Raw genomic sequence first — 57,671 nt, 5'->3', positions numbered from 1 at the left:
GGCAACTGTATCGGAATTCCGACGGTAGGCGGCGAAATTACCTTTGACGAAAGCTATGAAGGCAACCCGCTCGTTAACGCCATGTGCGTCGGTCTGATCGACCATGACAAAATCCAGCGCGGCGTGGCCAAAGGCGTCGGCAACCCGGTTTATTACGTCGGCCCGGCAACAGGCCGTGACGGTATTCACGGCGCGACCTTCGCGTCCGAAGAGCTGACAAGCGAATCCGAAGCGAAGCGTCCTGCCGTGCAGGTAGGCGATCCGTTCATGGAGAAGCTCGTGATGGAATCCTGCCTGGAGCTGATCGACACGGGCATCGTGCTCGGCATTCAAGACATGGGCGCGGCAGGCCTTACCTGCTCCAGCGCGGAAATGGCGAGCAAGGCGGGCAACGGTCTTGAGCTGTACCTGGATGAAGTGCCGCAGCGCGAGGAAGGCATGACGCCTTACGAGATGATGCTGTCGGAATCCCAGGAGCGTATGCTGTTCGTTATCGATCCGAAGGATGAAGCGCAGGCTCTCGAAATTTTCGAGCGCTGGGACGTCATCTGCGCCAAAGTCGGCAAGGTGACCGACGACGGCCGCTTGAAGCTTTTCCACCAAGGCCAAGTCGTAGGCGATATGCCGGTAACGGCACTTGTCGACGAGTGCCCGGTATACAACAAGCCGTCCGCCGTTCCCGCTTATTACACCGAGCAGGCGAACACGGATACGAGCCGTTATGAAGAAGTGACCGATCTGAACGGGGCGCTGAAAAGCATCCTGGGCTCTCCGACCGTGGCGAGCAAAGAGTGGGTCTATAACCAATATGATTACATGGTACGCACAAGCACGGCCGTACAGCCGGGCTCGGATGCGGCGGTCGTCACGATCCGCGGCACCCGCAAAGCGCTTGCCATGACAACGGACTGCAACAGCCGTTACGTGTATCTTGATCCGGAAGTGGGCGGACGCATCGCGGTCAGCGAAGCGGCGCGCAACATCGTTTGTTCGGGCGGAGAGCCGCTTGCCGTGACGGATAACCTTAACTTCGGAAGCCCGGAGAAGCCGGAAATTTTCTGGCAGCTTGAAAAAGCGGTCGACGGCATGGCCGAAGCCTGCCGCGAGCTGAGCACACCGGTTATCGGCGGAAACGTGTCGCTGTACAACGAGAACGCGAAGGGCGCCATTTACCCGACGCCGGTTGTCGGCATGGTCGGCCTGATCCAGGACACGGATCATATTACGACCCAAGGCTTCAAGAACGAAGGCGACGTTATCGTCCTGCTGGGCGAAACGAAAGCCGAGCTTGGCGGAAGCGAGTTCCAGAAAGTCGTGCACGGCGTGGTTGAAGGCCGTCCGCCGCAGCTGGACCTGGAGACCGAGAAGCGCCTGCACGCGGGCGTCCTGGCCGCGATCCGCGAAGGTCTTGTCGCATCGGCGCATGATCTCTCCGAAGGCGGCCTGGCGGCTGCCGTGGCGGAAAGCAGCATCTCCGGCGGACTTGGCGCGGACGTGGACTTCCGCACGGAGCTGCGCGCGGATCACGCGCTCTTCAGCGAGAGCCAGTCCCGCATCCTGCTCAGCTGCCGTCCGGAGAAGCGGGACGCGCTGATCGCCCTGCTTCAAGAGAAGAACGTACAGGCGGAAGTTATCGGAACGGTAACCGGAACGAACGTGAAGGTCGACATTAACGGAAAACCTGCCGTTCAAGCCTCTATTTCGGAGCTGAGGCAGGTTTGGAAGGACGCGATACCATGTCTGATGCAGTAACATCGGGTAAGGGGCTGTGGACTGGTTCTTACTATAACGAAGGCCACGGCGGACATGACGGTCTGTTCGATAAGTTAAAAGAGGAATGCGGCGTGTTCGGTGTCTTCGGGCATCCGGACGCGGCTTCCTTGTCCTACTACGGGCTGCACGCGCTGCAGCACAGGGGACAGGAGAGCGCCGGCATCTGTACGGCGGACGCGGATAATTTTAACTACTTCCGGGGCATGGGCCTTGTGAAGGAAGTGTTCGATCAGTCGAACCTGCCTACACTTGTCGGCACATCGGCCATCGCCCACGTGCGTTACTCGACGGCGGGCGAAAGCAAGCTGGCGAACGCTCAGCCCCTCGTGTTCAAATACCGCGAAGGCGATCTCGCCGTAGCGACGAACGGCAACCTGGTGAACGCCGGCGAAATCCGCCAGCAGCTCGAAAAGCAGGGCTCGATCTTTCAGACGACGAGCGACACCGAAGTGGTCGCGCATCTTATCGCGCGCTCCAAGCACGATGATATCGTCGACGCGGTCAAAGACGCCCTGCAGCAGGTAATCGGCGCCTACGCGTTCCTGATCCTGACGAAGGACAAGCTGATCGCGGCGCTCGACCCGAACGGGCTGCGGCCTTTCGCGATGGGCAAGCTGGGCGACGCGTATCTGTTCGCGTCGGAATCCTGCGCCTTCGACATCGTCGGCGGCACGTATATGCGCGATCTTCTGCCGGGCGAGCTGCTGGTCCTGGACCGGAACGGGCTCACGGAAGACCGTTTCACGGAAAGTCAGACACGCGCTACATGCGCGATGGAATATATTTATTTCGCCCGTCCCGACAGCGACATCGATGCGATCAACGTCCACTCCGCCCGCAAGCGGATGGGTAAACGTCTCGCGGCGGAAGCGTTCGTGGACGCGGATCTGGTGACCGGCGTGCCGGATTCAAGCACGTCGGCCGCCATCGGTTTTGCCGAGCAGACCGGCATTCCTTACGAGCTCGGGCTGATCAAAAACCGCTATACGGGCCGGACCTTCATCCAGCCGAGCCAGGAGCTGCGCGAACAGGGCGTAAAGATGAAGCTGAGCGCCGTGCGCAAGGTTGTGGAAGGCAAGCGCGTCGTCATGATCGACGATTCGATTGTCCGCGGAACGACTTCGCTGCGCATCGTAAACCTGCTCCGGGAGGCGGGAGCAACGGAAGTGCACGTGCGCATTTCATCGCCTCCGTTCCAGAACCCGTGCTTCTACGGAATCGATACGCCTAGCCGCAAAGATCTGATCGCGGCGCAGAAAACGATTGAGGAGATCCGGCTGGCGATCAATGCGGACTCGCTTTACTTCCTCAGCCAGGAAGGACTGATCGACTCGATCGGCCGCAAGGACGGCGTGGAGAACGGCGGCTTCTGTACGGGCTGCTTCGATAACCGCTACGTTACGTACGTGAACGACAGTGAGGATGCGGTGGGCTGCGGCTGTTAAGTCTGCCACAGAGCGACAAATGATGAATCAGAAGATAACCAAGCATGGAAGGCATGGCCGCTTATCGGCGGTCTGCTTTTCAAACCAATAGGGAGTGAGACTAGTGTCGGAGGCATACAAAAAAGCGGGTGTCGACATCGCGGCCGGTAACGAAGCCGTAGAACGGATGAAGAAACATGTGCAGAGAACATTCCGTCCGGAAGTGCTGACGGGACTCGGCGGATTCGGCTCGCTGTTCAGCCTGAACAAGGACAAGTACGAAGAGCCGGTACTCGTATCGGGCACCGACGGCGTCGGAACGAAGCTCAAAATCGCGTTTGCGATGGACAAGCATGATACGATCGGGATCGATGCCGTGGCGATGTGCGTCAACGATATCGTGGTGCAGGGTGCGGAGCCGCTCTTTTTCCTGGACTATCTGGCCTGCGACCGTGTCATTCCCGGGAAGATCGAAGCGATTGTAAAAGGGATTGCCGACGGCTGCGCGGAATCCGGCTGTTCGCTGATCGGCGGAGAAACGGCGGAAATGCCGGGCATGTATACGGAAGGGGAGTATGACATTGCCGGTTTTACCGTAGGAATCGTGGATAAGAAAAAAATCATCGACGGCTCCACCGTCCGCCCCGGCGACGCCGTGATCGGGCTTGCTTCGAGCGGCGTGCACAGCAACGGCTTCTCGCTCGTGCGCAAGCTGCTCTTGGAAGAAAAGGGACACAGCCTCCATGACAACATCGAAGAGCTTGGCGGAGTTCTCGGAGACGTGCTGCTGGAGCCGACGAAGCTTTATGTGAAGCCGGTTCTCGGCATTCTGGAGCAGGTGGAGATCAAAGGCGCCGCTCACATTACGGGCGGAGGCTTCCTAGAAAACATCCCGCGTACGCTGCCGGAAGGCGTGAACGTCAACATTCAGTACGGTTCCTGGCCGATTCTGCCGATTTTCTCCCTTATGCAGCGTGAAGGCGACATTACGAACAATGATATGTTCCGTACGTTCAACATGGGGATCGGCATGGTCATCATCGTGGCACAGGAAGATGCGGAGAAGGCGCTGGAAATTGCCGCATCGTACGGTCATGAAGCTTACCGGATCGGGGAAGTGACGGAAGGCGATAAAATCGTGACATTCGAAGGCGCGGAGGTTTAGAATGGGGAAACTGCGGATCGCCGTGTTTGCTTCGGGAAGCGGGTCGAATTTTCAAGCGGTCGCGGACGCCGTTCGCGGCGGCAGACTTGAAGCGGAGCTCACGCTGCTCGTCAGCGACCGGCCGCAGTCGAAAGTGGTGGAACGGGCAAAACAGGCGGACGTGCCTGTTTTCGCTTTTTCTCCCAAAACGTACGACAGCCGGGAAGCTTACGAAACCGAAATTCTTCAGCTTCTGCGTGAGAAAGAAATTGATCTGATCGTGCTCGCCGGTTATATGCGGATTTTGACGCCGGTGCTGGTGGAGCCGTTTTACGGCCGGATGATTAATGTGCATCCGTCTCTGCTCCCGTCTTTTCCGGGAATCAAAGGGATCGATCAGGCGCTCGAATACGGCGTTAAAGTGACCGGGGTTACGGTGCATTACGTCGACGGGGGGCTCGATTCGGGACCGATTATCGCCCAGCGCGCCATCGAAATCCGGGAGGACGATACGGCAGAAAGCCTGACCGGGCGCATGCATGCGGCGGAGCATGAGCTGCTTCCTCTTGCGATCGGCTGGATCGCGGAAGGACGCGTGACGCTGGAAGGCCAGCTTGTGCGTATTTCGGAACCGGAGACGGCCGAGGCTGCGGAACAATAGAAGGAGCTTTTTGTACGGAGAGATTTAATCGCATGAAGTATACAAAGGTTTAAACCAGACTTTCCAACCCATAGGAGGAGAAATCGTGGCAATCAAAAGAGCGTTAATCAGCGTATCGGACAAAACGGGCATTGTGGAATTCGCGTCGGAGCTGGCAAAGCTGGGCGTCGAACTTATTTCGACGGGGGGAACGAAGACCCTTCTGGAAAAAGAGGGAGTACCGGTCATCGGCATTTCCGATGTGACGGGATTTCCGGAAATTCTCGACGGGCGCGTAAAAACGCTGCATCCCGCCGTACACAGCGGCCTTCTGGCCATCCGTGACGATGCGGAGCACCGCAAAGTGATGGAAGAGCTGGGTCTTGGGTATATCGACCTCGTGATCGTCAACCTGTACCCGTTCGCGCAAACGATCGCAAAGCCGGATGTGGAGTATGCGGATGCGGTGGAAAACATCGATATCGGCGGACCTACGATGCTGCGCTCGGCAGCGAAAAACCACGCTTTCGTCTCGGTTGTGGTGGATGCGGCCGATTATGATACGGTACTTGCCGAAGTCCGTGAAAATGCCGATACGACACTTCAAACGCGCAAACGCCTGGCGGCAAAAGTTTTCCGTCACACGGCGGCTTACGATTCCCTGATCTCCGAATATTTGTCCGGTCAAGTGGGAGAAGAGTTCCCGGAACGCTATACGGTTACGTACGAGAAGGTTCAGGACCTGCGTTACGGGGAAAATCCTCATCAGAAAGCGGCGTTTTACCGCAAACCGCTTGCGGGTGAAGGCAGCATCGCGACAGCGGAGCAGATCCACGGCAAAGAGCTTTCTTACAACAACATCAACGATGCGAATGCGGCGCTGCAAATCGTGAAGGAATTTACGGAGCCCGCTGTCGTCGCCGTGAAGCATATGAACCCGTGCGGCGTCGGAATCGGCACGTCCGTGAAGGAAGCGTACGAGAAAGCATACGCGGCCGATCCTACGTCCATTTTCGGCGGAATTATCGCGGCTAACCGTCCGATCGACGGAGAAACGGCGCAGCTGCTGCACGAAATTTTCCTGGAGATCGTTATTGCGCCTGACTTTACGGCCGAAGCGCTGGAAATCCTCCAGAAAAAGAAAAACATCCGTTTGCTGAAGCTGGGCAACTTTAACGTAGGAGAGCGCAAAGCGCTGCACCTGGTTACTTCCGTAGAAGGCGGCATGCTTGTACAGGAAAGCGATGTTCACGCGATCTCGGAAGGCGACCTTAAGGTGGCGACCGACCGCGAGCCGACGGAAGCCGAGCTGAAACAACTGCTGCTCGCCTGGAAAGTCGTCAAGCACGTGAAGTCCAACGCGATCGTGCTGGTGACCGAGGATATGACGATCGGTATCGGCGCTGGCCAGATGAACCGCGTAGGCGCCGCCAAGATTGCGATTGAGCAGGCCGGCGAGAAGGCCAAGGGTGCGGTACTCGCTTCCGACGCGTTTTTCCCGATGGGCGATACGCTGGAAATTGCCGCGGCAGCCGGAATTACGGCCGTCATTCAGCCGGGCGGTTCGATTAAAGACGAAGAATCGATTAAAGTGGCAAACGATAAAGGCGTCGCCATGGTAATGACCGGCGTTCGTCATTTCAAACACTAGAAGCGGGAGGCGGGACACTATGCGCATATTGGTTATCGGCCGCGGAGGTCGGGAGCATGCGATCGTCTGGTCGCTTCGCAAAAGCCCGAAGGTGACGGCTCTGTTCTGCGCACCGGGCAACGGAGGCATTGCGGATTTGGCGGAATGCGTGCCGATTACGGAGTTCCAGTTTGCCGAGATCGCGGAGTTCGTCCGCCAGAACAGCATTGATCTGGTCGTGGTAGGACCGGACGATCCGCTTTACGAAGGCATCGTGGATTACCTGGAAGAGCACGGCATCCGCGCATACGGCCCGAACCGGGCGGCGGCGGAGATCGAAGGAAGCAAAGTGTTTATGAAGCATCTGCTGAAAAAATACGAGATTCCTACGGCCGCTTATGAAGCGTTCGAGGACTACGAGGCTGCGCTGGCTTACCTGCGCAAGCTCGGAGCGCCGATCGTCATTAAAGCGGACGGGCTGGCCGCCGGCAAAGGCGTAATCGTGGCCTCGACGCTGGAGGAAGCGGAAAAAGCGCTGAAGGAAATTATGGTCGAGAAGCAGTTCGGCGCTTCCGGCAACCGCGTCGTCATCGAAGAATTCCTGCAAGGACAGGAAATGTCCCTGCTGGCGTTCGTTGACGGCAATGTCGTGAAGCCGATGGTGCCTTCCCAGGACCATAAGCCGGTTTTCGACGGCGACAAGGGACCCAACACCGGCGGCATGGGCACGTATTCGCCGGTGCCGCACATCCCGCAGGAGATCGTGCAGCAGGCGCTGGACACCATCGTGAAGCCGGCGGCCGAGGCGATGGTGAAGGAAGGGCGCCCGTTCCGCGGGGTACTCTACGCGGGACTGATGATCACAGCGGACGGACCGAAGACGATCGAGTTCAACGCCCGCTTCGGCGATCCGGAGACGCAGGTCATTCTGCCCCGGCTGAAAACCGACCTGCTGGAGATCATTCTGGCGACACTCGAAGGCCGCCTGGCGGACCTTGATATCGAGTGGAGCGAGGAAGCGGCCGTATGCGTGATTCTCGCATCCGGCGGCTATCCCGGCTCGTACCCGAAGGGACTGCCCATCGAAGGCCTGGACGCCGCAGGCGGCGCCCTCGTGTTCCATGCGGGTACGGCGCTTGAAGACGGCCGGCTGGTGACCAGCGGCGGCCGTGTGCTTGGCGTCACGGCGCTGGGCCGTGACATTGCCGATGCGCGCGAGAAGGCGTATGCCGCCGCGGACCGCATCTCCTTCGAAGGGAAGCAGAACCGGACGGATATCGCGTTGAAGGCTTTGAATGCGATGAAGTAAGGGCCGGCGGAAACCACGCTTAAAGCATGAGCGGCCGTGAAGCGGCGGCAGAACCGGAACGATATCGTGCTGGAGCATTATACTCCATGAAGTAGAGGCCGGGCGGAATTCACGATAAAGCATGGACATCGATGAAGCGGCGGCAGAGGATGATGGTTCCTCGCAATCCGCCACCATCGCCGAGCTGGCCGGCATATAGACGGCGCCGCTCCAGGCCGATACCGATGTAGGCAATTGTTCCACTCCGGTTTTTGCTTGGGCTCGGACAGTTTTTGGTTTCAGCGGTTTAACCAAATAAAACGCACGGATCTTCTTCGGAAGAACCGTGCGTTTTTTACTTTTTCACAGGCCAGGGGAAGAATACATGTATGTGGTTGCTGTCTTTTACCGTATCTCCATTTACGTCTCTGTAGGTGTGCAAAGGGGGGCATATCGAAAGGTTGACCAACGTCATGCGACGCCGAGTACTGCGCGCTTGAAGCTTCGCACGGTGCGGAAAAATGGCCTGTTTGTATACATTCAGCCCGCATGCAGGGAGATCGTTTTCCTTCATTTAAAAAGATTGTAAAGGATATCGGAGAGGTCCGGCTTATGACCGGCGCTTTTTCGCTTCCCTTTTGTTCAGCCAATACAGTTGGAGCTCGTTTTTTTTGCTGTATACAAGATAGACGGCATATAAACAGCCGATTACCAGCACTATCGGAATCCAATGTGCCCGGATAAATGCCTCAATCATACTCATTCACGAAACCCTCCAATACGCCGAAATTTCTCTGAAAAATTATTTCTTTATAAACTTAATAAGAAAGCATAAGAAGCCGGAATTTTAAGAACGAAATTGCTAGGATGGCGGTTTTCAAAGAAGGAAAAACAGAGCAATTTGGCTTAGTATGACCTTAAACGAAAGGGCTATTCGCAGGGCGGCAGGTACCAGGAAATGAGTTCTACTCTATTTTTGAAACATTTTGTATCAATAATTCAAATAACCTATTTACAAGTTACATTATGTATCGTAAAGTAGAACAGAAAAGATTTGTATCTGGGAGGGCGAGAAATGAAAAAGTTAGTTTACGGATTGACTCTGATGCTGGCTTTGTTCCTGCTTCCGCTTGCGGCTTCCGCAGCCTCTGGAACGCAGTTAGAAGTCAACGACAAGGCAATCGGACTGTCGGCGGAACCTCAAATTTCAGGAGAAACAGCTTATGTGGACTTGGCGCCGGTTCTTGGCAGTCTCGGCTACACGGTGCAGGAAAACGTATACGGTAAAGGCTGGATCGCTTCCAAAGGCGGCTCCAAAATCGAGCTGGTATCCGGCTCCAGTTCTTTTGTAGTGAATGGCGAGACGGTCAATGCGGGTGCCGCCGTTCTTCAAAGCGGGAACAAGCTCAACCTGCAGGCATTCGCGGACCTGACGGGACGCAAGCTGAAAGTAGACGGGGAGAATGCACTCATTTCCTTGAATGATACCCTGCTTACGGATGTGCTGGAAACCCTCTACACAGGTACGCTGACACAATCCCCACAAGCTCAGAAATTGCTGAAGGCGGAGAATCAAGGTTACACCGGTTACATCAAGCTCTTCTACCCGAACGGTAAGGTATTCTACGACGGGTATATGGTAAACAGCAAGTTTGAAGGCAAAGGCAAGTACTACGACCCGAATGGCGTGCTCCGTTATGACGGTAACTGGAAAGCGAACAAATTCGACGGACAAGGCAAATCGTATTACGCCGATAAGCATCTGGAATACGACGGTCTGTGGAAAGCGGGTAAAAAGCAGGGCTACGGCACCTACTACTGGGCGTGGGAACCTTGCGGCGAACCGCCGGGCAGCATTACCGGTTATAACAAGTATGTCGGTTTCTTCGATAAAGACGAATTCCACGGCGTCGGCAAAATCAACTGGGCGGACGGAAGCAAGTTCGAAGGCTTCTTCTCCAAAGGAGGCATTGAGTGCGCGGGTGTCTTCCATTGGTCGGACGGCTGGAAATATGTCGGTATGTATAAAAACGGCAAGCGTGAAGGCTTCGGAACGGAATACAACGAGAAGGGAAAAGTCATCTATGAAGGCGGATTCCGTAAAAACCTTGCACAAGGCTACGGTCGTTTGTACGATGCCAGCGGAAAGCTTCTGTACGAAGGCGAGTTCGTAAACGGACAACCGAAGCAGCAGGCTGAAGCTGAAGCGCGTACTCTGACAGGCTTCCAATCCCAATCGAATCAAAAATCCGCGGCATCTCAACTGCTGAGTCATACGCATAACCAAATGGAAGTAACTTTCCAATAAAAGGGTAAAAATAAATAACCGGCGTCTCGCGATGAGATGCCGGTTATTTATTTTTATGGCATGGGGTCGGTCCCTAGTCGAGGAAACGCCGGCGCAGATCCGGCGTGGGGACCATGCACGCGTCCCGCTGCCCGAACCAGCGGTAGCGGTTGCGCGCGATCCAGCGGTACACCGCATCGCGGACCGGCTTCGGCACCGCCATGAAGCCGTACAGCAGCGGCCACGGGTACCGCAGCCGGCGCAGCACACGCAGTCCGGCGGACGACTGCGTGTAGGCGCGGCCTCCTTCGATGAGTACGAAGGAATCGAAGGAGGCCGCAGGCAGGCCGTGCCGGGCAAGCAGCCGCTGCCCGGCTTCCGACTGCAGCGCCGCGAACCGGATGTGTCCGGCCGGGTCGCGGCGCACGGTGAACCGGACGGCGGCATTGCACAGGTTGCAGACGCCGTCGAACAAGACCACCGGCCCGGAGACAGTTTCCGGGCCGGGAGTTGGAGCCTTCATAGGGATCACCCGCCCGTCCTAGTGAGTATACGTCAAGTATATCACAGGGGGAGCGGGGGAGGCGGAGATGAAGGCGGGCGGAGCTTAGCGTGTGCTTGGGCGGGACAGTGTCCCTCATGCACAGCGGTCTGCACAGCAATCTGCATAGCGCTCGTACAGCGGTCTGCACACTGATCTGCATAGCGCTCTGCATAGCGCTCATGCACAGCGGTCTGCCTAGCCCGTTCAGCTTTAGCTTGCGGGGTAGCCGGCTGTTGTTTCCGGATCGCAGCCCATACAGCACCGTAACCTTGCGAAAGCTGTGAGTGACGGTTGTAAAAGCGTAGGTGATGTGTTGAGATTGTGATCCTTATTTCAAGCGGGAGATGACGGACAGCTCGCTGAGACTATATCCAAAACATTTTCCTGTTTATTTTATGTAAATGGAGGAGGATTCTATATATTTTTTGTGCCGGAACCGATATAGTTCTTGATTGTGGAAGCGATCTTTTGACTAGGGCTCCTAGTTGGCTGTGGCGGAAATGAAAAACCCGGGCCCCTGCCGGGGACCCGGAATGATGCATTACCTGCGCGTGGACCGTTTGCGGCGCTTGTTTGTTTTAGTTGTTTGGCCTTTACGTTTGGCCGACCCGGATTTTCTTTTCTTTTTGCGCTTGGGAGTGTATGCGGAATCTGCGCGTTTGGTGGCCGCCTTGGCTCCGAAGCCGCTGAACAGCAGTTTGATCATGGGAGCGAACTGCTGGACGGAGCCGACGAATTTCTGCACTTTACCCATGGTGCCGATGACGCCTTCAATTCCGCCCATGCGGTCAATGAAGCCTTTGATCTGGTTGATGTTCATCCCGCCTAAGAGGCCGCCGGCTCCTCCTGCCGAACTTCCGGCTGCGGCGGCCGGTGCCGCGGAGTTAACGGGAACGGGCAAATTCTGGCCGAATTCGGAAAATCCGGGACCGCCCTGAGGAAAACCTCCGCCCCCGGGGCCTCCCGGGAACCCGCCGCCTGAAAAGCCGCCCCCCGGGAACCCGCCTTCAGCAAAGCCTCCTCCCGGTATTCCGCCGCCCTGGAAAGGAGCTCCGCCCTGCCCTCCTGCCGGACCCGGCGAGAACAAGCTTCTGGTTTGCACCTCCGGCTGTCGGCCGTGTGTCGGATAACGATAGCTCACTTGAATTCACGATCCTTTGCAAAGGATTTACTGCTGTATCCTATGTGATAGGCAAACGTTTGGACTGGACGGATATCACGGGTACGGGGAAAATGTCACGGGAACCGGAACGGCCAAATGTACACTACCAGGAGAAGGTCGCGATTTAGAGCGGTAACGCTTAAAAATTTTACTGTTTTGCAATTGTAAAGGAAGGAGATTATAATAAACCTGTCGAAATAGAAGTTATTGCTCTACCGATTGTCCAGAAATACCAGATGAAATGGAATGCTAGGGGTTGAAGATATGCAGTTGAAAAAACTAAATGATAAAGCGATTGACCAGCTTTTCGAGGCGATTCTTACATTGAACAGCCTGGAGGAATGCTATACATTTTTTGACGATCTTTGTACGGTGAACGAGATCCAGTCGCTGTCGCAGCGTCTGGAAGTGGCGCGCATGCTGCGCAAAGGTTGCACGTACAATCAGATCGAAGCCGAGACGGGCGCAAGCACAGCAACGATTTCGCGCGTTAAACGGTGCCTGAACTACGGAAACGACGGTTACGTACTGACGCTGGATCGTCTGAACCGCTAGAGCGGCCCGGAGGGGCGTCACCGGATTTTGCTCCCTAGTCAGGAGACGGAAACTGCAAAAGCGAAGCAGTGATGGTTGGCAAGAGCCAGATGCTTCAGGGAAGTTGGCCGAGGATCGTGACCGGTTCATAAAGACTCTTCTTTGGCTGCTTTGTTGTCTGTTCGGTACAAATTTCGAAGGGCGGAACCGGATGCCGAGAGAGGGCCGATGATGGGCAGCTTGACGGTAAGGCTGTGACGTTCGATGACCTCGTAATTTCATGGTGTCCACTGGTAGTGGACGAATGATCTTTCAAACGGAACACGATCATGATGCTGAAAGTACTGATTCATGTCGGTCATGGGGTGTCGGCCTTAAAGAAATGGATTCGTTCGTCACCTGACACATCAAGGCGTTTGTCGTTCTAGAAGATACCCGAAGGCATGAGAGTTACCGCCGGGTCTTGTACACACCGCCCGTCACACCACGAGAGTTTACAACACCTGCGGGGATGGGCGGAGCCTTATTTTTCCGGGGGCGGCTAGACTAGGAAAGAAGCGTCTGCGCGATGCTTTTATCTGTCTGAACGGTCCGGCTTTGAGTTTCTTTACGCTGCATCTTCGGGTAAGATAAGCCGGGGCTCATAAATACTGCGGAACCTCTTTTATAATGGTAGTAATAGTCGGATGCTTACAAACGAATCCATTCTCACAACAGCAGACCGCAAAAGGCTTAAAATCCCCCTCTTTACACCCGTAAATGGGGATTTTTCCTGTTTATTGACATAAGGGGCCAGTTTAGATAGCATGAAAGCAGGATGAACGGAAGCGGAGTGAAAGCCATGCGGAAGTATGGAGTTTTGGTAATCAGCCACGGCTCGCGGAGCCGGGAATGGGTGCAGCTGGTGGATGAAGCCGTAGGGGGAATGCGGGTTCCGGAGGGCGTTCCGTTGTTCGGTTCGTTCCTGGAGCTTGTGGACGGACGGCTGATTCAAGACGGGATTACCTGGTTAGAAAACCGTGGTGTGACCGATCTGATCGTAATCCCGCTTTTTGTATCCAAAGGAAGCACGCATCTCGACGAGATCGCGTACGCGCTGGGCCTGAAGCCCGAGCCGCTTCTGCCGACGGATCTGGATCCGTTCGAAATCAGGGCGCGCGTGCATATGACGCCGCCTATGGATGAGGACGCCGAGCTGCTGGCGGAGATGGTGTACGAGAAAATCCGCAGCCTGTCGGAGGACCCCGAGCGGGAGATCGTGCTGCTTGTGGGGCATGGCAGCGTCGAGCAGTTGTTTCATTTGGCATGGCGCGGAAGTCTGGAGCGGATTGCCCAGGCATTGAAAAAGACCGGCGGCTTCGGAACGACGGACGTGGCGATGCTGCTGCCGGACCAGACGAAGCGGAAGCTGGAATGGTGGCGGGAGCGGAAGCCCGGGCATGCGGTCATCATTGCGCCGCTTTTTTTAAGTGAGGGCTATTTTACGAGAGAAGTGATTCCTTCCAGGCTGGAAGGGTTTGACTACCGATATAACGGGCAATCTATACTGCCGAGTCCGAAGGTCAGCGAGTGGCTGGAGCGGCAGGTTGCCTCATTTTTTAACCGGGACCATTATGAGCAAAAAAGGTGATAAAGAGAAATGGCCAAACGTGCTAGATTAATCTATAACCCCACTTCGGGGCGGGAAGAAATGCGCAAGCGTTTGCCGGAAATTTTGCAGCGTCTGGAGAGGGGCGGTTACGAAACGTCCACCCATGCGACAATTGGCGAGGGAGACGCGATGCTGGCGGCCTCGCAGGCCGTGGACCGCGGGTTCGACCTGATCATTGCGGCGGGCGGAGACGGAACGCTGTATGAAGTGGTTAACGGGATGGGCGAGAAGCCTAACCGGCCTCCGGTGGGTATTTTGCCGCTCGGAACGACGAACGACTTTGCCAGGGCTTTGAACATTCCGCGCGACTGGGAAGACGCCGTGGATCTTATCGTCCGCGGGTATTCGAGACCGATCGATGTCGGTAAAGTGAACCAGAAATATTTTATCAATATTGCGGGCGGGGGCTCCATGACGGAGCTGACGTACGAAGTGCCCAGCAAGCTCAAAACCATGATCGGGCAGCTTGCCTACTATGTAAAAGGACTCGAAATGCTGCCGCGCCTGCGGCCGATTCACATGCATTTGAAGTCCGATGAAATGGAAATCAACGAGGACGTTATGCTGTTCCTCATTACCAATAGCAATTCCGTCGGGGGCTTTGAAAAGCTGGCTGTCGACGCGAGTTTGAACGACGGGCTTTTTGACGTCATCGTGCTCAAGAAATGCAACCTGCCGGAGTTTATCAAAATCGCCACCATGGCGCTCAAAGGTGAGCACACGAACGATCCGAATGTCGTCTATTTTCAGACGAGAAAGCTCGAAATTTCGTCCCCGGATTACGTGCAGATCAACCTGGACGGCGAGCTTGGCGGAACGCTGCCGGCGGTTTTCACCAACCTGCAGTCGCACATCGAGATCATTGTGGATGAGTCCGGCCAGTCCACGTATAAACATCAACGCAGATTAGGGAGTTAAACGATATGAGTAAAAATAAACGGCGGGGCGGCGCGTCTGCGGGGAAACCGCAGGGCGGGGTGACGTCGGGTAGGCGGCAGGGTGAGGCTTCGCGGGGGCAAAATCTCGGCGGAAGAGCCCGGGCAGAGCGGACATCCGCACCTCAAGCCGGGAGCAAACGCTCCGCTGCGCTGGCAGGTCTGCCGGTGGAGAAGAACGGCGAGTATACCGCCGAGATCATCGGTATCGGGCATGACGGAGAAGGCGTGGGCCGCGTCGAAGGCTTCACCCTTTTTGTTCCCGGTGCCCTGCCGGGTGAGCGGGTGCGTCTCAAGGTGCTCAAGCTCAAAAAGCAGTACGGCTACGCCAAACTGCTTGAAGTATTGGAATCGAGCCCGGACCGTGTCGGCGCGCCGTGCCCGATCTACGACAAGTGCGGCGGCTGCCAGCTACAGCACTTGGACTATGCGGCTCAACTGAAGGTAAAGCGCCAGCTCGTCGTGGACAACCTGGAGCGGATCGGGAAGCTTAAGGTGGCTAAAGAAGCGGATGCGGAGGCAGGAAATGTAGTTGGAGATGCCGCTGTATTAAGTGTTGGTATGGTTGACGGCAATACTACTCCAGAGCGTGCTTCCGAGGAGGACGGTATCGTCGTGTATCCGACCATTGGCATGAGCGATCCGTGGAGATACCGGAATAAAGCTCAGGTTCCTTTTGGCGAGGAGCAGGGCGGGCTTGTCGGCGGATTTTACGCGCAGGGCAGCCACCGGATTATTGACATGGAAGCTTGTCTGATCCAGCATGCGAACAACGATGAAGTCATCGCCAAGGTCAAAGAAATTGGCCGCGGACTCGGTATTCGCGCTTACCGGGAAGAAACACACGAAGGACTGCTTCGGCATGTCGTCGTAAAAGTCGGCTTCCGCACGGGCGAGATCATGGTCGTACTCGTTACAAACGGCAAAGAGATTCCGCATGCGGAGGAATGGATCGAGCAGATTCGCGCGGCGATACCGGGCGTGGCAAGCATTTGCCAGAACGTCAACACTGGACGGACCAATGTCATCTTCGGAGCGACGACGCGCGTTCTCTGGGGCCGGGAAGTCATCTACGATTATATCGGAGACGTCAAGTTTGCTATCTCAGCCCGCTCGTTCTTCCAGGTCAACCCGGTACAAACCGAGGCGCTTTATAGTAAAGCGCTCGAATATGCCGGGCTGACTGGCGGCGAAACCGTGGTCGATGCGTACTGCGGCATCGGCACCATTTCGCTCTTCTTGGCCAAGCATGCAAAGAAGGTATACGGCGTCGAGATCGTGCCGGAGGCGATCGAAGACGCGAAACGCAACGCGGAGCTGAACGGTATCCGCAACGCGGAGTTTGCTGTGGGAGGAGCGGAGGACGTCCTCCCCGAGTGGCAGCGCGCGGGCGTTCGTCCCGACGTCATCGTCGTCGATCCGCCCCGCAAAGGCTGCGACGAGCGACTGCTCGACACGATCCTCCAGCTCCGTCCGGAGCGGGTCGTCTATGTGTCGTGCAACGCCTCGACCCTCGCGCGCGATTTGCGCGTGCTCGAGGATGGTGCTTTCCGCACCGTCTGTGTTCAGCCGGTGGATATGTTTCCGCATACTGTGCATGTCGAGTCGGTGGCTTTGTTGGTGATGGATGGTACAGAGCATTAAAAACCGTATATTTACTGGGTTATTCGATATGGTAGAGATAAAAAATATCAGTAGTACATGGGGCGAAATATAGGTTTGATGTAAAATCAATGTGAAAATCGATTAGAAATCAGCCTAAATGAACCGAAGACGCCAGGGGAACCTAGGCGTCTTCTTATTGTCTTTGTGGAGGTTTAGATGTAAAGAATAATTCGAATTTATCAGCAGCAGCAGCTTGATCGACAGTCCCATGAGCGTGGCCATAAATGTTCATTGTTGTAGTAATGCTTCTGTGTCAAGGTTGTTCCGGAAATGGGAATGGCAAGGTGGCCGATGTATCCTTCATCCGTGGACAGGTGGTTTATCGGAATTGTTTGATGGGGATGAGTAGGGTAATGTATGGAAGGTTAATATAGCAATTAAATTAACTCGATTTGATAGGTTATCAAGAAGAACGAGATGTTTTTGTACCCCAAACTAGCCAACGATTGGATAAATTAATTAGTCTGGCGAGGGTAGCTCGGAACAAAAAGTGATGTTATAATTAGTGATGGATAGAAATGAAGAGGTGATGTAAAATTAAATACTTAACAATTATAGCTTATTTAATAGCTATTATTTCATCAAATGTCGTGACAGCAGGAGTACCCCCGTTTTTTATCGGTCCTTTCATTATTCCGGCAGGGACTTTTATAATAGGGGCAACATTTATATTCCGCGATTTTGTACAAAATTATGTTGGTCGGCAGAAGACTTATTTATTTATTTTAATAGCAATGGTTTTATCAGCATTAACATCATATTTACTTGGTGACACACTTTGGATTGTGTTTGCTTCAATTATTACATTCGCAGTATCTGAGACCACAGATACCGAAATCTATTCACGTCTTAAACTACCTTTTCATATGAGGGTAGCATACAGCGGGATTGTTGGAGGAATATTAGATAGTATTATTTTTGTTGTTGTTGGTCTATCCCCATTGGGAGCCAATATTCTTGCATGGAATGCTGTGTTTTTGGCTATTGTCGGTCAAATCATTGTTAAAACATTGGTTCAATTATTCGCTGCAATGATTGTAAAAAAATTTTTTTAAAACAAAGCAAAAGCTGTTTATAAATAGGGCGCTCTCGCCCTATTTTATATTGTGTTAATAAAGGATGGGATGTTTTTGTCGAAACGTATTCTTGTTGTCACTTCTTGTACTGGAGAGAAGTTGCATAAACCGATAAATCAGCTTGTATTTGATGATTTCAAGAATAAAGATGTATTAAAACAAAGAGAAGAAGAATTATTGGAATTCAAAGAACGTGCTGATGAAATGTACACAGGTAGTCAGCATCTTGCGCTAATGACTGGTATTAAAGAATATAGGCAAAAGGGTGGAAATATTGACCTTTGCATAATTTCAGCGGGTTATGGCCTTCTGAATGAAGATGCGCAAATTGTTCCCTATGAAGTGACTTTTAATACAATGGATTCGCAGACTATAAAAAAATGGGCGCGTGAACTCAAAATCACACAGGCACTACAAAAAAAGGTTGCTGAATACGATATTATTTTTTTCTTGCTCGGAGATAAGTATCTACAAGCTGTAGAGTGGCCACTAAAGCTTAAAAAAAATCAAAAAGCTATCTTTTTTGCTGGAGCATCCAGTCGTTCTAGAATTCTAAATTGGGACGATTATCATGTATTAACTATTGGAGAAAAAGAAGCTAAAACATTTAAATATGGATTGATAGGTATTAAAGGGTATCTTTTCGCACATTTATTGAGGAGTACTATTACAGCTAATATTGATCAGAAATGGGATACAATAGCCCATCATCCTGATCAAATTAGATCGTTTATTTTAGATTCAATTGCTTCAATTAAACAACCTGAGCTATTTAGTGACTCATCGGATAAAGAAGATCTATTAAAGTTTTACAATGAAATGTTCCCTGTACCAGATGAGTTGGTTGCTATAAATTGCATCGAGGAACCAAGGTTCTATCTTCCAGAAAATGATGATAGGGTAGATCCTAATTATGATTTTATGGCTGATTTCTCAGAAAAAAATAGAAATCCATTAGAAAATGATGTGTATGCTCATCAGATTTTTGATAGACCTCAGTTTGATGGGTTGCTCGTTTCTAAAGTGAATATTGATAGTGCCACCAAACAAAAAAATCAGATGATTAAAGATATGGGCTTGCACGATTTTTATAAACTACCTAGAGAGTATCCTATTATGGGTGATTGTGGCGCTTTTAGTTATATTGATAAAGATGTACCACCTTATACGACCGAAGAAATTATGGATTACTATCATACTTTAGGTTTTGATTATGGTGTATCTATTGACCATCTAATAGTGGGACCCTTCCAGAAAGATGAAAATACTCGAAATCAGCGCTATGAACTAACCCTTACGATGGCGGAAGAATTTTTACGTATGTATAGGGAAAATAGAGAAACAAAGAACTATCAGTTCCATCCGATAGGAATAGTCCAAGGCTGGGACCCACCCTCTTTCCGAAGAGCGGTCGAGTATCTTATTGGATTAGGTTATGACTATATTGCCTTAGGAGGTTTAGCCAGAGAACAGTCTGAAAAAATATATGAAATTCTAAAAGAGATAGCTCCTATTATTCCAAGTCCTACGTTTCGAATGCACTTGTTCGGGGTTGCGCGAGATGTGAGAACAATGGAGTCTTTTCATAAATTGGGTGTAACATCATTTGACTCTTCTTCACCGTTGAGAAGGGCATGGTTAGGAACAGGACATAATTACCACTCTTTGAGTGGTAAACACTATACAGCAATTAGAATTCCAGAAGCGAAAGAAACATCTGGAAGAGTGAAAAAAATGTTGCAAAATAGTGATGAAATAGAGTTTGTGGAATATAGAAGGCTTGAACAAGAGGCATTAGGTGCTCTTAGGGAATTCAGCACGGGGACAAGGGAGTTAGATTCTACACTTGAAGCTATACTGGAATATGACAAAATACTTGGCGAAAAGCGCGATGTTCATGAGGATTTGTATAGAGAGGTTTTATCTGAACGACCATGGGAACAATGCAGTTGTAATATATGTAGGGAAATTGGAATTGATGTGATAGTATTCAGAGGTAACAATAGGAACAGACGAAGAGGCTTTCATAATACTCATGTATACTACAGTCAGATTCAGGAATTGAAGAAACGGTGGAATAAATAGTGCGCAAATATGCCTTAGTGTGGTACACTAAGGCATATTTGCGTTGGGGGAAATTCCATGGTTTTTACTTTTGAAAACGTAAGCAATTTAACCAGAAAGAATGATGATGTTTATTTTACAGTACTGCCATTAGGTGCTATTAAAGACTGGGGTTTTCCTGTAATTCAGTCTGATGTAATTGGCGAAGACGTCATTTTAATCAATTATGATACTGTTGTAAATTTAATGAACAATAAATTACAAGTGACAAACCCACAGTTTACATACAAATTGCCCAACGGTAGTAAAGGTGATGAATATGTTGTTCTAATTGTATCTGAAGTCCAACAATTCCCTAGTTACTGCGTACATCAATTAATGTCCTATCAGCGTTTTGAACGGTTAATTGAGATGGGAGAAAAAATAAGTAGCAACTCCACTAAGCTAATGACCATTAGATCGCTACATGATATTTTTGAAGATTTTCTAAACTATCGAATTGAGCGTAGTTTATACCCTCAATTAGCCAAAGATTTAATTAAATACGTTGACTCTTTAATGAATGATTACCCTGAATTAGGATACCTTTCTGTAATAGAAAGAAAACAGTTCCGAAAAAAATCTATTGCTGACTCCTCTATAGCGTGGTACTGCTATATTAGATATTTCATCGAACAATGGATTGCTGGTTCTCAAATGACGAATTTGCCGCGGCCATTGCTATTAAAGAAATTTCATTTTGAAAAATGGAGTGGCAAGTTTTTTGATAGAGATAACCCTGTTTTACATGTAAATAATGGCCGATTTAAATTTAATGATGAACAACGCGGATTAATATATGAAATATGGAGACAATGGATAAAAGAAGCCTGAGGGCTTCTTTTTTTATATTTTTAGAGTAGTTGTATGAAGAAAAATATGCTAAAATTCAATTATCACGTATAATCACGTATAAAAAGGAGGGCGTAGTGTGGATTTTTATATTGGTTGGTCACATAGTGATGCAATTTTTTGTGATTACTTTCCTACGTGTTCGGTGTTAATAAGTGCAATTCCAGACAATAGAGGAGGAGTAAAGAAGTATAGAAACAAACCCAAAAAGTTAATACTAGATTGTGGATCAGTTTTTTATGTTAAACAAAAGAGTAGGCCCCCGCTAAAAGATGTTTTTGATATTCAACAATCAATCTTGGAAGATTGTGATTCAACGGCCAAAATTCAAATGGTTCATTTTGATGAACCTCTGCTGAATAAGAATTCTTTATCTGAACGTTACATGGCCATTGAAAGAACACTATTTAATGCCTACGAATATTTAAATCTCTTTAATAGGTATAAGCTTCCTAAATTTGTTGAACCAATGGGAGTGATACAAGGTTATGACCAATTTAGTATAGAGTTTTCAGCCTATGAGTTAATTAAGATGGGATATAAAAATTTTGGGATTGGGTCCTTGTTATTTAAACATCAGACTGAACAAATTGAAATGATTAGGAGGGCTTCAGATGTTGTTGGATCTGCAAACCTTCATGTCTTTGGAGTAACAGGGATTCCTCAACTTAATGCGATGGTTGATATTGGAGTAAAGTCATTTGATTCAACTCGACCAACAATGGCCGCTGCATTCTTTCAGGTATTTTACAGTAGACCATTTAGAACTTTTTTTCTATCAGAATCCAGAGCAAAACCCACAAGCCCTCGATTGGAAAACCCACTTCATTGTGAATGCCCTGTGTGTAAAATTAATGCAAAACAGATTTTTATTCCTTCACCAAGAGAATATATGAAGTTAAGATCAGTCCACAATTATTATCACTTATCAAGAACATTTAAAGATATTTTAGAAAATAAGCAGAGGAGGGACGAACATGTTGTTCCAGATGTGTTACGGGCCAGAAATTGAAGTAATTTATGAGGAACTAAGAACTAAGCCTGGATTGGATACAAATGGGTTGAAAACAAAATTCCAGTATAGGGAAGAGGGTGACATTACCTCTTTAATCGAATGTGCCTTGACGGTATTAGAAGATTTGCAATTCATATATAAAGACAAAGCACAATTTTATGTGTCACAAAATAAAGCTTGGACTAACAAAGAAATTTTTCTAAGGTTAAGGAAAATCTCGAATTCTGATACTATACCTAGCGATTCTCTTGATCATATATTTGCGACTATTTTTGAACAGTTATTTGTAAAGCCAGATAGACTATTTTTGAGCAATATTCATTACCAAGTTAATAGTCAGTTAATTAAGACAGTAGTTGGTCATGAAAAAATAAATGCATGGAAGCGAATGATGGAATGTTGGGGATTGGGAAGACGTGTCTACTCCGGTTTTTACGCCCTTCCACAACTTTCATTAATAAAAAGTATCATTGAAAGAAGTGAGACATGGGAGGGTGGGTTACATCTATTCTGTGAAAAATTTATTCATCCAGTTATTCCGTGCTTGACATCAGAAGGGAAAATATACAAGGCGATTATTTTTTCATTGATGGGATTAGCTGAGGCAGGGGAAATAGAATTGAGTTATGTGCAAGACCTTCCATATAAATCCTATGGGCCAAAAAATACGTTGAACTGGATTAAAGTAGAGGGGAGATGTGATACTAATGCTTCCTTGTCTCAACAAAAATTCGCTTAAACTTTTAGCTGGTACTGCAGATGAGCGATATGATCTATCACCTGAATACTTCAGAAAAACACATTTTCCGCAAGTAATGCATAGGTATAATGGTAGTCAGTTAGTCGCTGAGGTTACGGAAGATGAACTGTTGGAAGAACTTCAAGAAACTGATGCTAGCGGCAACAGAGTTTATTTAGTATTCGGTTCGACAGGATCGGGTAAATCCGAATTGCTTCGTTGGTTAAAAGATAAGTGGCTAGTGGAGGTATCAGATAGACCCGTGATACGAATCTCACGAACAGAACTAAATCCTCAGACCCTAATCAAAAAATGTTTAGACACACTGAATTTATCCCTAGATGTTTGTATTGATGAAGACAGGTGGGGGATTTTGCTTAAAAAGCCTATAACGCTTGTTAACCAAATGGTTTGGACAACATTAGCGGAAGCTATGGAGTCCGATGAGGAGATCGTTCCAACAGCACTATTGTTAAGGCCGGTGATTGAGCAAAATATTATTGATTTTACATCACAAGTTAAACGAGGAAAAATTAAAAATCCATTAGAGGTGCTGCATCGGGAACAGTTTGAAACTTTGCTCGCCAATACAACCCTTCATATTCCATTAGAATACGCAGCATTTCGACAAAATCTCTCGCGGCAGTTGGACCATTTTCTTTTTGAGGGACAAGATATCGGAACCCTTTTTAAACAAATGTCTTTGCAGATAAAAAGCAGAGGAATCCGTCCTTTGTTGTTGATTGATGATCTAGTTCAATCAGTAAATATTTACGCAACCAGTATCCTTGATCAACTTATCACATTAGAAGAAGGAAACTGGGATGTGGTCATTGGTTTGACACCTGGTGCAGTTCAGGATACAGAGAAGGGGTTTAGTCTCACACAAAGAATACAGAATCTTGATACTATTAATGATCGTGTAAAAAAGCTATGGCTATCGGATGAGTCGGGGAAAGACTTTTTCAATCTTGATCGTAAGCAAGTAGTACCCTATATAGCAAATTATCTTACCCAACTGAAAGCGACACAGGGATTTAACTGCTCTCTCAAATGTCCGCACTTCAAACAATGTTCTGGTATTCTGCCAGAGGAAAGCAATAAAGATTCTAATTTTAATTATCTTGGAGTTCAGGTGCTCCCATTTAATAGTCATATGCTAAGACGCACATACGATGCTATCCCTATAGGAAAAGGTAAATTACGTTACATGATACTGAATAGCAAGGAAATCTTACGCTTCTTTCTAAAAGGTAAAAAGCATGTTAGTAGAGTCCTTCCACTTATACGCAGGGAAATGTTTGCGGAGCATGAAGATATGTTTATTAAAACACTATCTGAATGGTATGCGTCTGAAGATGCAAGTCAAATGATAATTTCTGAACCTTTGTTAAAGCACTTTGGTTATAGCGAAACTCAAATATCTATTAAGTTAAACAAGATAGCAGCAGGTAATACAAGGGAAGAACAACCGCTTCATATAGAGTATAAAAATGATAATACTGTCTTCAATGAAAAAGAGGTAGTCAGAGATTGGATAGAAGGAAAAGAAGTAAACGATGAACTATTATTACCTGTTAGATCTGGGGTGGCTGCTCTGGTACATGATGTTATAAAGGGGGTACATATGAACCGCGCATTCACATCTCGAACCTCCTCAGTTATTCAATGGAATGAAGTTGTACATCGAACGCGATATCCTATTAAACTAGACAAAAATGATGAGTTCTCTATAAATGTAAATCGTGATTACATTGGTATTCAAATATCCAACTTTCAAACGATGAAGTATTCAGAAAAATTAAATATATTTCAAAAAATCTCAAATGAATATGAAACTTCAAAGTGGATATATCAGGCAGAAAATATTCATAAATTATGGTTTGAATCTCTCGAGCAGGCTCTTGGGTTGAAGTTACCTGTATTTGTGTATGGAATGAGGAATTGGGCGCAACAAGCCAGAATATATAGTGAATCTTCATGGACTTACGATGCGAAAGGAAAATCTCCCTTCAACAAAGACTTAATGTCGTTGCTTGATGAATGTTATTCAGATTGGTATTTGTTACGTGAAAATTTTTATGAGACACCAGATGATGATGTATTAGCGAATGAAGAATTTGATCTATGGTTATTAAATCTTGTACCTTCTAAAACGTTAGAAAGCTATATAATAGGCAATCTAACCTTGAAGGAATTCCTATCAAATTTAAAAGAAAGCTATAGTGGTTATCTTGAACTGCTTCATCAAAGCTTTAGGCAATCAATTGAAAAAAGACTAATGATGATACCATTTCTAATGGGTTCTAGTAGAGCAGAATGGATTAAACTTGCAGACCAAATCTGTACTTTTAACGAAAAGAAATTTCTTCGACAACAAGACCTTGTGAACTATACGCTGCTTGAACAACAATTAGAACAACCAGAGCTAGTCATCCAATTTAATAGGTTCTTTGCTTTAAACAATGAAGTTGATCAGTTATTAAAGCAATTTGACCAGGATTTAATGGAAGTAGTTGACTTCCTTATTGAGTGTGGTATGCATGCGAATTATGAAGAAGTCGGAGTAGAAATCGTTGATGATGGTAAGTTCTCTTTGTCTGAATTAGAGAAGAAAAAAAGGATAATTCTAGCTAATATGCAAAAGGTATCAAATCTAAAAAACTGTCTTGCTTTAACTCCGCGCACTATAGTTAAGTATTTGTTAAATCTTCAAGTCCAATTAAAAATTCTAAAGCCAATTAAGGAACTTCGATTAAAAATGATTGCATGTGTTGAACTCTTAATGGAGGGTTCACAGATTGAATCTGAACTCAATTCCGTAATTGATGAGTGGCAGTCGATGGACTTTTATGAATTAAAAGAACTGGTCGAAAGAAAACTTCAACATGAGCAAATCCAGATAAACCTTCTTGAAGTCATTCGGAATGATCTTGAATATGAAGACGTTGGTAATATCTATCACCTGCTCGAAAGAATAAATCACAATTCTCAAATCAGGCCTTCTATAAAAAGACATATTAGATTACTCATTGAGAATGGTTATAGTACCCTTCCACCAGTTCAAGGTAAGCGTCTGTTAGAAGAGATTAAAGAGAAGTTTCCTAATCTGTTTGAAGTTGTAGAGATAAGATTAGTTGTGAGCAACGATAAATAGGCAACTTTCGATAAAATAGTACATCTGTTATCATTAAGGGAGAATGGTGAGAAAGTGGGTAAGATTATGGAACAAAAAAACAGAAAAGCCGTTGTAGTTTTTAGTGGCGGTCAAGATAGTACAACTTCTTTGTTTTGGGCAATGAAGCACTTTGACGAAGTTGAAGCAATCACCTTTAATTATGGACAAAGGCATGCTTTAGAAATTGAATGTGCTAAACAAATCGCTGATGAACTTGGAGTAAAGTGGACGTTACTTGATATGAGCTTGCTCGGTCAACTAACTCAGAATTCTCTGACACGTAATGACCTCGAAATTGTTCATAATGATGGTGAACTTCCGAGCACATTTGTGGAAGGACGTAATCATTTGTTTTTAAGTTTCGCCGCGGTATTTGCTAAAGGAGTAGATGCTAGACATATTGTAACGGGCGTCTGCGAGACAGATTTTAGTGGATACCCTGACTGCCGGGATGATTTCATCAAATCCCTAAATGTGACGTTAAATTTAGCGATGGATCATAATTTTATAATTCATACTCCGTTGATGTGGATTAATAAAGCAGAGACGTGGGAAATGGCAGATCAATTAGGAGCGTTTGAATTTGTACGCCAAAAGACTTTGACTTGCTACAACGGTATTATCGGTGATGGATGTGGCACTTGTCCTGCTTGCCAGTTGAGAAAAGCTGGTTTGGAAAAATTTTTACAGGGAAAAAATTCGGAGTAGTTGTTATGAACAAAATACCAGGGCAATTCGTTATTGTAGATGCATTGCAAAAGTTTAAAGAGGATATTACTCAAGAACAGTTGAAATATCATCAGCGCAGAGTATTAGTCAGTAAAGAATTTACTTTTGACGCGGCGCATCACTTACATGCATATGAGGGCAAATGTAAAAATCTACATGGTCACACCTATAAAGTTGTTTTTGGAGTAAGTGGATATACAAATGAAATTGGCATGACGATAGATTTTGGAATGATAAAAACAATTTGGCGTGAGCAAATAGAGCCATACTTAGACCACAGATATTTAAATGAGACGTTGCCGTTAATGAATACGACTGCTGAAAACTTGGTTGTTTGGCTTTATGAGCAGATGGAAGCAGCGCTAACTACTGATAAATACTCATCAAAAGACGTGGATGCAAGAACTGAATTTGTTCGGTTATTTGAAACACCAACCAGCTGTGCCGAAGCAAGACGGGAGTGGATGGCAGATTGACTTATAAGGAAAAGCCCATCCCGGTGCTGGAAATATTCGGTCCAACCGTTCAGGGAGAAGGTCTGGTGATTGGACAAAAAACAATGTTTGTTCGAACAGCCGGCTGTGACTATTCCTGTTCATGGTGTGATTCTTCCTTTACATGGGATGGTTCTGCAAAGAATGAAATTAAACAATTATCTGCCCAAATGGTTTGGGATGAATTGAAGACTCTTGGTGGAACCACTTTTGAGCATGTAACAATCTCTGGTGGTAATCCAGCACTTTTAAAGAATATTGGATACTTAGTGGATCTCCTTCATGACCAAGGGATTCGAGTTGGATTAGAGACACAAGGAAGCAGATGGCAAGAGTGGATGGCAGATATTGATGATTTGACGATTTCCCCGAAAGCACCAAGTTCAGGAATGATAACCGATTGGGTTAAATTAGACGAGGTTATCGAGAACTTGAACAATAGTTCTAATGAAATATGTATTAAAGTAGTCATTTTTGATGAAGATGATCTTCAGTATGCTGTACAAGTTCATAAACGGTATCCTCACATGAGGCTAGTTTTGCAGGTGGGTAATAGCGATGTAACGACAGTAGATAGAGAAGGATTAGTGCTTTCTTTATTAGAGAAGTATGAATGGTTGATTAATCAAGTCATGGCTTCCTCGGATTTGAGACAAGTTAAAGTTCTCCCGCAGTTACACACTTTGTTGTGGGGTAACAAACGCGGGGTTTGAAGTGATTTGTTTGGAACAGACGTGATCTTCTATGAAAGTAATTCGAAAGAATCTTCATCCGTTTTTTTACAATACAGAGATTGACAATCACCTGGTATTTGGTATGATTATACTAATAATAAGGGCGTAGTGGCACTTGAAATATATTAAACTATAATTTGGACTTAGAGAGACCCTACTTTTGTAGGGTCTTATTTTTTTAATCAGATCGTCGTTTCTTACTAGAGTTAATTTCTACTTGGAGGAAATTCAATGTCTAGAATCTATGTAGGTTCATTTGTTAAAGTGACTTCTAATTCAATGGGAATTGGAAGTTTATCTGCCATTTCAGCAGACAAGAAAACAGCCGAGGTAACTTATTTTCACTCAATTAATAAACAAACGAGTGACTGGTTTTCTGTGCTTGATATTCAATCGGTAGTATTGGAGCACCAGACGAGATGTTACTACTATGATGTGGAAAAAGAAGAGTGGAAGATGGGGAGGGCTCTTCGCAAACTTAATGATGAGTACGAAGTCGATTTTCCTGATACATATTCTCGTTATATTCCTCAAGAAGATCTATTTGTCCGATGTGCTGATTCTACTACTAATCCTATGGAAGTTTTGTCAATTCTAGGGCAGGAGACGTCTTTTTTTTATCAGAGGCGCAATTCATTTTTACAGATGTTAATAGAACAGCGAGCAGTTGCTAGCGGAATGACGGGATTGATTTCTTCGGGCATTGAGATACTGCCTCATCAAGTTGAGGTAATTCGCCGAGTTTTAGAGGATCCTATACCTCGATACTTACTTGCCGATGAGGTCGGAATGGGGAAAACTATCGAAGCAGGAGTTATCCTTCGTCAGAAGCTATTGGATTATCCAAATCATCAGGCAATCATTTTGGCTCCTAACTATTTGTTAACTCAGTGGGAAGACGAATTAACACAGCGTTGTCTAATAGATCAATTTCCTGAGCGAATTCATTTTGCTGGGTTAGAATCTATTGATAATAATTACAACAACATACCAGACATCATTATTGTAGACGAGGCACATGAATTAGCAAGAATGGCTTTCTCTAAGGATCCTGTTGAACAAAGAAACTATGACATTTTGAAAAATATGTGTCATAGTGCTAAAACATTGCTTTTGTTATCTGCTACTCCAGTGTTAAACAATGAATGGGAGTTCTTGTCTATGCTGCATATTTTAGCGCCTGAGCAACACCGTTTAGAGGACATTGATGCCTTTAGATACAAGTTAAATAAGAGACAAGAAGTAGGTAAAGGTCTATTGTCATTTCGAGAGGAGACGAAACCGTTCTTAATTCAGAGACGAATTGGAAATTTCCGAATTCTCTTTAGTGAAGATAAATTATTAATGTCATTATTAGACGAATTGGAAATGACTTTAGATTCTAAGTATGAAGAAAAACGGAAGGAATTGATTCGCCGCATACGTATACATATATCAGAAACCTATCGCTTACATCGTCGGATGCTTCGTAATCGAAGGGATAATGCTACATCCTTGTTTCAACATCACAGGGGAGAGCTACCGGTTATGGAAGAGTGGGATCTGGATGAGAGAACGGAAGAACTTCATCTTATTTTGGATGATTATCGTATAGAATCGTGGGCAGCAGAGAGGGAGGTATGGGAGGATGAAAGTGCAGTCACTTCCCCTCGGCTTAGTATTTGGAGGTCTTTTCTTGAAGCAGTATGCACCGATGAAAATTTGCTTCGTGATCTAGTTAAAATTCGTAAAGAACAAAAACTGATAGAAGATATGTCTGAAATCTTCAGTAAAATTAATTTGCAGTATATTGTTGAGACTCCGCATTTTGAGGGAGAATCAGAAATGTTGGATCGCCTATTGAGAGTATTTGCTTACCCTAGTGAAATGGGGGATAAAAATCAATTACTAGCGACAATGATTCAACATACTCAAACACGGGCACAACACAAAAAAAAGTCCCCTCAAAAAATTATAGTATTCACTCAACATACTCGTGTCTGTAAGCAGGTTACTCAGTTTCTGAAAGAAACGTTTGGTGATGAGGCAGTAGGCGGATATTATATGGGATTGAATAGAGAGCAAATTGAGTTAGTTACAACTAATTTTCGTGATAATAGCGAGTGTCAGATACTCGTATGTGATAAAACTGGTGAAATAGGTCGTAATTTTCAGTTTGCAGATGAAATGATTCATTATGACCTGCCGTTTGCTCCAAATCAACTGGAACAGCGAATTGGACGACTTGATCGTATAGGTCGTAATAAGCCATTTCGAATATCAGTTCTAACTGGCCCAGATGCAGAGGTCAATTATCAGTGGGGATGGCATCAATTTTTGAAAGAAGGCCTAAATATTTATAACGATTCAATATCATCTTTGCAATTTTTCATTGATGCTATCCTACCCGACGTTTTACGCGATCTTTATATTGATGGGTTACCAGGGTTAGAAAAAAGCATAGAGGGAATGAGGGTTAAAATTCATGATGAGAAAGTGCGGATTGCTGAACAACAGATTATTGATGAAATCGATGCTCATGAGCAACAGGCAAATGGTTTCTTTGATCAGTTAGTTCTTCACGAAAGCAATCCAGAGAGAATACAGCAATCACTTGAGCCTTGGGTATGTGAAGCTATGAGATTTAAAAAAATTGAAAAAGAAGGCCGAATTATTTACAAGCCCGCTTTTGGCACGCTTTTACCTACGCAACACTTGGTTGCTCTTAACGAGCAGATGGAAAGACCAGGTTGCTTTGATCGCGAAATTGTGATTAAAAACAACAACTACAAATTGTTTCGTCTTGGTGATCCATTCTTTGATATTCTTAGTGAATATTTACGTAAGGATGATCGAGGTCAAACTTATGCATTTTGGAGAAAAGTAAAGTCTTGGACACAAGATACAGATTGGTTAGGATTTCGCCTCCTTTACATTGTAGAGGGGGATCTTAAACCGTTATTAAATCTATTAGAGGTAAGGGGTCTCCAAGTGGATTCAAAAGTATATCAACGACTATTGGATAAGTTCTTCGAGCCTACTTATGTCGAAGTTATACTTGATTATCAAGGCAATAGAGTAGATGACGAACTTGAATACTTGCTGGCTAGGCCCTATTGTGATGTGGAAGACGGTGGAACGGATACGAGTATAATAAAAGATAGATTAAAAGTAATACGTGACATTTTTACAACAAAGCAATGGCAAAAAGTATGTGATTTGATTTCATCCCAGTCACGCCAATATTTAAATGAGGATCCTAAGTTTATTGAAAAATGCAGAACAAAAGCAGAAGTTGCAATCAACCATTTCAATTATTTAAAAGTTCAAGTGGAGATGAGAAAACTTTTCGAAGGTGATTCGGTAACATATGATGTATTTGACGAGGAGCAGTATGAGGCTATAGTCCAGGGTATAAAGCAACCCAAAGTTCAGTTGGATTCGGCAGGATTTATAATTTTATCAGGAAGGGACTTGTTGAAGTCAGTGCGAAGAGGAGGGACCACATTTTGAATGAATTTGATGAATTGCAGGAATGGATTCTAAATGAAAACTTAATCTTTAAACCAAGCAATCCTTTTATTAGTAGATTTGTTGAAGCAATTCAGAGTGGTGCCATTGGGATGGATTTAGCAGCACTGATTCGGGGCGTTTTACGTTATGAATCTGAAAGAAGTGGAGGGGAGCGCATATTTCTGCGTGTCCCTCGCAGAGCCAATTGGCCAAATGAATTAATGTATAAATTAGTTGGAATAGTTATATTGGATGAAGTTCGGGATTCGTATTTATTGTGTGCTGAGACTTGGTTGCCTAATTGGCTCCCACAGGCCGATAAAGAAGGTCCTGAAAGACCACTTTTTGCATTGAAACCACGTAATCAAATGAAGGAAGTAGAAGGAGATCCATTTTTAAAGGAAGTAAATAGACTGAATTACAGATGTAATGCACAGCGTGCTGCAGTGCGCACTGTGCTTACTTCACCTCAAGATGCAACAATATTATTAAACCTTCCTACTGGAACTGGAAAAAGTTTGTGTGGACAATTGCCAGCGCTCCTGTTCTCAAGACAAGAAGGCGTTACGGTCGTCGTAGTTCCAACCGTTGCACTAGCTTTGGATCAGGAACGTGCATTAATGCCACTGATTAATCGGCCATCTGCATATTTTTCCAGTAGTTCACGTCAAAGAGAAAATAAAGAAATTCAAGAATCGATAATGAATGGAACGCAGCGTATCGTATTTGCCTCTCCAGAAAGTGTTCTTGAATCTTTAGATTATTCGTTGCAGATTGCTGCTGAGCGTGGTTATTTCAAGATGTTAGTCATTGATGAAGCGCATATTGTTTCTGGCTGGGGTGAGGGGTTTCGTCCTGCATTTCAAGAACTTGCAGGATGGCGTAAAATGATGTTGCGTCATTCAGTTACTCCATTCCGTACGTTACTACTTTCTGCAACTGTGACCGAAGATTGTTTGGAAACATTACAAATTCTATTCGGTAGTCCGGTACAACTTAAGATGTTCTCATCGGTAACTCTTCGACCAGAACCGGCTTATTGGATGAGAAAGTGTTCAAGCAGAACGGAGAAAATTAATAAGATGTTGGAGGCAATCCGAAGTCTACCACGTCCTCTTATCGTTTATACCACTGAAGTTAAGGATGCCGAAGAAATATACTCAGCAATTCTGGCGGATGGGTACAAACGAATTCGTGTTTTTCATGGAAATACGGGACAAGATGATAGAGAAGCAATTATTCAATTATGGAGCAAAAGGCAGTTGGATATTATTGTTGCTACATCAGCGTTTGGACTTGGTGTTGACCAAGCGGAAGTTCGTGCCGTCATCCATGTCTGTATTCCTGAAAGCATAGACCGTTTTTATCAAGAGGTAGGTCGTGGTGGACGAGATGGGAAGGCATGCCTTTCTCTTCTTATTTATGATGAAGAAGATGTTAGTCGCGGAAGAAGAATGAGTGCTGCTCAACTGATTGGAGTAGAAAAAGGGCGTCTTCGTTGGGACCGGATGTTTGCACGAAAACAGCAACTTCCAGGGCAAATAGATACTTTTCTATTCCCGATTGGTAAGCGCTCTAAAAGAATTAATGGTAGAAATGATTATAATGAACAGTGGAACCTACGTATTCTAACAATGATGTCGCGTATGGGGATAATTGAATTTGATTGGGGAGTAAGGGGACAGATTTCAGATTCAAATGATAATATTACACGAGTTGTACGGATTCTAAAACACCATCATCAAGAAGAAAGTTTCTGGAATGAGGTGGAGAAATATAGGAGGTCGAGCAGGGGGAATGATAGAGAAGAGTTCGATCTTATTAATAGGTTACTGAAAGGTGAAGAATGTGTTTCTGATGTGTTGAAAGATCTCTATTCTATTAACGATCATTCTGAAGGAAGATACACAAAAAATTCTGTTGTTGCTGTACCAGCTTGTGGAGGATGTCCAGCATGTCGAAGAACGAACAAACTTCCTAGAGGAGTTCCTGGCACATCGTACCCCCTTCAATGGCCTGCTGAAAATACTACAACAGAATTACTTGAAAAGTACTTAGATCCTGTCCGACATCAGTTGTTATTGTTTAGGGAAGCAAAAGGAAGTATGCAAAATGCTTACAGTATGCGAGAAAAACAAAATATGTTTAGGACAATTCAATGGTTTCTACATCAAGGAATCCGGCATATTGTTGCAGATTCAAAATGGATTCAATGGATAAAGGAACATGAAGCATTGTCACAACGACATATATTCTTTACATCTTCTTTAGGTGAACATTCACGTCGTGCACGTGTAAAGTGGCAAATACCTACATTGGTTATTAATGAACAACCAGAAGATTCAGTAAATGTTTTTCGTTGGATGGAGCAACCAACTACCAAAGAAAATCCTGTTATCTTTATAGTTTCTAGTACAATGGCGAATCCAATACGTCCTGAAACGTTGTTGCAGAATACCTCGAATATACGATTTTATCAGTATGAAGTTTTTAAGCAGGAGGTCGGAATATGAGTTTAATTAAAACACCAGAAGCTTCTCCAGCACGTATATATGCCATTTATGCACTGATGGCTCAAATGAATGGACAACGATTAGAGATTGATGCACTTAAGAAGATGATTATGCCATCTGTTTTTGCTTCTCAAAATCTGGAGCGTAGTGAAACGGATTTTATTGGGAAAACAATCCCTGAGATGATTTCACTTGGACTTATTCAGCAAGAGAATAACTTCTTGGAAATAACCGATACAACGATTCCAAAGGGATCAATATCTTCCCAAATAGCTATGCTTCTGCCACATACCATTAGAAAAAGAGCATTAGTTCCAGAGGAAGGGCAAAATGATGATTTAGGAAGAATCATTGCATGGTACTTGTCACAGAACCCATATCGAGCACCTGGTAATTGGAAAGAAGTTGAAGAAGCACTATTAAAGCAATTAAACGACAAAATGGAATGTTCTAGTGATGCTCGTTATGGTCAGTTTGAAGATTGGTCTCTGTATTTAGGTTTTACTACTCGTATATTGAAACAACTGATACCAGACCCTACAAAAGTAATTAGATACTTTCTACCTGAACTATTTCATGACAGTCAAACTCATCTTATAGATACGATTGTTCATAGATTGGCAAAGTTATGCCCGGTATTTGAGCATGGTAGTTATCGGAGAAAAATGAATGACATATATGGAACAGAAGAACTGCTTCAGAATCACTTATCACAGTCAACCTCTTATGCTTGGCTGAGGTTGCAGGACGAAGGCATTGTTGATTTGAAAATGAAATCGGATGCAGACGTTTACGTTTTAACGGCACAAGAGAAAAAATATCGTTATTCTGAAATAACATGGAATGGATAGGAGGAAGAGATTTGAAGCCATTGTTGTGTTGGCAGACAGAGCAAGTATATAAAGTTATGGATAAGGATGCGCTACATGTTCAGCAGCACTTATTTCTTGCTACTCACCATCCAATTAAGATGTATAAACAGACGGCAAGCCCAAAAGTTCACGACAAAGGTGCATCTTACGATGAGACAACTTTCTTAAATAACTTTACATCTGGAAAAGATCAAGTTTTTGTTCCCATTCTTGGAGAATCAGGAACAGGGAAATCACATCTTATTCGCTGGTTACATGCAAAGATAGATAAAAGAGGACGTAAGGTCCTGCTTATTCCTAGGTTAACAAACCTTAAAGAAATCATCCTTATGATATTGGAAGATCTCGAAGATCCATTGTTTGAAGAATATCGGCAACGTGTCCGACATTCAGTAGGTAATATAACGTCCGAACAAGCAAAAGAAATATTACATAACAACATTACTCTTGCCATCGGTAAGAATGGTAACCATGTGGTTGAACGCTTAAGTGATGCTGAACTGTTTCTCATGGAAAATTTACCTCATCTATTTCGTGATCCAGCATTCATTCCCGAGTGGTTTAAAGGAGATGGGATTATCCATCAGTTGGCGGAACATATTGTTGGTGGTAACGGAGGCCGCTTAAATGAACGTCGAGAATTCACTATTCAGGATTTACCAATAAATCTGACATATATTAACCGTGCAAGCGAAGATGCTCAGTATGTTTATAGTGAACTTGTAGCAGATTATCAACTACAGCAAGAGGCAGTTGAATGGATCAATCGAAATTTGGATCAAGCGATTTCTACAATGCTTAGCTTGTCTAGTACCGATTTGGTAAAAATCATGAAACAGATACGTATTGAATTAGCAGCCAAAAATATTGAACTTATTTTACTCATAGAAGATTTCACTGTACTACAAGGCATTGATTATCAACTACTTGATGCGCTTATCTACACATCCGCTAAAAATAATGATACCAAAACATTAGAAGATGAAGAGGAAAAAGACAAACTATGTAATATGCGCGTTGCTCTTGGCTGTACAACTGGATATTTCCAAAGGTTTGAAGATACTGTCCTAACAAGAATCTCCTTTAGGGTGACGCTTGATGTTGGAGAAGATTTAGTGCCCCCGGAAGAGATAGAGAGATTTTCTGCTAAATATCTAAATGCTTTGCGTACTCCTGAGCAAGAAATTAGGCAGTGGGCTTTAGATAAAGAGAATACTAAACCGTTGAGGTCTGCATGTGAGGACTGTTCTTTTGTTGAATCATGTCACGAAGCATTCGGACAAACAGATGGGATTGGATTATATCCTTTTAACAAAAAGGCACTTCAAATAATGTACAAAAGAGGAACCTCAGAGGAGAATTTCAATCCTCGTCTCTTAATAGGAAAAGTATTGCGTTATATTTTAGAGAATTACGCAGAACCAATATGTGAAGGACAATTTCCATCACCGGCGTTGTTCGACCATTTTGGTGGCAAATCCATAAATCGACTTTCCGTAATAGCCCAAAAGGAGATAGAACGCCTTGATCCAGTTCATTATGACCGACGATTAGCTTTAATTGAATTGTGGACAGAAGAATACGATGTAGTTGATTTTCATACTTTTATTCATGAAGCATTCAACCTTCCACCTTTACATGATCGAAGAGTTTTCTTGCAAGAGGCAGCAACTAGTCAACAAGCAAACGGAGAATTAGTTGTTGATTATACGTCAAAAGATCAGTTTTCAATAAGAGAGCACTCTCCAGAGAATAAGCAAAATTTAAAAAATGAAATTGAGTCTATCTCAAGGTCGCTTGATGATGAATTACCGCAATCCTTGATGGAACGTATACAGATCCTAGATCAATGGGCTAACGGGGGTTCTTTAAGTCAAAGTCATACACAATTTATGCGTGATATTTTGTTTGAGGCAGTTAATGATTATATTAACTGGGATTTTGAGCAAATAAATCAGAAATGGTTCCAAGATAACGGCCTATGGTCAAAACGAAGTATAAATTTTGAATCTCAATCTACACAGCAAAAGCAAGCGTTAGGTCAAATTCGTTTGAATTTACCATGTAGGGAAAATGAACGAAAAGATACAGCACTTACTCTTCAAGGGTTGATCTACCATCAATACTATAAGCACTGGGAATTTAACAAAGGATCTGAATTTTTACGTTACTCTGCCCGTTATCTTGAGCAATGGTGTTCCATGCTAATAAAGCAGATGCGTCAAATTCCTTTAAATAATGAAGCATTCGACCCTCTTCCACTGGCTTTAGATGTGCTTGCAATAACTGCCGCAATGGGGGGGGCAGTTAAGAATAATTCTCCTGAAGGCATAACTGAAGTTCTTTTTAACCCTATCGCTTTACCAAGTGGCGTAAGGACATCAGAGTGGATTAAATTATTTGAATTATTACTCCTTCATAGAGAAGAAATAAAAAGTATAGCGCTAGCAAGGTTGTCTATCATTAAAGGTGAAACCAGAAATCGTGTGAGAATGGTGGATGCTTCAATAGTTTATAATCATGTTATGAATTTGAATTTGAGTAATTTAACCTTACCTCCAGATGATAAGGTGGGTGCATTTGATAAATTAATTAAATGCTCGGATATGTTACGCATGCAAGTATGCCAGGTGATGGAGTCTGAGCATCAAGATAAATTGAAGTGGACGGAAAAAATGAAGGAGACCTTTGGGGATACGTTAGACGGAAAGGCAACTGCTATGCAAGTCAACGAAGCATTAAAAACTGCTGTTTCATCTGCAACATTACGAGGAGATCAACATGAAATTCAGGCGGCTACTGCTACTCTAGAAGCTAGATCAATTAGCAACATAGTCCGAATTATTAGTGATAATGAAAAAAAACATGGTTTAGAACTGGCAGTTTCTTTAGGTAAATTGGCTACAAAACATATAACAGATATTACGAATAGCTTAACAATAATAGAAAAATTTTTAGAGCAGTCTACTAAAAAAGTTGAAAATGATCTGGTTCACCTACAAGGCAATGAAGCAGTACTGGAACTCGAAACAATTAGAAATGATATACAAAAGGATTTGGATTTAGTTGAATTAGCTTTTAAATCTTTTTAAAGGAGATGGGAAAATGCTTGCTGTAAAAGCGGCAACATTCATTGAGTTAGTAGAGAAAAAAAAGCTATTTGAAAAAAATAAAGAACAGATTCAATTGTATAAAACACGTCAAGGTGAACTTCGTAATGCTCTTATCGAATTAGCAAAGATTCGGTCTAAATACTTGTTAATGCGAGATGCTGGGATACCTTGTCCAGAATTAACAGAGATGCTTAGCCCTGTAGAAGTAATAGCAAACGATAAGGCGCAATTATTTATTGAGAATCCGCAGGTGGTTCTGGAGAAGACATCTTTCCATGCATTTATAAAGGTCATTAGTACTACTGTGACATCAGTTGGCCAAGAGTTATTGCAAGAATGGAAACTATATATCGAAAGTTTAATGCCCAATATACAGCAAGATACTTTAAGTATATTTAAGAGAGTGCCTGCTTTCAAACGGGAAACTGAACTTATAGAACAACATATGGATTCATTACGATTTCATAAGAGTAAATTACCGAATGATAGTGCCGAAATTGAAAATTTAAGAGAAGTGAGTAAAGTGCTACATCAACTTTGGATTAAGTTTGGTCAAGGGAATTTTCCTCCGAACATACTAGAATTTCTCAGGTTGGCAGGAAGTTCGACGGGAGCACCTTTGTCAATTTTAACGGAAGATGTATTGAAATGGCTTAATGAACATGGGATTTATAATGATTGCACTATTCGGATTTAAGCGTTAACTGCTTATAGTACGATCTATTGAATTGAGGGGACCTAAGATGGACTGGAAGCAATTATTCTTGAATGAGTTGGAAGCAGAAGAAGCTAAATATCTTTCTTGGGGATATGTGGAAGGATATTTCACTGATGAAGAATTGACAAGTATGGCCGAATCTTTTATTGAGAGGCATGAGATTCATGATCTCTCAGCAGAGGAATTAATAAATGCATTGCTTGAAGACTTGCATATCTCGATGTTGCCATCTAGAGATGGTGAGGTATGGCGAACGCGGATGGCGGAAACGGTTAGATTAATCGCACGTTTGCGGCAGTGGTTTCCTACAAAGGCATGGCAATCCTCTCCAACTTTGGTTGCCGATTTTCGTTTTCAGGAGAGGTTGCGTATTTATCCCAAAAGACATATCAAAGCCCAATCACTAATCGACACCACTAAAGGATTATTAAATTCATTAGAGGTTGATGTGCTTCGTTATTTCTTGGAAGGCAAGGGCTCTGATTATAAGTTGTCTGACTTTCAGCAAGAAGCTGCTCTTCAAATGTTTAAAGATCTTCAAGATGAACAATCTCGAGGCTTTATCGTGACAGCTGGCACCGGGACTGGTAAGACATTGTCGTTTTATTTGCCAGCTTTAACGTGGATTGCTGCGCGCATTGATATTACAAATTGGATAAAAGCAGTTGCTTTATATCCAAGAAATGAACTTTTAAAAGATCAGTTTATGGACACTTTTAAAGAGGTTCTCGAATTAAATAAAATGAAATCTTTGGAACGTCCTATCTCAATCGGTGCAGTTTTTGGAGACACACCTACTAATCAAAATCAGGTAAAAAGTAAATGGAAAATGACAGCGCAAGGCTATGTCTGTCCATTCCTGAAATGCCCTGGTTGCAAAAGTGATCTAATTTGGAGTAAGTCAGATCATGATAGTAATCTCGAACGACTAATTTGTGTTAAGAGGGAATGTAATACTGTTATTGAGGGTGAAGTTTTACCGTTAACCCGAAACAAAATGCGAAGAAACCCACCAGATATTTTATTTACAACAACGGAAATGATGAATCGTTATATGAGTGATCATAATTATGGTTCGCTTATTGGAATTGGTACATCTCAACCTCCTCGAATTGTGTTACTTGATGAGGTTCATACCTATACTGGAACCCACGGTGCACAAGTTGCACTGTTATTACGCAGATGGCAGCATGCTCTAGGTGGAGTGCCGCTTCAATTTGTTGGCTTATCCGCAACATTGCGGGATTCAGGTGACTTTTTTAGCCAGTTAACAGGGCTGGCACGCTCCAAAGTTGCTGAAATTGATTCATCATATGGTGATTCTGAAGAAAAGGGAAAGGAGTACCAGTTGTTACTACGTGGAGATCCGGCATCGGGTACTTCGTTGCTCTCAACAACAATTCAGACGGCTATGCTACTGCGTCGAATGTTAGATAGAACACCACTAGATGGGAATGGCACTACATTTGGTTCAAAATTGTTTTTATTTACGGACGACTTGGATGTTACCAATAGACTATTTCACACACTTCTTGATGCTGAAGCTAGAGATAGCAATCAGAACAATTATCCAATAAAAATTGACCGAGATCCACTTGCTGCTTTACGGAGTCATAATAATGATGAGACAAAACAACGAATGCAGAATGGGCAATCATGGTTATTTGCTGAAGATATCGGTCACGACTTGGCCCAATCTTTAATTGTTGGAAGGACCAGTTCACAGGACACAGGTGTGGATCCAAAAGCGGAAGTTATTATAGCTTCTCCCTCACTTGAAGTGGGTTTCAACGATAAATTAGTTGGAGCAGTTATTCAGCACAAAGCCCCACGTGATTTGGCTTCATTTGTACAGAGAAAAGGACGTGCTGGTCGGGGCCCAGATATGCGTCCATGGATGGTCACTGTCTTATCTGACTTTGGCCGAGATAGATACATGTATCAAAGTTATGAAACACTGTTTCAACCTGTTCTAGAGAGACAAGAGTTACCAATTATGAATCGTTATGTGTTGCGGATTCAAGTTGTTTTTGCTTTTATGGATTGGATCGCTTATGAATTAAGGCAGGAAAAAATTAAGGTAGGAAGCCTGTGGCAAATGTTTGCACAACCTCTTGATCAAAGCCATCAAGATCAGTATCAAAAACCACGGGGAGAAACACGTAAATTAATTAAGAAAGTGATAGATGATAGCTCATTGCGGGCTAGAATGGAAACTTATATTCGGAAAGCATTGAGTATATCCCAGCAAGATGTTAGAGCTATTTTATGGGATCCTCCTCGTTCACTTATGTTAGAGGTTCTTCCAACGCTGCTTAGGCGGTTAGAAACGAATTGGGGGGTAGTAGGAGATTCTCGCGCTAAAGAGACACACATATCTAATCATCCACTACCAGAGTTTGTGCCATCGACGTTATTCAGTGAACTTAGCCTGCCAGAGGTCAGCATTGTTCTGCCTTCTGATAAAGTTGAAGATCAATCAATGGATATTCTACAGGCGTTGAATACTTTTGCGCCAGGACGTGTATCTAGAAGGTTTGGAATCGATCATAGTAGAGAAAGTCATTGGATTGCCCCACCTACGCTTAAACCGAGTGAAACTGGAGAGTCATCAGAGTTAATGATCTCAACATTTTGTAATGAAGACGAATATTCAATTCTTGGCATATTTTCATATATTAACAAAGACGGTAGTGTTGTTGAACTGCCAGTAATCCGACCGTGGAAATTGAAACCTGCACAATCTAATTTTAATGTTGATACTAAATCTAATGCTCATTTGGTTTGGAAGTCTCAGATTTTTCCGTCTGTACAAGCATTTATTGAAAATGAAGAAAAAACACCCTCTGATGATGGCGAATACGGTAGAGATGTAGAAGTTCCTACAGGACTGTATTGGTCATCTCTTTTGAAGGATATTCGTTTTTTTACACATGATACATTTAGCGCTGTTACAGTAAGAAGGTTTGTTATCGGTTCGGAAGCATCTGTAAGATTAGTTACTCAATCGGATCCGGTGCAACTTTCTATTCGATTTGGTTTAGAGCCTGGAAAAGCGGCGGCTTTAGGATTTGTCCAACAAGTTGATGGTATTCGCTTCGAATTGATGAATATTCCAGATACTATTATTTCATCTGCTGATTTAAATACTGCGAAACTTCGATCATTTCGGACAATGTATTTTCAGCATTCTGTTATGAATGATCCATGCTTAATGGAACAAGGGAACATGTTTGTGCTGGAGCGTATGGCGGAGATCTACCTGTCTGCTTTGTTACAAATTGCACTAATCAATGATCTCTCTTTAACAGAAGCTTGTGACTATATTCATTCAAATGATTTTCCAAAGATAATGAATAATGTGATGCATGTTATTTTTCAAGTATTAGAAAAGGAAGAGATCTCTGATATTGAAGAGGAGGCTCACTATCAGCGGACTCATCTCAAGTTAAAAGCTTTATTCGAGATCCCATTAGTAGGCGAAAGATTAAAATCATTAGCGGTTATTCTTTGGTCAGAGGAAACAGAAGACTGGAAAAAATGGGCTAAAAAGCGTTGGATCGCTACGTTAGGTGAAGCAATATTGGCAGCATGTTTAGAAATTGCTGGTCCTCATCGTAATGGTGAATTGCTTCTCGATATTGGTGGTGGACCTCAAAGACAAGATGACGGAAGTTGGTTGGATAAAGATCAAGAGATCTGGGTTACGGAAACAATTGAGGGTGGGAGTGGCATTATCGAGGAGATTATTAAGCAGTATAAAAGAGATCCTCGGAGGTTTTTCAGATTAATAGAAAGTTCTCTTACACCGTCTGATGCCGAAATTGTTCATAGTGAGTTGTCACGTATATTCAAAGAAACACAGATAAATGAAGAACTTCAAAGTCAACTTTACGAGTTCCGTAACGCTAATGGATATAAGGAAACTACTAAAGCGGTAGAGGGAATTAAGAAAGTTATGGAGCGTTCTGGAATATTAGTGACACATCCTGTGATGAATGGACTATTTAACCGTCTGCTAAGACCTGGAAGTAATCAACAAACTGATTGTTTTATGTTCGAGTTATTACAATTATGGGAGAGAGAAGAAAGTAGACTTGGTATCGAAATGGATGCTCGTGTCTTTGCTTATGTCGCTAGTGTAGATAGTGGGAAGTCAGCAAATTTAATATCAGCACTTGATCACATTGATCCTCGTGCATCTGATGATGTTAATTGGCGATTTAATGTGATTTACGGCATGATTTGGCCAAGAGGTTCACAAATTCGTCGTAGAGCATTAGAGTCATACAATCCATTTACGTCTCCGATTCCGACGGATCGTGAATTATTGTTGAATACAGTGAAACTCCATAAACGCGTCGAATATTGTGCACCTAATTGGAGAGATCAGATGATAGAATTTCTTATCTCATATGGATCTGTTCAGTTGCTTGTTCAGCAGGATAACAAACTAGAAATCAATGATATTATTCTAAGTCTTACTGCAGAACCTCTTGATTTAGGCTTCTTACATTCCTACCCTCGAGTAGAAGGAATTACGAGAGACAATGGAATGTTTATCATTCATTTTGAAATTCGGGAGGCACTTTTATGACACGATATATATATACCAATGCTGCTTCTCGAGAGATACCGGATTTATTACAAAGCATCCTCGTCGCCGAACTAATTAGGCCGAGCCGTTGGCTCTTCCTTGCTTCACCATGGATTTCAGATATTCCAGTCATCAATAATAGAGCCAATGAATTCATGTTACTTAATCCAGAATGGGCTCGGAAAAACATTACTTTTACTGATGTCATTGTGGAGTTAATGGAGAGGGGAACTGAATTTTTTCTTGAAACACGCCCCGTTAAATCAAATCAGCAATTCATAGATATTATTAAGAGAAAGACTACCAAACCATGGAATAACCTTCATCAAAATGCTGTTCTTCATCGTAAAGGGTTGTTAGGGGACGGTTACTTTTTGAGTGGATCGATGAACTTTACTAATAACGGAATTACTACACTTGAAGAGTTTGTCCAATATACGGTTGACCCATCTGAAGTTTCGGAGAACAGAATTGTATGGGGACGATCATGGGGGAAGGGGGGAGAATAAATGTTATCTCAGATAGTTCAGGATTTTCTAAAACGATTTTATGCATTACCCAATTTGCTCATATGGGACAAAATCAATACTGGGGACTATGGAGACAGATTTAAACCATATTTAGCTAGATTAGAAGGAGAGTATCCTACTTTTACAGTATTGCCTTACATGGAGCAAGATAAATCATTCACATGGTTTGCAATCGCTTTCAACGAAAACTCATTTACACAAGTGCGAGAAGTGATTCGATCTTTTGTTGGAACCACATACAGCAGTATGGATTTTTATCAAGTAGATAATTTTAATCATATTCAAGATGAAAATGTTAGAAACTTTACTAATGGACATTTTTTTAAATTTCGTGGAAACGATAAGGCCATTGGACAGAAGGTTCAAGATTTATTTCGTCTACTCCGAGAACGACCAGAACGCGGAGTAAGTATACCGACTGACCCAAGTCCGCTATTAAGAACTTTTGAACTAGCTTTACAAGCCGGTGAACATGATCTTGCTGAAGCACAAATAGTAATTTTGGAACGTCATAACTTAATTGATCCTCGTAATGCATTGTTTATGAGAATTGAAATGTTATCAAGATTGAATTGTTGGAAAGAAATTTTGATTCATCCACAAATGGAAGATTTATTAAAATCACCACGACCGGCAAAAGTAACTGAAGGGATCATACGTGCGGTGTACTCGGAGTATCTGGAGATGCTAGAATCAGATTCTGAGAGTATGAAAAAAGTATTTAGTGAAGAGATTTGGCCGGTGTATCAATCATTGTTTCGAGTACGCGGTTCCCTAACACATCCTCATGTTTTAATGTGTTTCATGTTACGCTCGGTCATGCCGGAGGAACCAATGTATGAATTGCGTAATGAAATATTGTCATTGGCTTCTGGACAGGCAATTGAACCGCTACTTCGATCATTAACAAACGGTTCAACTTCTATAACAGAAACATTAGAAATGGTAGTATCTACTTTAGAGGAAGCAAAAAGTCTAGCGGTTAATAGTAGATATGAAGAAGCATTTAAGTTAGCTGTGCAGTTGCCTTTGTCCAAAGAACAGATTCAGTTATTGTTAATATGTGCTTATGAACTACAAGATCTGACCATAGATAAACAAGTAGTGGATTCAATATCGCAGTCAACAACAATAATAGACTGGAAATCAATACTAACTACTAGACATTTGCGCACCTGTTTCGAGTATTTATATCCTTCGAATGATAAAAAATCTAATATACAGGAATCTAATGTTAGTGTTGCGCTTCCAGGATCATGGAATGAATGGTTTGATAAGATAGAGGATTTTGATCTTAATCAAGCAACAATGCTAGCTAGACGTGGGGCAGTGGAATGGCATAGAGATGGATTTCTAGATAATTCAGCTGAAATGGAAAAGTTTAAGAATTTTTTGAAAGATGGCAGTAAGACAACACAAGATACATTGAACTTGTCAATGTTATACTTGTTGCGATTCTTTTCTGAAGATACACAATGGCCACGCGAAGAATTAAAAGATACGTATGGAGAACTTCATCGAATATTTCTTTCTCATATGCAGGGAACATCAGAAGAGATGAAAATCTCGTCAGTTTGGTTGCATACACTACTTAATTTAGGCTTACCAAAAGATCAATATCGAAGTTTATTTGAAGATCTGACAGTGACGTGGAGAAAATATGCATCTAGAGAGTATTTTAGCACTTTAGTGCCAGTTCTTAGTCAATCTGCAGATATTCCTTGTCCAGATCTCTTATCTAGATGTCGTCTTGTACATCAGGTTCAAGATCTGGCATCCAAAAATAAAAATTTTGGGATAGAAGAATGGGCAGAAGTTGAAGATAAATTAATACCAAAGGATTGGGACACATATTTTGGTTTATTGCACTCTGCCCAAAATGACTATCAGTTCTTAGCAGATTGGTATGAGCAGATTCAAAATAAGGATATAGATTGGACACCTACGTCAGCTCTGCGAGTCAATGATTATTTTATTGATTGGATTGTTGAAGAGCCTGAGTCGATAAAAAGATCAATACTAGCACGTGCTCTTCTACCTTTTGTTCAATTCATTGTTCATTACCGTGATTTTCCAAGAATTGATGATGTTGATCTCTACGAAAACTTAGCTGAAGCAATGCGTATATTTTCCAGTAAGAACGAGGAGACGTTACAGGGCTTAATTAAGCTCTTGGATGGTCTTTTACTTAAGAAACCGGGAGAAGCCGATGCGCAGTGGCGCTACATGAAAGAATGGCTAACATTTCAGCCGATTCTACGTTTGCTATCTTCAATATTTGACTGTATGGAGTTATTTCGGGACTATGGCGTTCCGGGAATGGAAATCAAGCCCGTTTGGGATGAATGGGTTGGTAGGCTATATGACAAGTTTGAAAAAGATATGGATTCATTGAGAGATTATCTGATTCTACTTGGTGAAGAGGTATCTGGTAATTATGACGTATTGGAACTGCTTCGTAAACAGGTTCAGGATATTGCACAAGATAACAGCGATCCACTACAAAAATTGCAAAATATGAAAATCACCATTTTTTCCTGTAGAGAGAAGGCAGCTAATCGCGCTGCTGACCAAATAATGAAACGAAATTCCCTTATTACAGTTAATGTTTGTACGAGTGATCGGGCTACAGATCAAACGACGGCATATGCTAGAAATTCTGATTTATCAATTGTGGTTACGGCATGTATCTCCCATGCTCTAACGTATGGTATTAAAGACCATTTGTCGTATGAGCCAATTTATCCTAGAAGTTCTGGAGAGGCGGGAATTATTACACGACTTGAGGAGTATGCTATGAGTTTGAATGCGAGTTAGAATGGAAATATAGTTACAACACAAGTTTCTTGAAAAATAGAGAAATTTGGTATGGAGGATCTGAGGGCATAAGTACTCGTTATAGCCAAGAAGTATAAGGACTTCGGCTGTTAGCTAGCTTACTTTGCCCGCCTTTTCGTATAAGAGCGCAAACGTAATAAATATAGCCGACAGTTTGCTTTTAGCAGTAAGCTGGAATGCGCGTTTTGTCGTAGTAACTTATCCAGGAGAAACTGGCATAGTGGAACGAATCATACAAAGGTAATTTGGCAATGCGTGACCGCAACGAAAAAGGGCAGGAAGCATTGTCCGCATAGCAAGGCTCTATTCGAAAATGTAATTGAAGGTGCTTTTCTTGAATCTTATCAAAGATTGTGCAGTAATCATACGGATGTATTAGATGAGTTGATGGGAAATATGGAAATGGTTCTTAGTAATCAGAACCATATTCGGCAACTAAATAAAGTGAAAAATGAAATCAAGCTATTGGAGCAAAAGCGCTGTAAGCTCATTGATCTTTGCTTGGATGAAAAAATAGATCGAGTTACTTATGAGGAACTGGAAGTCCAACTCAATAAGCTTTTAGCTGAGCAAGCTCAGCTAGAGAGAGGCTCGCAGCAGGAAATTGATTTGGAAAAGAGATTGGAGCATTTGAGAAGGGTGCTGCAAAAGCATGAAGTGCTTTCTTCCTTTGACCTTAATGTATTCGAAAGCATTGTCGAGAAGGTTATTGTAGGAGACTTTGCTGATCCTACACACAGCCAGAACCACACGGGCTGAAGTTCATTTATAAAACGGGCTTCACAAATACCGTCGAAAGCAAGAGTGGAGGTGTACAGTTTACTAACTTGGAGTTGATGTAAAGGATAATCCCTGCTTTTTCATCCAGTAAATTTAGATTTCTATTTCTATACAGAAGAACAGAGAGAGGAATGAACTCCTCTTTTTCCTACAACAAAAGAACCTACCTCACAGGCAGGTTCTTTTCTCTATCATCCTTTAAGTAACTGCAACACCGCTTGTGGATTCTGATTGGCCTGGGCCAACATCGTTTGGGCCGCTTGCATAAGCATATTGGATTTTGTCATATTCGAAATTTCCTTGGCCATGTCTGCATCACGAATACGTGATTCGGCCGTCATTTGATTTCCGGCAGAATTATTCACGTTGTTTAAGGTGTGTTCCATACGGTTTTGCAATGCGCCATAAATCGCCCGATAGTGCAGAACTTTTTCAATGGCTCCATCCGCTTTGGCTAATGCTTGTTCTGGTATGGAGGGGGGAAGCAGCCCTAAATCCTTGATGCCCAATCCCTGTGTGCCCACATTGAAAAGGGGGATAACAAGGGTCTCGTCTTTGTTAGCTCCTGCTTGAATGGTAAGTTTTGGCGGGAGATAGTCGATATCCGTAATGTCTGTATCCACGGTGGTTTCAATATGTTTAGTTTCAACGGTTTCTAGCGTTTGCTCAAACGGTTCATAATTTAATGAAAATGGGCCATATGTAAAGGCAAAAGTCACACTCGAACCGCTAGGTACGTTTAGCTGCCAATTAAAATTTACTTGGGGCTGTCCTGCCGCGGGATTATCTATGGAAAGCTTTGTTGGCGATAAAGATCCAGGCGGAAACTGTATGCCTGCGTTAGCCTCTGTCCCCGTCATGGTAAAGGAGCTGCCCCCGGGTGGACTTATTACGGTATGGCCATTAGCCAACGGGCTTGCACCGGCACCGGTGATAACTGAATTTGTCGGCGGGTTAACTATATTACTTAGATTAATATTCATGTCGAATGAATCTTTATTAGTGATTTCATATCTGATTTCCATCGAGTTATCGGCTAAAAGAGTCCTGTATCTCAGAATGGACAGGTCTGTACCGGGAAACCACATATGATCCCAAGCGGGATCACTGCCTTCGTTGCTGCGGTTTGTATATACAACTTCTCTCGAGCTTCCGTTAACTTCAATATCCTCCAGCATCGAACCGTATGCATTAATAAAGTTTCTAGGACCGAAACTGGTTTTATTCATGCCATGAGAGTACCAGTAGGCAGGTTTGGAAAACTCGGGATCGTTCACAGCGGTCAGCGATTCATAAACAGTCTTATTGGTGTCTGTTTTGGTTGTGGTTAGTGTGTCAACATTATATTCATTAAATGCTTCTGTTCCATCCGGTAAAACAAGAGGTGTAATATTGTTCGTATTTGAGAAGGTATGGGTCGTTTCGGATGTATCGGAACTACTGATTACATGTTTTGCTTCATCCGGTGTTCCTCGTGGTTTGTATACGATCGTTTTGTTTATGGAAGATACCGGTGGTGGGTCACTTGCCGAAAAAGTACTGCTGCTGCTTGAACGATCAGCCAATATTTTATAATCGTTTCTTGCTAACAAGTTCATCGTATTGAACGAGGTTTTCTTTGAAAGACTTTCGATTTCATCCGTAAGCTGATGGATTTCCGTGTCAATTTTTCGCCGGTCTTCATCGGTAAGGGGATCATTTAATCCTCGAATGGTCAGTTCCCTTTGTCTTTGTAAAATCTCCGTTATCTCTTGTAAACCGCCCTCTGCAGTTTGAATAAGCGAAATGCCATCCTGAACGTTTCTGGATGCCTGATATAACCCTCTGATTTGTGCCCTCATTTTTTCGGATATAGCCAACCCGGCAGCATCGTCAGAAGCTTTATTGATTCGTAACCCCGAAGAAAGTTTCTCCAGACTACTCCAACTTGCTTTAGAATTTTTTTGCAGCGTGTTATTTATCCTATAAGCAGGTATATTGTGGGATATTTTCATTTTTTCATACCTCTATACCAATGATGTGATAGGATTATTTTACCATGACTAGAGAACTAGCGAACATAAAATTAACATAAAAGTTTACATAACAGGGATGTGAAAATAAGTTCGGAATAAAGAGGTCCGTTAAGTACATGGGAAAGTAACTCGCCTGTATTGGATGAAGATCGATATGTGTTTATTGTCTTGCATTAGTAGAGAGTGGGAGGCCATAGTATTGGGCATACCTATTTAGCTTTTTATGTTTTGAATTGTTTTACAATTAGCTACAATCTTAGATATCCATTTCATTTATAACTAAACATTCTCTAACATTTGATCAATTACACTGGTTATAATCGATATAACCAGAGCCCCTAGGTGGTTCCAGGATAAAAGTAAGTGTGGCGAGAGGAGATAAATGCACATTCAAAAGTTTCGCTACGAATTAACCCGCGGGTTAGGAAGCATTATTCTCTATCTGAAGGAGGCCCCCGCGCTTACATATCGGCATCTAGATGCTATAGCAGATGCTTGCATTCGTAACACCGCGTACGATCCCCAATGTGATGGAAGCAGGGAAGCCTATCTATGGGAGGTCATCCAGCTCTCCAAGGCTTCCCCTATTTTGCAGGAACGAATTCTCGATGCTTTGGGAGACGAAGTGAATGGGTGGGACCTCCTGCAAGTGTATCGATTGGCGAAAATCTTTGCTTCTCACGGCAATCCGGCGGCGGTAGATGCCATGAAAAGAGGCTTCCGTTACGATGAAGAATGGAATTGTTTCGTAGGCGGGGAAGAGATTATTGAGGCCGAGGGAGCACACGGTTTTTTGTTTGTGGCAAAGGAGATCGGCAAGCGGATATTGTCTTCCGGCTATGAAGGGGATACTTTCGTATGGGAATCTGCCAAGGAGTTTCTAGGCGGGGAAAAGGCAGCGGCTCTCCTGGTAGAATCCGCGAAGGACGAAAGAATTCAGGCATTTTATCAATCCGCACTCCGGGACGAGTATGATTACTCTCTATTAAACGGCCGCAAGGCTCTTTCCTATGATGAATTTAAATCTTCCATTGAAGCGGGTGGAAAAGCCCGGTACCCATACATTGCATGGGGCATGCGTGCGTCTAAGGAAGACTTGTTCAAAGCTGCTGAGGACTTATTGAAAGAAGAAAATCCGAAAAAGCTGGAAGCTTATTTGTCTATATTCGTTAAACCGTCTTTTCCGCTTGACCCGCAAAAAATTATAGAGCTGGCACAATCCAAAAATAAACGTCTGCGTTCAGCGGCCATTCGTGCACTTCGCAATCTGAAGGACGAGCGTATCCATCGGCTTGCCGTCCAACTGATCTGTCAACGGGAGACAGAGATAGAGGCTCTGGAGCTATTCACTCTTAATTATGAGGAGAATGCCCTGCCTTTATTGGAACGTGTCGCTTTTAAGAAGCATAACAAGCACTCGTTTCATAATATGGAGTTGGATATGGTCAACATTTTTGAAAAAAATCCTACAGTATCGTGTCAAAAGATTATGATCGAACTGTACCAAAAAGGACTTTGCTCCCCTTGCAGACGGCGAGCTGTAGAAATTATGCTGGCCAATCACATGCTGCCTGCCGCTTTGCGGGATGAAATCCGGTATGATTGCAATCCGGATATCCGCGAACTTTGGATGAAAAGCGCAAACGCCGGGCTTCCCTAGCCGACGCCTGCGCTTATTTTCTTCTATAGAACTTTTCCCAATCGTTTATTACTTCCGCGTGTGTCAATAATTGTTCTCTTAGCCACTGGAATGTTTTCCATTCATGTGCCGCTTTGCCGGCCTGCCTTTTGGTCCAACCGGTGCTTAGGTGCTGTTGGTCTTTAAATACCGGCGACTTTTTTACACTTCTGCTCATTGGGTTCTCTAACTCCTCCTTTTGGGAAGCTAGAGACCGTCTAATATTTTCATAGTTCACCCCGGCGTTTGAGTTATTCAATCCGTAGATATAAACGGAATCGATACAGGAAAAGTTACTTTTTAAGGAAAAGAAATAGTAAATACATAATCAGGAGGATTAATTTTATGGAATTAAAACGATTAACGGATCGTGTTTTTTATACGATGTTCAGCAAAGAGTCCGATAGACCGGTTCTCGGTTATATTCATGGACAAAAGCGTTCTTTAATGGTGGATTCGGGCAATTCTAAATTCCATGTTGCATCATTTAACGAAGCAGTACGTAAGGAAGGATTGAGAATACCTGAAATCGTTGCGATTACGCATTGGCACTGGGATCATACTTTTGGGATGCATGCGGTGGAGGGGATTACCATTGCCCACGAAAAAACGAATGATAAACTAGCGGAACAAGCTAAGTGGGAATGGTCAGATACGGAAATGAAAAAGAGATTAGAGGCAGGGGTCGAGATTGAATTTGCGGATACCTGCATTCGGAATGAGTACCCTTCGCTTTCGGAGATAAGAGTGGTGACTTCTGATATCTCTTTCAACGGAACGATGGAAATCGATTTGGGAGGCATTACGGTACAATTACATCATGTAACCTCTCCGCATAGTGACGATTCTGTCTGCATATTGGTGCCTCAAGAACGCGTATTATTTATCGGCGATGCTGTTGGAGTGGATTATTATAAGGATTGCTACTTGGATAAAGATAAATTGCGTTCTTTACTTACAGCGATTGAAGAATTTGATTTTGAGACGTGTGTAGTCGGACATGCCGAACCGGTGAGTAAACAAAAAATTATTGCCGTCATGAATTCTCTTCTGGCACGTTAAGAACATTTATAGGGGAGCGGCAACTGGGACGACTTTCGCAGTTCGAAAGAGTGACTTTCTTCTGTAAAATCCTTCAAAACTCCTGTCGAAAAACCGATATAAAAGGAGCACTTGTAAAAAAAGGAGAGTACTGGGATGTCTAAACGCAGCAAAATGAGTTTTTTGATCGGAATGGCCGTTGTCCTGCTGGTTGTTATGTCGGGGTGTGGAAGCAAGGAAAAGACTGAAGATGTAAAACCGGCGGAGACGGCTAAGAGTTCGCCTGCAAATACCGCCAATCCGGCAAATGCCTCGGCTAAGCCAAAAGAGCCGGCTCCAGAGTCTAAACTAAGTGAGATCAGCAACTTTATGATTTCGTCTTTTTGGAATGAAGGATTTGTGGACATCACTTGGTTTGTCAAAAACGGCACAGGCAACACAGGTAAAAAGCTGGATGTTGATTTCACCATAGAGCGCCTGGGCAAAGCGATGGAGAAAAAGGCGGAATACGATACGTACATTCAGGGACTGGACGCCAAGTACGATAACGTGAAGCAAGTATGGACCAAGCTCTCAAAAGAAACCGACAGCCTGTATAAGCAGTCTGAAGGAAAATACACCGAAGGCCAACGATAAAAGCTACAAGTTCGATACGGGATTATTTCAGCAGTACAGCAATGCTTTTAGAGATGATGTGCAGGCTTTGAACAAGAAGCAATAAGCGTGTGAGGTCTCCAACTACGTGACCTGATCGCTGAAAAGGCGTGGAGTTCTGCTCCAAGCCTTTTTTTGTTGCCGGCTGTTCAATCCGTTCGAACGAGTTTCTTGTGGTTGAGCATAGCAGTCATGCGTACGAAGGGGAAGGAGATGGCCGCCGCCATGTGACGCCGAGCACCGTGCGCTGCGAAAATTCCACGTCGGATGCTCTCCGCCATTCTCCATCCGTCAAATTTTCGCCAACCGCTCCTTATAAATCCCGTAGTTTTCCTCATCGAAGCAAACAAAATAAATCTGCTCCAGCCCTTGCGGACCGGCCATCAAAAAAGTCTTCACCGCCGCCAGAGCTATGTCAGCCGCAAGGGGTTTCGGAAACCGGTAAATGCCTGTGGAGATGTTTGGAAAAGCAACGCTTCTCGCGTGTTGTCCAGCGGCCAGCGCAAGCGAATTCCGGTAGCAGCTTCCGAGCTTGTCCGCCTCGCCGCCGGTTCCTCCGTTCCAGACGGGGCCCACGGTGTGAATGACATAGGAAGCGGGCAGATTCCCCGCTGTCGTAAGGACGGCTTCGCCGACTTGGCAGCCTCTCTGCCGTTCGCGGATTTTGATGCACTCTTCGAGGATTTTGCGGCCTCCCGCTCGATGGATGGCTCCGTCCACACCGCCGCCTCCGAGCAGGCTTGTGTTAGCGGCATTGACGATGACATCGGCCGTTACCTTGGTGATGTCTCCTTTTATAAGCGTCAGGGTGGTTTGATTCACCTTCACATTGACTTCCATATGGTTTCCTCCTGAAACGGTATGCTTAATCGGCGTACGCAGCTAAACTCATTCCTCTGGCTAGTGTCATTTTGAGAAGCCTGCACTGCAGAAGATTGTTTAGCCGGGTTTTTCTCTCTACTAGTTATCGGATTTCGTTACCTCTCAATTGAACTGACAATTAACAGGGCCCGCGAATGAGTCAGGCAATAAAAGTACTAACCGTACTTCAAACGCTCACTCTGTACACTCCTCTGCATCCTTCCAACGGTACGCCTTTCTACTTCCTTACCCCTCACGATTAGCCATCGAACGTATACCCATAATAATTCCCGGATGTTTTCGAGCAAGCGGAAACCAGAATCTTTTTCACACAAAAAAGGCAAACTTTTCTCCGGTCGTAATACTTTCGCCATGTTCGCGAGGCCAAAAATGAGCGAAGATAGGTACAGAAGGCGGGCACGTTAAACGGCCCACTGGATAAAATCACCGAGGCGCCTGGACGGGTTACTTCGACTTTTAATCGGCTGGTCGTTGGTTCGAGTCCAACTTCCTCCATGGGGAGGAATAGCTCAGATGGTAGAGCAGCATGTACCTGTCCGACCTATTTCCTCGGTGATACTTACAAAAGAAATGCGGAGCGAGGCGTCGGAAAGGGTTTCTTCGACTTATTAGGGTTAAGTATGACGGTGTCCGACGGATGCCGCGAACCTTTTCAACCACTTTCCTCGCTCCGCTTCTACTCAAAAAATGAATATCCGGCGAGGCGCCTGGACGGGTTCCTTCGAGCTTATCGACCAATGGCAATACCCCGGGCAGTACGGCAGGTTCGACTCCTGCAGCAGACCTGTTCCGCTTTTTCTTCGCCGGAGTTCTTTCTAAAAAAGGAGTGTGTGAATCATGAGTATGGCAAAAAAGTTGTTCGGCGCTCTCAGACCGGACACCTACAATAAAGACGGCTATCCCGCTTATACGCGTTCTGCGGAAGAGCGGTACGTGCAGACGCTGATGACGAATACGATGGGGAACACGTTTTATGCGGACCAGCAGGAGCTGGTCGATGATGCGGCGCAGCTTCATCATGAGATGGCCGAAACCGATCCGAATTTTATGGCCAGGGCGATTGTGTTTGCCCGAAACGCGGGTTTTATGCGGCTTCAACCTTTGTTCGGGCTCGCGATCCTTTCCATGTACCGTCCGGATTTGTTTGCAAAAATTTTCCGGCAGGTGGTTCGGATTCCGTCGGACTTGGCTGATTTTCTGACCATTCTGAACGGGCTCGGTCGTGGAGAAGGCGGTCGCGCCGTGAAACGGCAGGTGAACCGGTTCCTGTCCGAGGTGTCCGAATACTGGGCGATGAAGTACAACGGACGCGGTCGCGGATACAGCTTGGGCGACGCTATTGCGACGGCGCATCCGAAGCCGAAGGATCTGCAGCAGCAAGCGCTGTTCCGCTATTTGCGCGGAATGGAGGCCAATCTGGCGCTGCTGCCGCAGGTCGAGGCGCTGGAGAGCTTGAAGGCGGCAGCAACCGAGGAAGAGCAGATCCGCTGGATCGAACGCGGCAAGCTGCCTTATGAGACGGTGACGGGAGCGATCAAGCCGTCGAAGGCGGTCTGGGAGGCGCTGCTGTACCAGATGCCGACGTTTGCGCTGCTCCTCCATTTGAACGCGATGCAGCGGGCGGGTGTGCTTCAAGATGCGCGGCACGTGGAGTATATCGTGCGGCGGTTGACCGACCCGCAGGCGCTTCGCAAAGCGAAGATCCTGCCGTTCCGGCTGGCGACGGCTTTCCGGCAGGTGGAGCATCCTGAGCTGAGAGACGCTTTGCGCGAAGCGGCGGAGCTTACGTTTGACAACCTGCCGGAGCTGGGCGATCAGACGGCGATTTTCCTCGACATCTCGGGCTCGATGAACGGACAGTACCTGGAGACCGGCGCCGTTTTTGCCCTCGCGCTGTATAAAAAGACCCGCGGAAGTTCCCTGTTCTGGCTGTTCGACACGGAGGTCATGGATGCGAAGCCTTCCCGCAAAGACAGCATTTTGACCCAGGCTGCGCAGATTCATGCACGGGGCGGCACGGATACGGGAGCGCCCGTCCGCCAGCTTATCCGTGAGCGCAAGATAGTGGACCAGATCGTGATGATCACAGACGAGCAGCAGAACAGCGGCAGCGCGTTCTACGAGGAGCTGAAACGGTACCGTTCCAAGGTGAACCGCGACGTTAAAGCGTTCATCATCGACATTGCGCCTTACCGCCATGCGATGGTTCCCGTCCAAGATCCGCATACCTACTACATTTACGGCTGGAGCGACACGGTGCTGTCCTACATCGCCCAGACTGTGCAGGGTTATTCGGGACTGACGGAGCAGGTGGCGGCGCTGGATTTGGAGAATTTGAATTAAGCCGCTAAGGAAACGGACGAAAGGGTCAAGGAGCGTATCTCGAAGCTGGTTGAGGAGCGGGGATTGTAAGCTATAAATGGGGCATACGCCTGTGGTTTGGGATAAAACCCGATGACGAGCGGGCATGAGCACCTATGTAAACAAGGAGCTGATTAAATCAAGATGGCGTATCAAAATATAGATGGAGTACTCGTCTGGGGAAAACCGGACGAAGGCGCGCTTGCACAGGCGAAAATGTGCGCACAGACAGGCCGTGTCGTCCGATCGCTGCTTATGGCCGATCACCATAAAGGCTACAGCCAGCCGATCGGCGGCGTCGTTGTCTACGATGGCCAAATTTCTCCTTCTGGAGTCGGGTATGACATTGCGTGCGGGAACAAGGCGGTGAGAACGTCGTTGTATGCCGCGGATATCAAACCGAAGCTGGGACAAATTATGGACCGGATTGTCCGCAAAATATCGTTCGGGGTAGGGCGCACAAACAAAGAAAAAGTCGACCACGCCCTATTCGACGATCCGGACTGGAGCGTTTATGCGGCAATAGGTAAGCAGGAGCACGATAAATTAAAAACGCTGGCCCGTGACCAGCTCGGCACGGTCGGCAGCGGAAACCACTATGTCGATTTGTTTGAAGAAGCGGAAACCGGCCGGCTGTGGATCGGCAATCATTTCGGCAGCCGCGGCTTCGGGCACAAAACGGCGAGCGGGTTCATGAACCTCGCAGCGGGTCGAGAATTTCTTGCCAACGCCCCGGGCGAGAAGATGGACCAGGCCCCCGTCCTGCTCGATCTGGACAGCGAACTTGGGGAGATGTATTACCGCGCCATGAAGCTGGCGGGCCGCTACGCTTATGCCGGGCGGGATTTCGTGATTAGGGAAGTTTTGTCCATTCTGGAGACGGAAGCAGACTTCGAGGTGCACAATCACCATAACTATGCCTGGAAAGAGGAACATGACGGGAAAGGCGTAGTTGTCGTTCGAAAAGGAGCAACCCCTTCCGCTCCGGGACAGCTCGGTTTTATCGGCGGAAGCATGGGTGACATTTCCGTCATCGTGAAGGGAAGAGACACGGATGAAAACCGGGATGCCTGTTACAGCACCGTTCACGGGGCCGGCCGGATCATGAGCCGCACCCAGGCGGCAGGCAAAATGAACTGGAAAACCCGTTCCCGATCGGGCGGACAAATATCGACGTCTCAAATGCTGACAGCGGTGCGGGAGTTCGGAGTCGAGCTGCGTGGAGCGGGAACGGACGAGAGTCCGTTTGTTTACCGCAAGCTGCAGGAAGTACTGGACGCGCACGCGGAAACGATCGAAGTTCTGCACGTTTTAAAGCCGATCGGCGTGTGCATGGCAGGGGCGGACGAATTTGATCCGTATAAGGACTGAAGAGAATAGCTCTACCAAAAAGGCCACGAGCATAAGCTCTACGGCCTTTTTGATTATGCAGGGCTCATATTTCCGGCGGGCGGAGCCGCATCAATTTGTCGGCGTCTACGGCAATCCTTCGCAATGGGAACAATTCAGCGTTGGGCGATTGTTTTCCCATCTGCTTTTTCAGCTTGCATAATTCCAATAAATGCCTGCTTGCCCGCAGTTGTATTTGCCAATATTCTGTCATACAATTTTTTGTAACGTGAAAGGGGCGCCAAGCAGAAAACGCAGCGCTGCCGCTTCATCCGGATTGCATCACACTAAGTTAGGGGGAACGGTGTTACGAACCGGAAACGGAAAAACATGAAAAGCAGATAACGAACACATACGAAGGGGAGCGTTCTTTTGGAAGCCAAACAATTAACCAGAGGACTGAAGCCGCGGCATATCGAGCTGATTGCGCTCGGGGGCACGATCGGCGTCGGGCTGTTTATGGGATCGGCCAGTACGATTAAATGGGCCGGACCTTCCGTGCTGCTGGCTTATCTTTTGGCCGGAATTATTATGTTTTTTGTCATGCGGATCATGGGGGAAATGCTTCTGCTCGAACCGGTGACGGGCTCGTTCGCGACGT

General features: G+C 45.0%; 41 protein-coding genes (2 of these 41 cut by a window edge). 35 read left to right on the top strand and 6 right to left on the bottom strand.

Features of this window, described 5'->3' with window-relative positions; genetic code table 11:
• The 6 genes from purL to purD form a co-directional block, all read left to right on the top strand.
• On the top strand, nucleotides 1-1,752 hold the 3' portion of the coding sequence (gene purL, locus ABC395_RS22395) for a phosphoribosylformylglycinamidine synthase subunit PurL (RefSeq protein WP_413006050.1). 492 nt of this gene lie to the left of the window's left edge; only the last 1,752 of its 2,244 coding nucleotides appear in the window; its start codon lies beyond the left edge, outside the window; it ends in the stop codon at nucleotides 1,750-1,752.
• On the top strand, nucleotides 1,737-3,218 hold the full coding sequence (gene purF / locus ABC395_RS22390; protein WP_413006049.1) for an amidophosphoribosyltransferase: 1,482 nt from the start codon (nucleotides 1,737-1,739) through the stop codon (nucleotides 3,216-3,218). Before purL ends, purF begins: the two co-directional genes overlap by 16 nt.
• Nucleotides 3,219-3,321: 103 nt before the next feature.
• Nucleotides 3,322-4,362: a phosphoribosylformylglycinamidine cyclo-ligase gene (gene purM, locus ABC395_RS22385; RefSeq protein WP_413006048.1), complete on the top strand. Its 1,041-nt coding sequence runs from the start codon at nucleotides 3,322-3,324 to the stop codon at nucleotides 4,360-4,362.
• A 1-nt stretch (nucleotide 4,363) separates the two neighbouring features.
• Nucleotides 4,364-5,002: a phosphoribosylglycinamide formyltransferase gene (gene purN / locus ABC395_RS22380; protein WP_413006047.1), complete on the top strand. Its 639-nt coding sequence runs from the start codon at nucleotides 4,364-4,366 to the stop codon at nucleotides 5,000-5,002.
• Nucleotides 5,003-5,087: 85 nt separating this feature from the next.
• A complete protein-coding gene (gene purH, locus ABC395_RS22375; RefSeq protein WP_413006046.1) occupies nucleotides 5,088-6,632 on the top strand; it encodes a bifunctional phosphoribosylaminoimidazolecarboxamide formyltransferase/IMP cyclohydrolase in 1,545 nt (514 codons plus the stop codon).
• Nucleotides 6,633-6,651: 19 nt separating this feature from the next.
• Nucleotides 6,652-7,920: a phosphoribosylamine--glycine ligase gene (purD, locus tag ABC395_RS22370; RefSeq protein WP_413006045.1), complete on the top strand. Its 1,269-nt coding sequence runs from the start codon at nucleotides 6,652-6,654 to the stop codon at nucleotides 7,918-7,920.
• A gap of 589 nt (nucleotides 7,921-8,509) precedes the next feature.
• Here purD and ABC395_RS22365 read toward each other — a convergent pair.
• Nucleotides 8,510-8,662 carry a hypothetical protein gene (locus ABC395_RS22365; protein ID WP_413006044.1) on the bottom strand — a complete coding sequence of 51 codons (153 nt, stop codon included), beginning with the start codon at nucleotides 8,660-8,662 and terminating at the stop codon, nucleotides 8,510-8,512.
• A gap of 312 nt (nucleotides 8,663-8,974) precedes the next feature.
• Between ABC395_RS22365 and ABC395_RS22360 the strand changes: the two genes are divergently transcribed.
• Entirely contained in the window at nucleotides 8,975-10,207 is a 1,233-nt protein-coding gene (locus ABC395_RS22360; protein ID WP_413006043.1) for a stalk domain-containing protein, read from the top strand.
• Between the two features lie 73 nt (nucleotides 10,208-10,280).
• On the opposite strand, the gene ABC395_RS22355 is transcribed toward ABC395_RS22360, so the two are convergent.
• Both ABC395_RS22355 and ABC395_RS22350 read right to left on the bottom strand, forming a co-directional pair.
• Nucleotides 10,281-10,709, bottom strand: coding sequence for a thiol-disulfide oxidoreductase DCC family protein (locus ABC395_RS22355; RefSeq protein WP_413006042.1), 429 nt, complete (start codon nucleotides 10,707-10,709; stop codon nucleotides 10,281-10,283).
• Between the two features lie 562 nt (nucleotides 10,710-11,271).
• Nucleotides 11,272-11,871, bottom strand: a complete 600-nt coding sequence (locus ABC395_RS22350; RefSeq protein WP_413006041.1) for an aminotransferase — start codon at nucleotides 11,869-11,871, stop codon at nucleotides 11,272-11,274.
• A 285-nt stretch (nucleotides 11,872-12,156) separates the two neighbouring features.
• Between ABC395_RS22350 and ABC395_RS22345 the strand changes: the two genes are divergently transcribed.
• From ABC395_RS22345 to ABC395_RS22240, 22 genes are all read left to right on the top strand, one after another.
• A complete protein-coding gene (locus tag ABC395_RS22345) occupies nucleotides 12,157-12,447 on the top strand; it encodes a YerC/YecD family TrpR-related protein (protein WP_009675256.1) in 291 nt (96 codons plus the stop codon).
• Between the two features lie 820 nt (nucleotides 12,448-13,267).
• Complete coding sequence (locus tag ABC395_RS22340; protein WP_413006040.1) at nucleotides 13,268-14,056, top strand: sirohydrochlorin chelatase; 789 nt, start codon at nucleotides 13,268-13,270, stop codon at nucleotides 14,054-14,056.
• 9 nt (nucleotides 14,057-14,065) lie between these two features.
• Entirely contained in the window at nucleotides 14,066-14,995 is a 930-nt protein-coding gene (locus ABC395_RS22335; protein ID WP_413006039.1) for a diacylglycerol kinase, read from the top strand.
• 5 nt (nucleotides 14,996-15,000) lie between these two features.
• Nucleotides 15,001-16,656, top strand: coding sequence for a 23S rRNA (uracil(1939)-C(5))-methyltransferase RlmD (gene rlmD / locus ABC395_RS22330; protein ID WP_413006038.1), 1,656 nt, complete (start codon nucleotides 15,001-15,003; stop codon nucleotides 16,654-16,656).
• A gap of 611 nt (nucleotides 16,657-17,267) precedes the next feature.
• Nucleotides 17,268-17,732, top strand: coding sequence for a VUT family protein (locus ABC395_RS22325; RefSeq protein ID WP_413006037.1), 465 nt, complete (start codon nucleotides 17,268-17,270; stop codon nucleotides 17,730-17,732).
• Nucleotides 17,733-17,807: 75 nt separating this feature from the next.
• Entirely contained in the window at nucleotides 17,808-19,838 is a 2,031-nt protein-coding gene (gene dpdA / locus ABC395_RS22320) for a tRNA-guanine transglycosylase DpdA (protein WP_413006036.1), read from the top strand.
• Between the two features lie 57 nt (nucleotides 19,839-19,895).
• On the top strand, nucleotides 19,896-20,690 hold the full coding sequence (locus ABC395_RS22315) for a hypothetical protein (protein WP_413006035.1): 795 nt from the start codon (nucleotides 19,896-19,898) through the stop codon (nucleotides 20,688-20,690).
• A 97-nt stretch (nucleotides 20,691-20,787) separates the two neighbouring features.
• Entirely contained in the window at nucleotides 20,788-21,720 is a 933-nt protein-coding gene (locus ABC395_RS22310) for a queuine tRNA-ribosyltransferase (RefSeq protein WP_413006034.1), read from the top strand.
• Entirely contained in the window at nucleotides 21,686-22,462 is a 777-nt protein-coding gene (locus ABC395_RS22305; RefSeq protein ID WP_413006033.1) for a hypothetical protein, read from the top strand. Before ABC395_RS22310 ends, ABC395_RS22305 begins: the two co-directional genes overlap by 35 nt.
• On the top strand, nucleotides 22,431-25,619 hold the full coding sequence (locus ABC395_RS22300; RefSeq protein ID WP_413006032.1) for a hypothetical protein: 3,189 nt from the start codon (nucleotides 22,431-22,433) through the stop codon (nucleotides 25,617-25,619). Before ABC395_RS22305 ends, ABC395_RS22300 begins: the two co-directional genes overlap by 32 nt.
• A 66-nt stretch (nucleotides 25,620-25,685) precedes the next feature.
• Nucleotides 25,686-26,348, top strand: a complete 663-nt coding sequence (gene queC, locus ABC395_RS22295; protein WP_413006787.1) for a 7-cyano-7-deazaguanine synthase QueC — start codon at nucleotides 25,686-25,688, stop codon at nucleotides 26,346-26,348.
• Nucleotides 26,349-26,353: 5 nt separating this feature from the next.
• Nucleotides 26,354-26,845: a 6-carboxytetrahydropterin synthase QueD gene (queD, locus tag ABC395_RS22290; RefSeq protein WP_413006031.1), complete on the top strand. Its 492-nt coding sequence runs from the start codon at nucleotides 26,354-26,356 to the stop codon at nucleotides 26,843-26,845.
• A complete protein-coding gene (queE, locus tag ABC395_RS22285) occupies nucleotides 26,842-27,576 on the top strand; it encodes a 7-carboxy-7-deazaguanine synthase QueE (protein ID WP_413006030.1) in 735 nt (244 codons plus the stop codon). Before queD ends, queE begins: the two co-directional genes overlap by 4 nt.
• Nucleotides 27,577-27,828: 252 nt before the next feature.
• Nucleotides 27,829-31,089, top strand: a complete 3,261-nt coding sequence (gene dpdE, locus ABC395_RS22280) for a protein DpdE (protein ID WP_413006029.1) — start codon at nucleotides 27,829-27,831, stop codon at nucleotides 31,087-31,089.
• A complete protein-coding gene (gene dpdF, locus ABC395_RS22275; protein WP_413006028.1) occupies nucleotides 31,086-33,602 on the top strand; it encodes a protein DpdF in 2,517 nt (838 codons plus the stop codon). Before dpdE ends, dpdF begins: the two co-directional genes overlap by 4 nt.
• The gene (gene dpdG, locus ABC395_RS22270; protein WP_413006027.1) at nucleotides 33,599-34,453 is read left to right on the top strand and encodes a protein DpdG; all 855 of its coding nucleotides are present in this window, start codon (nucleotides 33,599-33,601) and stop codon (nucleotides 34,451-34,453) included. The genes dpdF and dpdG overlap by 4 nt, the downstream gene beginning before the upstream one ends.
• A gap of 11 nt (nucleotides 34,454-34,464) precedes the next feature.
• Entirely contained in the window at nucleotides 34,465-37,566 is a 3,102-nt protein-coding gene (gene dpdH / locus ABC395_RS22265) for a protein DpdH (RefSeq protein ID WP_413006026.1), read from the top strand.
• A 13-nt stretch (nucleotides 37,567-37,579) separates the two neighbouring features.
• Nucleotides 37,580-38,284, top strand: a complete 705-nt coding sequence (locus tag ABC395_RS22260) for a hypothetical protein (protein ID WP_413006025.1) — start codon at nucleotides 37,580-37,582, stop codon at nucleotides 38,282-38,284.
• A 46-nt stretch (nucleotides 38,285-38,330) separates the two neighbouring features.
• A complete protein-coding gene (gene dpdJ, locus ABC395_RS22255; RefSeq protein ID WP_413006024.1) occupies nucleotides 38,331-42,902 on the top strand; it encodes a protein DpdJ in 4,572 nt (1,523 codons plus the stop codon).
• On the top strand, nucleotides 42,899-43,411 hold the full coding sequence (dpdK, locus tag ABC395_RS22250) for a phospholipase D-like domain-containing protein DpdK (RefSeq protein ID WP_413006023.1): 513 nt from the start codon (nucleotides 42,899-42,901) through the stop codon (nucleotides 43,409-43,411). Before dpdJ ends, dpdK begins: the two co-directional genes overlap by 4 nt.
• Entirely contained in the window at nucleotides 43,412-46,249 is a 2,838-nt protein-coding gene (locus tag ABC395_RS22245) for a hypothetical protein (RefSeq protein ID WP_413006022.1), read from the top strand. It abuts the gene before it with no gap.
• A 192-nt stretch (nucleotides 46,250-46,441) separates the two neighbouring features.
• Nucleotides 46,442-47,029 (top strand): recombinase zinc beta ribbon domain-containing protein, encoded by a 588-nt coding sequence (locus tag ABC395_RS22240; protein ID WP_413006786.1) that lies wholly within the window; start codon nucleotides 46,442-46,444, stop codon nucleotides 47,027-47,029.
• A gap of 212 nt (nucleotides 47,030-47,241) precedes the next feature.
• Here the strand turns inward: ABC395_RS22240 and ABC395_RS22235 are convergent, their stop codons facing one another.
• A complete protein-coding gene (locus tag ABC395_RS22235) occupies nucleotides 47,242-49,044 on the bottom strand; it encodes a flagellin N-terminal helical domain-containing protein (RefSeq protein WP_413006021.1) in 1,803 nt (600 codons plus the stop codon).
• 403 nt (nucleotides 49,045-49,447) lie between these two features.
• Here ABC395_RS22235 and ABC395_RS22230 point away from each other — a divergent pair, with 403 nt between their 5' ends.
• Complete coding sequence (locus ABC395_RS22230) at nucleotides 49,448-50,725, top strand: hypothetical protein (protein WP_413006020.1); 1,278 nt, start codon at nucleotides 49,448-49,450, stop codon at nucleotides 50,723-50,725.
• A 13-nt stretch (nucleotides 50,726-50,738) separates the two neighbouring features.
• Here ABC395_RS22230 and ABC395_RS22225 read toward each other — a convergent pair whose 3' ends face one another.
• A complete protein-coding gene (locus tag ABC395_RS22225) occupies nucleotides 50,739-50,921 on the bottom strand; it encodes a hypothetical protein (RefSeq protein ID WP_413006019.1) in 183 nt (60 codons plus the stop codon).
• A 167-nt stretch (nucleotides 50,922-51,088) separates the two neighbouring features.
• Here ABC395_RS22225 and ABC395_RS22220 point away from each other — a divergent pair, with 167 nt between their 5' ends.
• On the top strand, nucleotides 51,089-51,805 hold the full coding sequence (locus ABC395_RS22220) for an MBL fold metallo-hydrolase (protein WP_413006018.1): 717 nt from the start codon (nucleotides 51,089-51,091) through the stop codon (nucleotides 51,803-51,805).
• Between the two features lie 135 nt (nucleotides 51,806-51,940).
• Nucleotides 51,941-52,420 (top strand): hypothetical protein, encoded by a 480-nt coding sequence (locus ABC395_RS22215; protein WP_413006017.1) that lies wholly within the window; start codon nucleotides 51,941-51,943, stop codon nucleotides 52,418-52,420.
• Between the two features lie 309 nt (nucleotides 52,421-52,729).
• Here ABC395_RS22215 and ABC395_RS22210 read toward each other — a convergent pair whose 3' ends face one another.
• Nucleotides 52,730-53,278, bottom strand: coding sequence for an O-acetyl-ADP-ribose deacetylase (locus tag ABC395_RS22210; protein WP_413006016.1), 549 nt, complete (start codon nucleotides 53,276-53,278; stop codon nucleotides 52,730-52,732).
• An 879-nt stretch (nucleotides 53,279-54,157) separates the two neighbouring features.
• Here ABC395_RS22210 and ABC395_RS22205 point away from each other — a divergent pair.
• The 3 genes from ABC395_RS22205 to ABC395_RS22195 all read left to right on the top strand — a co-directional run.
• Nucleotides 54,158-55,663, top strand: a complete 1,506-nt coding sequence (locus ABC395_RS22205; protein WP_413006015.1) for a TROVE domain-containing protein — start codon at nucleotides 54,158-54,160, stop codon at nucleotides 55,661-55,663.
• Between the two features lie 162 nt (nucleotides 55,664-55,825).
• Nucleotides 55,826-57,052 (top strand): RtcB family protein, encoded by a 1,227-nt coding sequence (locus tag ABC395_RS22200; protein ID WP_413006014.1) that lies wholly within the window; start codon nucleotides 55,826-55,828, stop codon nucleotides 57,050-57,052.
• A 390-nt stretch (nucleotides 57,053-57,442) separates the two neighbouring features.
• Nucleotides 57,443-57,671: the 5' end (the start) of an amino acid permease gene (locus ABC395_RS22195; protein ID WP_413006013.1), read on the top strand. It continues 1,151 nt past the right edge of the window; only the first 229 of its 1,380 coding nucleotides appear in the window; it begins with the start codon at nucleotides 57,443-57,445; its stop codon lies beyond the right edge, outside the window.

The sequence above is a fragment of the Paenibacillus canaveralius genome, assembly GCF_047238265.1.
Taxonomy (GTDB): domain Bacteria; phylum Bacillota; class Bacilli; order Paenibacillales; family NBRC-103111; genus Paenibacillus_F.
The sequence above is the reverse complement of the archived record's forward strand: the minus strand, read 5'-3'. Positions and strand labels throughout refer to the sequence as shown.

Excerpts from the sequence above, each read along its gene's own strand:
- queC (WP_413006787.1), top strand. The coding sequence starts at position 25,686 with ATGGAACAAAAAAACAGAAAAGCCGTTGTAGTTTTTAGTGGCGGTCAA.
- dpdG (WP_413006027.1), top strand. The coding sequence starts at position 33,599 with ATGAGTTTAATTAAAACACCAGAAGCTTCTCCAGCACGTATATATGCC.
- rlmD (WP_413006038.1), top strand. The coding sequence starts at position 15,001 with ATGAGTAAAAATAAACGGCGGGGCGGCGCGTCTGCGGGGAAACCGCAG.
- purD (WP_413006045.1), top strand. The coding sequence starts at position 6,652 with ATGCGCATATTGGTTATCGGCCGCGGAGGTCGGGAGCATGCGATCGTC.
- ABC395_RS22305 (WP_413006033.1), top strand. The coding sequence starts at position 21,686 with ATGTTGTTCCAGATGTGTTACGGGCCAGAAATTGAAGTAATTTATGAG.
- ABC395_RS22210 (WP_413006016.1), bottom strand. The coding sequence starts at position 53,278 with ATGGAAGTCAATGTGAAGGTGAATCAAACCACCCTGACGCTTATAAAA.
- ABC395_RS22340 (WP_413006040.1), top strand. The coding sequence starts at position 13,268 with ATGCGGAAGTATGGAGTTTTGGTAATCAGCCACGGCTCGCGGAGCCGG.
- ABC395_RS22300 (WP_413006032.1), top strand. The coding sequence starts at position 22,431 with ATGCTTCCTTGTCTCAACAAAAATTCGCTTAAACTTTTAGCTGGTACT.
- ABC395_RS22260 (WP_413006025.1), top strand. The coding sequence starts at position 37,580 with ATGCTTGCTGTAAAAGCGGCAACATTCATTGAGTTAGTAGAGAAAAAA.
- ABC395_RS22230 (WP_413006020.1), top strand. The coding sequence starts at position 49,448 with ATGCACATTCAAAAGTTTCGCTACGAATTAACCCGCGGGTTAGGAAGC.
- ABC395_RS22315 (WP_413006035.1), top strand. The coding sequence starts at position 19,896 with ATGGTTTTTACTTTTGAAAACGTAAGCAATTTAACCAGAAAGAATGAT.
- ABC395_RS22205 (WP_413006015.1), top strand. The coding sequence starts at position 54,158 with ATGAGTATGGCAAAAAAGTTGTTCGGCGCTCTCAGACCGGACACCTAC.
- ABC395_RS22200 (WP_413006014.1), top strand. The coding sequence starts at position 55,826 with ATGGCGTATCAAAATATAGATGGAGTACTCGTCTGGGGAAAACCGGAC.
- dpdE (WP_413006029.1), top strand. The coding sequence starts at position 27,829 with ATGTCTAGAATCTATGTAGGTTCATTTGTTAAAGTGACTTCTAATTCA.
- dpdK (WP_413006023.1), top strand. The coding sequence starts at position 42,899 with ATGACACGATATATATATACCAATGCTGCTTCTCGAGAGATACCGGAT.
- queD (WP_413006031.1), top strand. The coding sequence starts at position 26,354 with ATGAACAAAATACCAGGGCAATTCGTTATTGTAGATGCATTGCAAAAG.
- dpdJ (WP_413006024.1), top strand. The coding sequence starts at position 38,331 with ATGGACTGGAAGCAATTATTCTTGAATGAGTTGGAAGCAGAAGAAGCT.
- ABC395_RS22365 (WP_413006044.1), bottom strand. The coding sequence starts at position 8,662 with ATGAGTATGATTGAGGCATTTATCCGGGCACATTGGATTCCGATAGTG.
- ABC395_RS22345 (WP_009675256.1), top strand. The coding sequence starts at position 12,157 with ATGCAGTTGAAAAAACTAAATGATAAAGCGATTGACCAGCTTTTCGAG.
- ABC395_RS22360 (WP_413006043.1), top strand. The coding sequence starts at position 8,975 with ATGAAAAAGTTAGTTTACGGATTGACTCTGATGCTGGCTTTGTTCCTG.
- purF (WP_413006049.1), top strand. The coding sequence starts at position 1,737 with ATGTCTGATGCAGTAACATCGGGTAAGGGGCTGTGGACTGGTTCTTAC.
- purN (WP_413006047.1), top strand. The coding sequence starts at position 4,364 with ATGGGGAAACTGCGGATCGCCGTGTTTGCTTCGGGAAGCGGGTCGAAT.
- ABC395_RS22235 (WP_413006021.1), bottom strand. The coding sequence starts at position 49,044 with ATGAAAATATCCCACAATATACCTGCTTATAGGATAAATAACACGCTG.
- ABC395_RS22220 (WP_413006018.1), top strand. The coding sequence starts at position 51,089 with ATGGAATTAAAACGATTAACGGATCGTGTTTTTTATACGATGTTCAGC.
- ABC395_RS22215 (WP_413006017.1), top strand. The coding sequence starts at position 51,941 with ATGTCTAAACGCAGCAAAATGAGTTTTTTGATCGGAATGGCCGTTGTC.
- ABC395_RS22225 (WP_413006019.1), bottom strand. The coding sequence starts at position 50,921 with ATGAGCAGAAGTGTAAAAAAGTCGCCGGTATTTAAAGACCAACAGCAC.
- ABC395_RS22355 (WP_413006042.1), bottom strand. The coding sequence starts at position 10,709 with ATGAAGGCTCCAACTCCCGGCCCGGAAACTGTCTCCGGGCCGGTGGTC.
- ABC395_RS22245 (WP_413006022.1), top strand. The coding sequence starts at position 43,412 with ATGTTATCTCAGATAGTTCAGGATTTTCTAAAACGATTTTATGCATTA.
- ABC395_RS22335 (WP_413006039.1), top strand. The coding sequence starts at position 14,066 with ATGGCCAAACGTGCTAGATTAATCTATAACCCCACTTCGGGGCGGGAA.